The following is a 57,671-nucleotide window of genomic DNA, read 5'->3' as shown; positions in this document are numbered from 1 at the left end:
TCATATGATGGGCGCGAAAATTGAGGTGACAGACAAATGAATAAAAGAGACGCAAAATTAGCTATTGCACATATTCATGTTGCATATATCGCTTTATTACTAGGGGGATTATGCGGATTGTTACAGGTTTTAGTTCGTTCCGGAAAATTCACACTTCCAGCCGGAATTGGTTATTATCAAGTCTTAACAACTCATGGTATCCTTCTAGGCCTTGTGCTCACAACCTTTTTCATCATCGGCTTTTTATTTTCATCTCTGAGTAAAACTGCAGGTCCATTAAATAACCGTGTTAGAACCACTGGCTGGATTGGATTTTGGGTGATGACAACAGGAACTGTTATCACAGCTGTATTCATTTTGTTAAACAAAGCAACTGTTCTTTATACATTTTACGCACCCCTGATGGCACATCCTGGATTTTATATAGGTTTGGCACTTGTAGTAGTTGGTAGCTGGACTAGTGGGTTTGCAATGTTTGCACATTACGGCTCTTGGAAGAAGAAGCATCCAAAACAAGCAGGTCCGCTTCTTAGCTTTATGTCTGTGATTACGATGATGCTATGGCTTGTAGCAACACTTGGCGTTGCAGCCACTGTACTTATTCAATATATTCCGTGGAGCCTAGGTCTCGTAGATAAAATTGACGTCTTAATCAGCAGAACTTTATTTTGGTATTTCGGTCATCCCCTTGTGTACTTTTGGCTGTTACCTGCTTACATGGCATGGTATGTTATTATCCCAAAAGTCATTGGCGGCAAAATTTTCAGTGATTCATTAGCGCGTCTATCTTTCATTCTCTTTCTACTATTCTCCATGCCAGTTGGTTTTCATCATCAGTTAACCGAGCCTGGTATTGACCCAGCATGGAAATACTTGCAAGTCATATTAACTTTTATGGTTGTAATTCCCTCTTTAATGACAGCTTTCTCTCTGTTCGCTTCCTTCGAACAATACGGACGATCTAAAGGTGCAACGGGGACATTTGGTTGGATCAAAAAACTTCCTTGGCATGATGCAAGATTTTTTGCACCATTTGTCGGTATGGTGATGTTTATCCCTGCCGGTGCTGGTGGAATTGTAAACGCTAGTCATCAGTTAAACCAGGTCGTTCATAATACAGTCTGGGTAACAGGACATTTTCACCTTACGCTCGCCACATCCGTCATTTTAACATTCTTCGGTATTTCCTATTGGCTTATTCCCCATTTAACTGGGCGAATTATGACCAAAGAGACAAATAAACTTGCCCTTATTCAAACTTGGGTATGGGCCATTGGTATGTTCTTTATGTCAACTAGCATGCATTTTGCAGGATTACTAGGAGCCCCTCGTCGCTCTTCTTTCTCCACATACGGCAACGCACCACAAGCATTAGAGTGGATTCCCTATCAAATTGCCCAAGCTGTTGGCGGCGCTATCTTGTTTGTAGGAATTGTTATTGCAATGATAATCTATATTGATCTTGTGTTCCTTGCACCAAAAGGAGAAACAGAATTCCCTGTCGGAGAAACAGCTAAGTGCGAGCATACACCACTTATTTTTGATAATTGGAAGCTTTGGCTTGGCATTACAGCAATGCTTATTTTATTCGCTTATACCATTCCATTTATGGATATGATTGAAAACGCACCGCCAGGATCTAAAGGATTTAAACTGTGGTAAACGCAAAGAAGGCTAACCCAAAAGGATGGTAATGCTCCTATCTGAGGTAACATGAAAAAATAGACCACCAGTGAAAACCCAGTAAAATCTAAGGTTTCAGAGGTGGTCTATTTCACATACTTCGGTTAAATTTCGTCAAAAAGGGGCTTTTGGGTCAGCCCCTTTGTTTTTTAGACAAGCTGATAGATCGCTGTATATTTTTCTTCTAAATAATCCGCTAAATACGTAGCATTTAAGCCTTCTCCTGTTACATCATGCAAAATATCAAGCGGCTTCTTTAATTTCCCATATTGATGAATGTGGTTTGTTAACCACTCACGAATTGGTTTAATATCACCGTTAGCAAGCAATTCGTCAAAATGCGGTAAATCCTGTATCATCTTATGTCTAAACTGCGCAGCATACATATAGCCTAGAGCATAGGATGGGAAATAACCAAAATCACCGCCGGCCCAATGCACGTCTTGTAACACACCTTGCGCATCGTTTTCCGGGCGAATACCCAAATATTCTTCCATTTTCTCATTCCAAACACGCGGTAAATCTTTAACTTCTAAATCTCCGTCAAATAGACCCTTTTCAATTTCATAACGCACCATAATATGTAGCGCATATGTCAATTCATCTGCTTCAATTCGGATTAAAGATGGCTTTGATTCATTAATTGCATCGTAAAACTCATCTATTGACATATCATCAAACTGACCTGAACTATACGATTTTAACAGGCTGTAATTCTTATACCAAAACTGTTTATTACGACCAATAAAATTTTCAAAAAATAAAGATTGCGACTCGTGAATCCCCATCGAGGTACCGTCGCAAAGCGGTGTTCCGACAAGTTCAGATGAGATATTTTGTTCATACACCGCATGTCCACATTCATGAATGGTTCCAAATACAGCGGTACGAAAATCGGACTCGTCGTATTTCGTTGTAATGCGCACATCTCCTGGGTTTAATGTAATAGCAAACGGGTGTACCGTTTCATCCAATCTACCGGCATCAAAATTATAATTTAATTGTTGAAGTAAAGCTAAACTGAGGTCACGTTGTTTTTCTTTCGGAAAGTGTGCTTGTAGTGGCTCTGTTTTTAATACTTTGTCAGACGCTGCGATTTTTTTAACGAGCGGTACAATTCGGTCACGCAATTGGCCAAACACGGAGTCTAGTATCTCCGTTGTCATCCCAGGTTCATACATATCAAGAAGCGTATCATATTTATAGGTGTTATGACCCCAATAAGAAATAAATTTTTTCTTATATGCAACTAGTTCTTCTAAATAAGGCTGAAACATGGCAAAATCTGATTGTTCTTTTGCTGTTTCCCATACACTCTCTGCCTTTGCTTGTAGCTTCACATAAGCACTATATTCAGCCTCAGGAATCTTTTTGTTCCGATCATATTCCTTCCGGCACTCTTCTATAATTTTCCTTGTTTTTGTAGACAGCTCTTTTCCTTCTAGAGCATCTATATAACCTTTCATTTCTGCAGAAGTAGACATAGTGAATAGTTCTGTCGAAAGCATACTAATCACTTCAGAGCGCTGTTCTACTCCATTTTTGGGGGCGCCGGTACGCAAATCCCAAAACATTAAGTTTAAAGCTTCTTCATAATTCATCATCTTTTTTACATAATCTAAAAATCGTCTCTCTGTTTCACATGTATTCATATCAAATTTCTCCTTCCATTCATTCTCAGCGTGACAACAGCTATGAAAAAAGCTTGGCAATACTGCCAAGCTTATTGTAACACTTCTCCAACAACAGGCAATGCTTTCTTTACTGCCTCAATTACCTGAGGCTGTTCGTCTGTGTGTAAGAAGATAGAAATTACACCCTCATCTTCACTCGTTCTGATAAGACGACCGATACCTTGACGTAGACGTAAAATCATATAAGGTAAATCCACTTCTAAGAATGCGTTGGCGACACTGCTTCGTTTCGCCTCAAATACAGGATCATTCGGTGGATATGGCAATGACCAAATGATAACATGTGATAATGAAGAACCCGGTATATCAAGACCTTCCCATAAATGGACCGCGCACAGCACAGTTTCTTCTTCTTTTTGGAAGCGAGAAACAAGCTGACTGATCTCTTGATCACCTTCATACAAAAATGGTACGGCAACGTTATGTTGATCCACTTCCTGCTTAAAACGCTGCAATTCCTCTTTTGTGCGGAATAAAATTAGCGTTCGCCCCTTTATTTTTTCAATCTCTCTTACTGCATAAGATACTTTTTCCGCAACGGTTTCGTCATTCCGTAAATATACCTTCATTTGTTGCTCATAATCAAACGGTGAGGCAACCGAGAAAGATAAATAATCTGTCACACCCATTGTTTTCGCCATGAAATCAAACGATGCATTTTCAGAAAGAGTGGCAGATGAGAAGATGTATGGAATATGTTTAGCAAATACTTTTTCACGGAGTACTTCCTCCACAGCACGCGGCATAACAATCAAAGTGAGTGCACCTTCACTTTCTTCTGCCCATGAAATGACTTTATCTTCATGTATAAAAAGCTTTAGGGAATGCTCCAACATATCTAAATGCTCATCCACAATATTTAAATCATATTGATCAACTGTATACAACTCACTTTCAAATACAAGCGCGTCGCCAATCTCTTCTACCTTTTTATAAAGACGTTTTGCTTCTCGAATTAAATTATCTGTTCTAGCAATCTCTAAACGGTGAGAATCAGTAACATTTGTATGTTGTTTTAGTGTATAAAAGAAATCACTTGCTTGTGCAATTGCGTCTTCAATAAGCTCCGCAAACTCTTGGCGAACATCATTTTGCAGCAAGCGTGTCAATAAATCCTCCATCATCGTTTCTTTTAAACGATATGTTAATGCTTTTTGCGCTGCATATTCGACTAGATGACCTTCGTCAAAGATTACACAACTTCCTTCCGGCAGCAACGGAATTTGTCCTTCTCGCTTTCGTGCTTCAAACGTCCACACATGTTCCATGAAAAAGTCTTGTGAACATATGACAAGATCTGTCGCCTTACGGTAGTAATCACGGGATAATGTTTGACCACAGCGATGTCTTTTATCACAAGTGGAGCAATCCTGGAAATAGTCAAAAGAAACCTGTGACCACTCTTCATCGTTTAAAAGTGGATACTCTTTACGATCGCCATATGGTTCAAATGTTTGTAATGTACCATGATCAAATACAAACTCCGGTAGCGTATCGTATGCATCCTCAATAGCCTCAGAAGGTAGACCTTCCATCACACCTTCAATTTTCTTTAAGCAAAGATAATTTTCCATTGATTTTGCTAAACGAACATCTATATTTAAGCTAAGAGCACGCGATAATTTTGCAATATCTCCCTCTTCTTTTACAAGTTGCTCTATAAGCGTTTCATCTGCACAAGCAATAATAGCAGGCTTTCCTGTATAACGCGCATAACAAATAGCATATAGCAAGTAAACAATCGTTTTTCCAGTACCCACACCCGCTTCCGCGAACATGACTTTTTTCTCTCGAAATGCGCGATCTAATTGAAACGCCATGAAAATTTGTTCATCACGAAGTTCAAATCCCGCTTCAGGCAAAATATCATAAAATACATCACCAATCCACTCATTTAGTTTTTCATAAAAGTTGTCTTGCTTTCCGACTTCAAATGGAAGCTTTTCTCGTATCACCATAGTCTCCTCCAGCTACATAAAACGTAAAAAGTTTTCCGCGATAGGAAAACTTTTTACTCTATGATATATTTTAAATATTGCGCCTCCACAAGTGTTTCATGTGATAGCGCCATTAAGTATTGCTCCTTAGCAATTTCTATCTCATGACAAGCATTTTCTGTAATGACACGCTGTGTATGATGAATGGCCCTCTGAATCATATCAAATTCAATAAAACGATCTCGCATAAAACAATCCTCCCTTACAAGTAAGCATACTAAACAGTATACGTACTTTTCGAGAGTCTTATGCTATTGCTTTGGTGGTCGTTTTCCAAAGTATTGATAGTAATCGGTACGTATAAACCCATTAAATAATTTGCGTTTCTTAGAAGCGGTTTTTCCATAAAACGTTTCAAACTGTTCATGACTGGTCAATACATATACAGACCATGTATCAAGTGCTGTAAAGACACGACCAAAATCGGTATATAATTTTTCCACAAGAGGCTTTTCACTTAAACGTTCTCCATACGGAGGATTCGTCACGACATATCCATATTCCTCTTTTGTTGTAAAATCTTTAACCTGCATTTGCTTAAAACTGATAGAATCACCGAGCCCAATTTCATCTGCATTATCTTGCGACACGCGGACCATGCGATGATCAATATCCGAACCGATAATTTCAAGAGGCTGATCATATTTCGCCAAATCTTCTGCCTCTTGGCGAGCGAGATTCCATTGCTTCTTACCAATCCAATCCCAATTTTCAGATGCAAATGTTCTGTTAGAACCTGGCGCAATATTTTGTCCAATCATGGCTGCCTCAATAGGAATTGTACCAGACCCACAAAACGGATCGACAAACGGCCGATCTGCTCGCCAGTTGGTGAGCATAATTAAAGCCGATGCAAGCGTTTCTTTCAGCGGCGCTTCGCCTTGTCCGACCCGATAGCCACGCTTATGTAGACCAACGCCACTCGCATCAATTGTCAGTGTAGCAACATCTTTTAAAAGAGCTACCTCAATGCGATACAAAGGTCCTGTCTCTTCAAACCACGTAGAGCGCTTATACGTATGGCGCAACTTTTCTACTACTGCCTTTTTCACAATACCTTGACAATCTGGAACACTAAATAATTTTGATTTCACCGACTTTCCAACAACAGGAAACTCAGCGTTTTCCGGAATATAATCGCCCCAATTTAAAGCCTTTGTTTTTTCAAACAACTCATCAAAGGTAGTAGCTTTAAACTCTCCTACTTTAATTTTAATACGATCTGCCGTACGCAACCACAAATTAGCGCGACAAATAGCATCTATAGTAGCTTCAAACGTAACTTTACCATTATCTACTTGACATTCATAACCAAGATCACGAACTTCACGAGCAACAAGTGCTTCTAAGCCCATAGCAGCTGTTGCAATTAATGTAATTTTATTCATGTGCAGTCTCCTAACAACCAAAACTTCTTTACCATTGTAACTCAATATATGTGCATTCATACAGCGCACAAAAAGCTCTCCTAAAGGAGAGCTATATTTCGTGATGTTGGTTTCATAACGTTTTGTAAGCCATGTTCTGTACCTTAGTACTGCAAGCGGCTCCCGCCTCGTACGCCGGTGGTGATCATCTATCTACAGATGAAGTATCTGTTCTTCTCCCTCGTTCATTTCCTTGGAGAAGATGCCCCTACCATAATTTGGGTTTCTCGCTCGTGGGGTTTACCTCGTTCCACTCCCGTCATTTCTTCTGGGACTACGTCACTGTGGCACTTTCAGAGTAATTTAACCATATCCAAAGACTTAGGTTATTTCCCCGCCGTTAGCCTTATAGGCTACCCTAGCTTATGAATTCGCTAGGCACGAACACTACGGTCATCTCAGACCGTGCGAGCATGGACTTTCCTCTACAGCTTGCGCTGCAGCGATCACCCAAACGTTATGACAAAGTTTATTATAGCGCAAAAACGAATAGGTTGCAACCTCATTTTTAATGCCTATCAATCGTATAGTTTACTACCAAATACAGCCTTTTCTAGATTCGATAATCTACGCAGAATATCAGTGTTAGTATTGTTGTATACAGGAGGCGTAGAAGTCACTGGCGATGGCTTTAACTTCTGTTCCTCAAGCAATCGCTTCAATCTGGCATTTTCCTGTTGCAAACTCTCCAATTCCTGATGAAATGTTTCATAATCTTTAATAACCATATCTAGGAATTTATCTACTTCTTCTTGTTGATAGCCGCGAATTCCTGTTTTAAATTCTTTTTCTAAAATTTCTTTTGCTGTTAATTTTAATTTATCTGAAAGCATTTCTCTCACCTCAAATCATTAAAACTTAAATATGTAACGTATCCATGCATATTTTACCATTCCGGCAGTTATTTGTACAATCTCTTCTTAATTTATATTACTCCAATGCTTGCTGTTTCCATTGTTCTTCTTCTATAATACTTTGCAGTGCTGCGAAGTCAATTAAATAGCAAGGATAATTCTGTTGTTTACGGGCTTGTTGTATCATAAATTTAGGACTACCTTCCTTTTCTTCATCATACACTGCTAAAAGCGCTTCACTCTTTTCAATAAAAAAGCGGGTTTTCATTTGAAACTGTTGGGGGTGCTCATATTTCTTCTTCGTAATACTATCTATATGGTCTACTTGTGACATTACGAATTCGTAATATTCTTTATTTGCTTCATTCCATTTTTCTTCTTGCTCTAAAAAAGGAGTAAATACACCAATCTTCAAGTTGGGAAAATCCATTTGCAATTCAAATACCACTTCTGCAGCCCAAAGCTCTACACCCAATTGCCCACTAATTATCACCCATTCTAAGCCCTCTTCAAGAAAAGAAAGCAAAGCCTGACGAATTGCTGTTTTTATGTATTCTATCGCAGGATGTTTTTGAGAAAAAATACCGAGCTCAAATGGTTTATACCCTGTTACTGCAAGTATTCTCATACATACTCCCCTTCTTTAATTTAGTAAGGGCTCTGTTAAAGTTCTCTGCTAATTTCTACTATAAGGGTTCGCCTATTCACTTCAAACAACAAGTTCCTATTATTAACACCAAACTTTAACATAACCGTTTTAAAAAGGAAAAGAACCAGCGATGCTGGCTCTTTCTGTTTTACTTTTTAAACATACCGCCAACCATGTTCGCATTTGGACCCATATTTCCTGTTGCGGCACCTGCTACCATACCACCAGGACCTGTCATTGCACCTGCTACTTGACCACCAGGGCCGAAACCAGGACCAAAACCAGGGCCGAAACCAGGCGCCATGGCACCTGCTACTTGACCTGGTACAAACGGTGCTGGACCAAAGCCAGGAACGTTTGTCTGTTGCACTTGCGTCACAGCTGATTGTGTTTGTGGGAAGTAATGTTGATTTTGGATAGTTTGATTATTAACAATTGTCGTGTGTGTTGGATGAATGTGTGGTACAACTGTTGTAGAAAATGTGTTTGTGACACAATGCTTTGTCGGATGGACGACAGGTGGCAATGTGTTTACCGGCCCTGTTACAGCCGGAGAAACGAAGGAAGGCCCTCCAAAACAAGGATTACAATACATATTTTTTTCTCCTCTCCATCAAATGTACTTACACTTTACAATATGACGGAACACCAATGCTTGCCTAATGCAAACACCTATTTCTTAAGAGAAAATAGTGTACAAAACATGTTTAAAATTCGTAAATACTAAAAACGTTAGCATTATCATCGCAAAGAACATGTATAAGATTGCTTTCTTCACGTTTTCCCTCTCCATTTATAAGTAGTCTACACAAAATATAATTTTAAAACGTAATAAGATGACAGACAACCTTTTTATAGAACGAAAAATAAGTTTATTTATTTAGAATTTTTAAAAAATATAAAAAGAGCCCTATCATTTCAATATTTGTTAATTTTAATTAAGTGATGAAAAATTCTTCTTTAAGAACAAAAAATAATATAGCTGTATTTTATGTCAATTTCATATATTACATAGTTACTTTATAAAAATAAAGGGCAGGTATTGCCCTTTTACTTAATAAAAAATCCTCCTACTTGCTTGACAAGCCCAGTAACTTGATTCATGGCATTCATCATTTGGCCTGCTGTATTCATCATTTTATTAATGTCATAATTGCCATCAGCTGTTTTAAATTGAGATACTACACTGGAAAATTGCCCTTGTTGTTGTTTTTTATAATTTTGTTTGTTCATGGTTGGATACGGTGTATAGGGATTCCAAGCGGCTTGGGGCTGCGGCGGATAAAACATAGGTGAATTCATCTGCGATATTTGAAAGGGCTGATAATAATTAACTTGTGGGGCTTGATACGGTTCAAACGGATACATATTGTACATATAGGGACCTTGTTGATGCGGCAACATACTCTTCCCTCCCATTGTCATATTTATAATTAGAATATGAAAAAAGGGCGGATAGGTAACTATATGCAAGTAATTTTAAAAAAAGTAACAAAAAAGCTATCTAAGGCCACTTATTATGTTCACCTATATAAGTTTACATAGTTTTTTTCGACAGATAAACAGCAAGAAAATCACAGCGCCATAATACCTCGCTACGTGTGTATGTTCTTACTTAATACGCGTATCTCTTAAGTCCTGACCGCAACCATACATTGCCCATTCTTCTTTCCCACCCAAAAAAGAATGTCAGTTTTTCTAGTTGTACTTAGTTATAAATACAGCACCCCTTCGCTTTACTATAGATCTTGTTGGCACAAAACAGCTATTTATTCCCTATAATCTAAAGTTCGCATTGACGCAATATATTACATATAACTCACTATAAATGTCTATCTTTGTCGGAATTCTAAATTTTTAAAATTCATTAAATAATAGCGTTTTCATGTTACGATACATATGAAAGTCAATTCTTTAAGGGGGTTCAAAGAATGACACTGGGAGAGCTTCGTACATTATTTATTGGATTAAAGCAATATGAGCCTGTAGATTCAAACGAATTGCTTGATTTTGCACGACAAAGCTATTTAAAGGGAGAGTTAGCTTTAGTTCAATATCGTGACATGATTCGTGAATTGGAAGCATTAGGTGCAAAAAAGCCAGATTATGAATTAGAAGGTATCATTCACTCACACATATAAAAAACTTTGCGCATACGCGCAAAGTTTTTTACATTGAATTCACTTCATCAATTATGTTATTTAGAACATAAGCAATGGCTTTATGTGTTTCTAAAAATCGCCTTACCTTCGCATGTGACATAAAGCATTCTAATGCGTTGCGTTGTAGATTTTCGTAAGTCTGCTCAATCTGTATAACATGAATAAAACGAGGTCTTTCTGCATGCACCCATTCAACAGCTTCTTTTTTCCAATTCACTGCCAATTCGTCAATTCGCTCTACGAAAGGCTTAATATCTGTATAAAAATCTGCTTTTTGTTCCATTCTTTTATGAAACATCTTTAACATTTCATCATTCTTTTGAAGAACTTCATTCGTATAAAATAATAGTTGATTCACACTCTCACCTTTTCTACACAACTGGCAGAGCATGCATATATGTTCTGAGCCACCATCCTTCTTCGGAATGACGCGTTAGCTTCTCTTCCATATGAGTGACCCGTACCGCAATAATTTCAGCATACTCCAAAACCTGATTTTCTTTATATTGTAACGCATGATTAACACGCAATGCTATGTTTGTCTCTAATAAATCAAAGCTACTTATTAGCTCCTCCATTTGCTGCAATGCATTTTCTTTAGGAACTACCTTCATATTCGATACCTCCTTTAACTTGTTAATACCCATATTCTCTCTATGCAAATCCACTCCCTTCATGTATGACAAAACTAGTTTCTATTCGGCAAAGAAAGTGTTTTTTCTCCGCATGTTTTACAACCAATCGGCAAAAATACGTACAGGAGGTGTTTAATATGGCAAAAAATAAATCTGAAAACAAGAAAAAGCAAGATAAAAGCAAACAACAAGCACCACACACAGGCGATAAAAAACTAGACGGACCTAACTTCCCTGCAACCTAGAAAAGCGAAGGTGACAACTTAGACACATATCCGAGGTTCTCAAACCGATGAAGCTAGTCACTTCGAACAAACCTTGCAAAAAAGCAAGAGCACTGCTCTTGCTTTTTACATATTACGAAAGAAGTCTCCCTTCAAGAGCTGGCTAATCGGTGGGGAGTTCACTCATCCCGATAGAGAAATTGTTCAAAAGCAGAAAATACATGCAGTTGCTTTTGTTTAATTAAAAACCAGTCTGTTAAATCAAATTGTTTTTGTTCTTCTACAGGATCAAATAATGCAAGTACTTCATTGGTACTAAACCAATCCTCCATTTTATGGCGTTGATGAGGAATAATGGGATACACATCTCGCAGAATCGGGGTATCTGGCTCTTTCACAAATAGAAAATATTGTTCATAATCCATTCTGGAACCTGTATGAACCGTTTCCTTGGCAAACGCCTCAAATTGCTTGTTATATTCCGGGTGAAACAGTAGCCATGCTAAACGTTTACCAAGCTCTATCCTTTTGTGCACATCAACAAAGTCATGAACTGAAAATCCATACAGCTTTCCGCTTACAGTCGGAAATAACACTGCACTAAAGTGTAATAATTCTTGAAATTTAAACAGGACCGAATCAAACACATGCTTTTTAAAATAAGGATGTTCGATGACAGGCTTTTGAATCATGTGCTGCTCGTTTATAATAAGTGCTGTCATCATTCGATTTTCATTTCCTTCATTCCAAAATAACTCCCACTCTCGTTCCATAAAAACAGAAACGGAAAATGCTTGAAGGAGATGAAATAAGGCTTTATTGGCACGTATTGAATACGCATATACTAACAGTTGCGGATAAGCATCTGAAAAAATAAACCAATTGGCGCGTTCATATGTTAAAAACAAACGCTTTCTTACGTCTTTTGAAAGCATTTTGGGATAGTACTTTCCTTCTAAATCGGTCATATTCCATCCTGCATTGCGAGACACCATACTGGCCAAAAGTGCCCACTGTACATGCGGATATTGTAAGTAATACTCTTGATAAGCATGTGTACGTGCAATATTATCTACATTCCCTTTCCAAGTTAAAGCTTCTATTTCAGTAATTATTGCTTTATCTTGATCAGTCCACACTGTTTTTTTTCTACGCTTTTGAATTGCTTCGTACTCACCTCCACTCACATACTTCCCTCCCTGCTCATTATTTAAGTTCAATCATTGCTGTGCTAGTAAAATTTTATAAACTACTGATGCTATTTTTTGATATAATCACCTGTAGTACCTTATTTTAGTTTGGAGTGAAAGTGTAATGACCATTCGCTATCCTAACGGCAAAATATACAACAATGTAACTCATAATACACCAGTAAAAAACCATACTTATAGTAACAGGGGAATGTCGCTAGAAGAAGAATTAAACGAAACCAATGCGTATTACACAGAGCATAGTATTGCCTGTATACATAAAAAGCCGGTTCCTATTCAAATCGTAAAAGTAGACTATCCGCAAAGAAGTGCAGCCGTTATTAAGGAGGCATATTTCAAACAACCCTCTACAACCGATTATAATGGGGTATATAAAGGCCGCTATATCGACTTTGAAGCAAAAGAAACACAGAATAAGACTAGCTTTCCTTTACAAAATATTCATCCCCACCAAATTCAACATATAAAGCAAGTGCTTGCTCATGATGGCATTGCATTTTTTATCATTAAGTTTGCACACCATGATGAAACCTATTTTTTAAAGGGACAAGACATCGTTCAATTTTGGACAAGACATGAAGAAGGTGGACGCAAATCCATCACTAAACAGGAAATTGAACTGTGCGGACATAGAATTCAATCCGGGCTCCATCCCCGCATTGATTATATTCGTATACTAGACATGCTGTATTTTTCGTGATACATTCATCAATAAAGTTCATGTCTTGACTTTTTTGAGATAGTGAAAGGTAGGAGAAAGGATAATGTCGGATAATTATCGTTCTCGCGAAGAACGTAAGCAAGCTGAAAAAGCGAAGCAAGAACAGAAAAAACAAAAAAAGCGAAAAACCTCGTAAAAAAGGCTCGTTTTTCAAGAAGTTTCTTATTACTTGCCTACTCCTTGGAATTATTGTATTAGGAGCAGGTGTTTCGACTTTTTATGCAATGATTAAGGATGCACCAAAAATTGATGAGGCTAAGTTAGCAGATCCTGTTTCAACCAAATTTTATGATAAAGATGGCGGTTTTATACATGAGTATGGTGTAGAGCGACGTACTCCAATTACGTATGATCAAATTCCAAAAGTGCTTGAAGACGCATTTCTCTCTACAGAGGATGCTAGGTTTTATGAGCATCATGGCATTGATATTAAACGTACAGCGAAAGCGATTTTCGAAAATTTGACAAACGGATTTGGATCACAAGGTGGTAGTACAATTACACAACAGGTAATTAAAAATTCATTTTTATCACGTGACAAAAATTTAAAACGAAAAGTGCAAGAATGGTATCTAGCCTATAAGTTGGAGCAAAAATACTCTAAGCATGAAATTTTGGAAATGTACCTTAACAAAATTAACTTAGGAAACTATTCTTGGGGGATCGCTGCGGCAGCTAAGAACTATTACGGTATTGAAGTAAAAGACTTGAAAAATCTAACATTGCCACAAGCTGCTATGCTAGCGGGTTTACCGCAGTTACCAAATGCTTATAATCCTTCTAAACCGGAGAATGAGAAAGAAGCGACAAAACGTAGAAATCTTGTTTTAACATTAATGCATCGACAAGGTGCTATCACAGAAAAAGAAATGAAAGAAGCAATGCAGGTACCTGTTCGTGAAGGAGTTCGTGAACCAGCTCAAAATCCAATGCCTTATCAAGCATTCCTTGATGCAGTGGCTAAAGAGGTGGAAGGACAGCTCAAAGATGTAAACATCGGAACAGATGGATTGAAAATTTATACTACACTTGATCCAAAGGCACAAGCGTATGCGGAGCAATTGGCGGAGTCTGGGGACGGATTTAGATATCCAAATGATCAGTTCCAAACTGCATTTGTGTTTCAAGACACAAAAACAGGAGAAGTACGCGCCATTGCAAGCGGTCGTAAAGAAAACAAAGGTTCCTTTAGAGGAAATAACTATGCTATCGATTTAGATAGACAGCCGGGATCTACGTTTAAACCAATTCTCGCTTACGGTCCTGCTATAGAGCATTTAAAGTGGGCAACTTCGCACACAGTTGAAGACAAAGAAACAAAGTATGATACAGGAGCTGAAATATCCAACTGGGATAATAAATATCATGGCATAATTACTATTCGTAAGGCGTTGGAACAATCATATAACATTCCAGCTTTATTAACGATGCGAGAAGTAGGTAAACCAAAAGCAAAAGTATTTGCTGAAAATTTAGGTATCACTTTTGCTAACAATACAGTATTTGAATCATATGTAATTGGGGCCAATCAAGTCAGTCCGATTGAAATGTCCGGTGCTTACAGTGCGTTCGGTAATAACGGGGTATATATCAAACCGCATTTTGTTACAAAAGTTGTATTTCCAGACGGAAAAGAAGTGAACTTTAAGCCAAAAGAAAAACGAGCAATGGCGGACTATACAGCATATATCATTACAGATATGTTACGCTCAGTTGTAAAAACGGGGACAGGAACAAATGCAAATGTATCAAGACTTGATGTAGCCGGTAAGACAGGTACCACAAACTTTGATAAAGATACGATACGCAAATATGGCTATCCAGCTGATGCAACGAACGATAGTTGGTTTGTAGGATATACACCACAATATACAATGTCCGTTTGGACTGGATATGCAAAGAACGGGCAAGGTATGTATTTGAATAAAGAAACGTCCCGCATCGCGCAGTATATTTTTAAAAATATGATGAGCAAGTTTGGAACGGATACTTCACCATTTGAGCAACCGTCCACTGTCTATCGCTTTGGCAATGAGCTAGGAGTGACAGGTGGTGAAAAAGTAGTACTACCAAAAGAAAAGCCTGATACTCCAACTGGAGTTAATGCTCAATATGATACTGCTTCCAACACCATCTCTTTAAAATGGTCATATAGAGCCTCAGAAGAGATGAAAGATGTCTCATTTGATGTAGCATACTCACTAGATGGTGGCTCTAAAACAACATTAACAAATACGAAAAGTACAAGTATTACTCTTGGTAATGTAAAAGCAGGCGGTCGTTATACTTTCTTTATTACCGCAACAGCAAATGGTAAAGTAAGTGATGAAGCAAAAATTACGGTCACTGTTACAACTGGATCAAAACCGGAAGAAAAACCATCCCCACCAGATAACGGGGATGGTACAAATCAAAGTACACCACCTAATACAGGAACTCCGCCAAGTACAGGTACTGAAACTGGTACACCACCAGGATCCAGTAACCCAGGTGAAGCAAAGCCACCAGCACAATCGCCACTTGGTATTCCATAAAGAAAAGACCATCAAAGTGATGGTCTTTTCTTTTTTATCTTTATTGTAGCAAATAATTTTTCCAATTCTTCGTATAACTGAATAAGCTGTATAAATGAATGATAATGGCCGGGGCGATTAATGATAAAGGCGAAGCGTTCTTCTATATTAATCGGCTTGTTCAATAGGGTATTTATGTTTAATATTGCCAACTGTGGGGTACGTACGTATAGTCCGTTTAACCAATATAAACTTGATAAATAATGGGCTGTGTAATGAACCATTAGGGGTTGCGCTGCATCTCTTTTTCGCTCCTTAAACAAGTGAGAAATAGAAGGCTTATTAGCTTTCCAGCTTTCTAATATAAGAGGTATAGCATGCTCTATGTCAAGCCAAGGTTCATAAGCAGCTATGTTTTGCCCCTTTAATATATCATAGGTAAAGTAACCGTTTTGAATAGTATATTCAATAGATGTTTCATCATAAACAAGCTCTTCTTTAACAAATGGCGAAACTTGAAACGCTGTAGGTACCTTTATTTTCATTGCGTCTTATCCTTCATTCGCTTCTTTCCTTCTCTACACAAATCGAGCAGCGGACACACTTCACATTGCGGACGTTGTGCTTTACAATGATAGCGGCCAAAAAAAATCATGCGATGGTGGGTAACACTCCATTCTTCCATAGGTACTTTCTTCATCAAAGTTTTTTCCACTTCTAAGACAGAATCTTTCCACCTACAAAAAGCCAAGCGTTTACTAACACGTTCAACATGTGTATCTACAGCAATTGCTGGAATACCAAAGGCTACTGAGACTACTACATTTGCTGTTTTACGCCCCACTCCTGGTAAATTTATTAATTCATCACGATCTTTCGGTACCTTTCCATCATAGCGTTCTAACAGCATTCGGCATAGACTTTGAATGTTTTTAGCTTTATTTCGATACAAACCAATGGAACGAATGTCCTGCTGTAACTCATCCAAAGGTACAGCTAAATAATCTTCAGGTGTTTTATATTTTTGAAACAGTTCTCTTGTTACTTTGTTTACTAATGCATCCGTACACTGAGCAGATAAGGCCACAGCAATAACTAACTCAAATGGATTAGAATGGTTTAATTCACAGTGTGCATCTGGATACATCTCTGCCATTGTATCTAAACAATGGCGAATTTGTTTAATAGTGAGCACATTCTCCCCCCTTTACTGCTCCAGCCAATTGTAAAACGGCACTTTTCCTGTATAAGTAGTATCTGGGCGTGGCTGTTTTTGATGTTGTCTAAATTTCTTTCCATAATTATGTGCTTGTTCGACTGTCTTGACACCATTTTTCTTCCATTCAAATAAAATACGGTCAATATAGCGGAAATTCAACTTCCCGCTAATTACAGCCTCCCTAAGAGCGGCCTGAATTACAGTGCCATCATGACCATCTTGGTCCTGCCACATCGCAAGAGTCTCACATTCAAATGGAGACAACGGACGACCAAACTCCTGCTCAAAAATACTATATAAACTAGACTGCCGTGCTTTCTCTTCTTCCACTTCTTCTCCCATTATGTCATTCATTAAAAGTTGCAACATTTTTTCCCATAGCGGCTGAAGTGAATACGTTTCACAAATTAAATCGCCGTCCCGACGGCCTTCAATAGTTAAGAGACCTCTTTGTAGCAGCAGGCGTAAAATGTCTGCGCATTGCATAGGATTAATTGTCATACGTGCAGAAATTTCATTAGGCGTGGGAAATAAATTTCCACACTCCAAAAATGTGTGTACGTGTAACACAACCATAAACTCTGTTTCATTTAAACCAAGCTTTTGATAATTCGTCATCAATAGCTTTGGAATTGCTATACTTCCCTGCTCAAGCCACTGCAACATTACTCTCTTTTTCATGCCAACACCTCGTTTCTAGTATACACAAGTTGTCTGTTCCAAAGCCACGGAAAAGCACAAACAAACATAGCCTTTCGTTAAAAAGACCCCCCTGTAAGCGGGGGGTCGAGCTTGTTATGGATACAGACGGTTTAATAAACGAGGAAATGGAATTGTTTCACGAACGTGTTCTACGCCTGATAACCATGCTACCGTTCTTTCTAAGCCGAGTCCAAAGCCAGAGTGAGGCACAGAACCGTATTGACGCAGTTCCAAGTACCATTTATACGCATCTTCACTTAACTGATGTTCGTCTAAACGTTTCTTTAACAGCTCATAGTCATCAATACGCTGTGATCCACCAATAATTTCACCATAACCTTCCGGTGCAATTAAATCTGCGCACAATACGACTTCTGGACGGTTTGGATCTGGCTTCATGTAAAATGACTTAATAGAAGCTGGATAATGTGTGATAAATACAGGTTTATCGTAATGCTCGGCAATCGCCGTTTCATGTGGTGCTCCAAAATCATCTCCCCACTGAATATCATCAAAACCTTTTTCATGGAGGAATGCAATCGCATCATCGTATGTGATACGAGGAAACGGTGCTTGAATGCACTCAAGCTTAGATGTATCACGGCCTAATGTTTTTAGTTCAAGCGCACAGTTTTGCAGTACGGATTGTACCAAATAAGAGACATATTGCTCTTGTACACGCAGGTTCTCTTCATGGTCTGTGAAGGACATTTCTGGTTCAATCATCCAGAATTCGATTAAATGACGTCGCGTTTTAGATTTTTCAGCACGAAACGTTGGTCCAAACGAAAACACTTTTCCAAGCGCCATCGCAGCAGCTTCCATATAAAGTTGTCCGCTTTGAGACAAGTATGCATCCTCGTCAAAATATTTCGTATGGAATAATTCTGTCGTTCCTTCCGGTGCACTTCCCGTCAAGATTGGTGGATCTACTTTCACAAATCCGTTTTCGTGAAAGAATTGGTATGTAGCACGGATAATCTCATGACGAATGCGCAATACAGCATGTTGACGTTTAGAGCGAATCCACAAATGGCGGTTGTCCATTAAAAACTCTGTACCATGCTCTTTTGGTGTAATTGGATAATCTGTTGCCGCATGAATAACTTCTACATTCGTTACCGTTAATTCGTAGCCGAATGGAGAACGTGCATCCTCGCGCACGATACCTGTTACATACAAAGAGGTTTCTTGTGTAAGGCCTTTCGCCTTTTGAAAAACTTCTTCTCCCACTTCTTCTTTTACAACGACACCTTGAATAAAACCTGATCCATCGCGCAATTGCAAAAATGCAATTTTACCGCTGGATCGTTTATTTGCAAGCCATGCGCCAATTGTTACTTCTTGATCTACATAATGTTTTACTTGTCCAATAGTTGTTTTCACTTACCTGGTCCCTCCAAAAAGCTTCAATTCGATTGCGGAGCAAGCTCCTTCAAACAGAGCGAATTATATTGTTCATTATACATAGGAAAGCTTACATATGTAAAGGAGGCTGATTGATGTCAGCCTCTAGTTTGCCATTTTCTTTTGCATAAAGTTCTGCATACGCCCAATTGCCTTCTCTAGCAATGTAAGCGAAGTTGCATAAGACAATCTGATGCAATCCGGCGCACCGAATCCAGAGCCCGGAACAACCGCTACTTTTTCTTCTTCTAAAAGCGCTTTTGCCCAATCATCTACCGAAGAAAAACCCGTCAATTTTGCGGCTTCCTTTACATTTGGGAATAAATAAAACGCTCCTTGTGGCTTAATACAAGAAAACCCTGGAATGTTGATTAGCTTATCATAAACAATATGCAAACGTTTCTCAAATTCCACTCGCATCTGCTCCACTGCATCTTGTGAATGCTCATAAGCAGCAATTGTAGCGTATTGTGCGACCGACGTTGGATTAGATGTACTATGGCTCGCTAAATTCGTCATCGCTCCAATTAATTGTTTGTTTCCCGCTGCATACCCAATGCGCCAACCTGTCATAGCATGAGATTTAGAAACTCCATTAATGATAATTGTTTGTTCTTTCAGCTCAGGAGAGAGCTGTGCAATTGAAACGTGTGTTGCATCATATACCAGATGCTCATAAATTTCATCAGACACAATGAGAACGTTGTGTTGTAAGCACACTTCACCGATAGCACGTAATTCATCTTCTGTATACACCATTCCGGTTGGATTGCTAGGAGAGTTGATAATGACTGCTTTTGTTTTTGCTGTGATTGCATTTTGCAATTGCTTTGGTGTAATTTTAAAATTATTTTCTTCAAAACCGCACACATACACAGGCTCGCCGCCAGCAAGTTTTACTTGTTCAGGATAACTCACCCAATAAGGTGTAGGAATAATAACCTCATCGCCTTCATCTAAAAGCGCTTGAAATAATGTATATAGTGCATGTTTGGCTCCGTTGCAAACAATAATTTCCGATGGTGCATACGTAATTTGCTGGTCTGTTTTAAATTTAGCAATAATGGCGTTCTTAAGAGTCGCAAGTCCGCCTGTTGGTGTATATTTTGTATGACCTTCTAGCATGGATTTATACGCTGCTTCAATGATGTAATCCGGTGTATTGAAATCTGGTTCACCGGCTCCTAAACCGATAACATCAAACCCTTGTGCTTTTAGCTCTTGTGCTTTGGCTGTGATCTCTAATGTTGAAGAAGGTGTTAATGCTGATACGCGCTTTGCTAACTTCATCCTGTGTTCCCCCTGCATATATTTTAAATGCTGTAATACCCCTCATATTTGCCATCAATAAAGTTTAGATAATAGTAGGAGTAGCGACTCTCTTCGTCAATATATGTAATTTCCCAAAGCGGTACACCCTTTTCGGCACCTAATTTTACTTTTTCGATACGCTTTACATTTCGTTTTCTATCGTTTAGTAAAATTTGAATCGCTTCTTGCTCTGTAATACCTTCACTTTTTCGTTTTACTAATACTTTTTGCTTTTTATTATTGGGCACCCATACAAACCAACTCGTCCCATTCTCATCTTTTCCCTCAATTACGTGATAAGCAGTCATGCCATGGTAATAATCAGTACTCGCAATGTTGATTAAATTTGCTTTTTTACGTGCTAGTTCTTCTGCTTGTATGATTCCCTTGTCCTTTGAACGTACAGCCGTATTGTATACATTTACAACTGTCACCATTACACCCAAAAATATACAAAAAATTATAAAAATCCACTTTTTCATTGTATCACTACGTTCTATATATCGTAAATATGGCTTTGTCTTTTTCTTTTTCGTCCAATGCAAGCCCAAACATTAAATCCTGTTTCTTTAAGGTTCTGTTTAAGCTATCAACGACTTTATACAAGTCATTTGTATATTGAACACGTGTTGTTGCCAACACTTCAATTTTCTTTTCCATGCAAACCCCTCCATTACACAATATTGCTATTCATGAGAATAGCAAATCCAGTCTATAATATAGTTACATTCAGCACACGTCTCGCATTTTATTATAACAGGTCATACTGTCCTGTAAAAGTATGCGGACTAACTCAATGCAGTTATTTCCATTGCGTTATTAAAAAATTTTTCTTCTACCCACATTCTGAGCCTGTAGCAACTACAGGCTTTTTATCGTACATCCTCATTTCTTGATAGAACACAATAATTCTTGCAACGATTTTTCATAAACCGCCAACTCCGGCAAAGAGGCAAGAAAATCTTTTCCATATGATTTTGTTGCTATACGACGATCTAGTACAAAAAACAACCCTCGATCACTTTCCTTACGTATAAGTCGACCAAATCCTTGCTTAAAACGAATGATTGCCTGCGGTAAAGATAAAGCAGAAAATGGATTTTCTCCTGCCTCTCGCAGAGCTTGACCCTTACGGCGCATTACAGGATCATTTGGCGGCGCAAATGGCAGGCGCACCATTATAAGACAATCAAGAGGTATATCCACACCTTCCCATAAGCTACTAGTTCCAAATAAGATGGCCTTTTCAAACTGCTGAAAGTTTTTCACAACGCGACTACGACTACCGGCGTTTGCATTTAACACTGCAAACTGCGGCAACGTTTCACTATCTTTTACTTCTGTATACAGACGTTTTTGCATGTCGTATGATGTACAAAGCACGAGTATGCGCCCTTGTACCGTTGCCGCAATCTCTATGATATGTGTAACCATTGCAGCTGTATACGCTTCAAATGACACCTCGTTAACATGTGGCAAATCGGTCGGAATCATGAGACTGACTTGATTTTGATAAGAAAATGGCGAAGGTACACACAGTGTCATTGGAAGAAATGACGACAACCCCAGCGCATGCATCATATAATCAAAATTTCCCTTTACAGTCATTGTAGCAGAAGTAAGAATAACGCTTTTGCGGTTGGTAAAGAAACGTTGTGCTAATACATCCCTCACATCAGCAGGTTGATGATATAATATTGTGGAATGCAATGTTCCTTTTACATCAGCTTCCATCCACGTTACACCATCTAATTTTTGAGTCAGCAGTCGCTTCAGTATCTCACATTGCTTTTCTAGAGCCATTAAAGCGCTTTGTAAATCCTCGTATACAACAGACAGCGGCTCCTCTACTGTGTAAATTTTCATTATCTTATCTATTGAATGTGATAACCTATTTACCGCTTCTCTAATGGCGCGCCAAAGCTTTCCTTTTTCAATTTGTGCATCGTAGGCTTGTATGAGACGAACCGTATCTATGTTTCCCTGCTTTTCAAATAGGAAAGCGCGGAGCATACGAAATAGCTCATCGGACTCAAATTTTATTTCTTTCAGCCAGTCATTGATTTCTTTAAATAAAGGAGAAATCGTTTCTAAACGTTTACTCACTCTTGTTAAGGCGCCCTCTGTTTCTAAGGTTCCAATACGAGACAGTGTCGCCTGAAATTGTAAGCAAGAAAATTTCTCACCAAGTGCCTGACTTGCTGCTTCTTCAATATGATGTGCCTCATCCAAAATGACACGAGGGTAACTTTTAAGTAGTGCATCTTCTTTGTACGTGTCGTGAAATAAAAAAGCGTGATTGGTGATGACAAGATCAGCAAAGTATACTTGATGCTGAGCTCGTTTATAAAAGCAGCGATTCTCCCATCTCATAGAAGAGGGGCCCGTATTACAAATTCTCTCCCATAAAAAACGCCCTCCTGAAGGCAAATTAAGCTCATCCACATCTCCCGTTTCGGTTTGAAGTAACCACACAAGGATTTTCGCTTTTGTGAGCAGGCTATCATAGTTTTTATCCTCTTCCAGTAAAGCGTGCTCAAATTTATGTAAGCATAAGTAATGTTTACGCCCCTTCATTACAGCTACTTTAAAAGAAAAAGGTAGGATCTTTTCCAGCAATGGGATTTCTTTATCTAGTATTTGTTGTTGGAGCTGTACAGTTTGTGTGCTAACAAGGACAGGCTCTTCTTCTTGCACAGCATGAAACAAAGCAGGTATTAAATACGCCAGCGTCTTACCCGTTCCCGTTCCTGCTTCTATGAGACAAACACGCTCTTCTATAAAAGCTTCATGCACTTTTTGCATCATCAGCATTTGACCGGTACGTCGCTCAAATCCTTGCATTTCTACCTGTAAATTTGCGTTTACTTGCGCTAAATACGCTGAAAATGAAATGGACTCTTTATAGAAGCTTTTTGGGGAAACATACTTTTTGAGTGCTATCCCATGCTGAATATCATAGTGCTGTTCATATGGTGTTTGTTCTTTATGTAAAATATAAAACGAAATGAGCTGTTCTAAGTCGGTCTGGAACCCCCTGCTTAATTCATGCAAGGAACATAGAGTAACAAACGGAAGCGACTGTAATTTCTCACAAAGAAGCAGAAATAATTCTCCTGTTACCATTGCATCGCTGTCGGCACGATGAGGATTATCATGTTGTAATTGAAATTGCTTAGCTAAATCGCTCAGTTTGTAGCTTTCCGCTGTTGGCAACAGAATGCGTGCTAATTCAACTGTGTCAATAACCGGACAATGCGGCACCGGCTGTCCTGCTTGCATAAATTCTTCGCGCAAAAATCCCCAGTCAAAATGTACATTATGCGCAACAAAATAAGCATTTTCTAATAAATCGGCTATCATAGGTGCAATATCCGCAAAGGATGGGGCACGACTCACCATTTCGTCGTAAATACCAGTCAATTCGGAAATAAAAGGAGGAATTGACTTACCTGGGTTTACAAATGTTGATAAAACTTCCTGTATCTCACCGTTTTCAATTACAACAGCTGCAAACTCGATAATTTTATCAATGCCACCTTTGGCTGCGTTCCCAGTCGTCTCTAAATCCACGACCACATACTTCATACTAATCACCTCACTAGCCTGCCAAAGCAATACTTCTTGCTTATACTATACCACGAAAGTAATAAACTTAGATATGAAAAGGTAAAAACCGATTTCTTCTACAATAAGAATGCTGCTGTTTGGATATGTCGATGATTGTCTGCCACTATAAAAGGTGTCCTTTAAAGAGGACACCTTTTATAGACAATTCTTTATAGAATTGTAGATGCAGGCTCATAGCCAAGCATTTGTTCAATATTGTTTTGTTCGTCAAGTACAGCAATTTTAGGCCGATGTTCATGAATACGCTCTTCCGGAACAAGGCCGTAAGCAATAATGATAACTTTGTCTCCTGGTTGTACAAGACGTGCAGCTGCGCCGTTTAAGCATACAACCTTGCTTCCACGTTTTCCTTTAATAATATACGTTTCAAAACGTGCACCATTGTTGTTGTTTACAATCTGTACTTTTTCGTTCTCAACAACACCTACTGCATCCATTAAATCTTCATCAATCGTAATGCTGCCTACATAATTTAAGTTAGCTTCCGTTACTGTAGCGCGATGCAGTTTCGCTCTCATCATCGTACGAAACATAGTGCTTCTCCCCTTATCGTGATGTTATCTATTAGTCTTGCTTTGGAAAATTTAACTGCGATTGCAATGATAATTTCGTTCGTTACATCATTTGGAATGTGAAGTTCCGGATAAGACAGAATCTCTACATAATCCACTTCACCGCTTGTATGTGCATGAATATGTTGCACCATGGCATTTCGAATGTTACTAAGGCTTCTCTCTCCCCTTGCGATCATCCGTTTTGCCAGTTCCAGACTTTCATATAAACGCGGTGCTTCCTGACGCTCTTGCTCCGATAAATAAACATTTCGTGAGCTTTTCGCCAAACCGTCCTCTTCACGAACCGTAGGCACTGGAACAAGTGTAACCGGAATATTATAATCGTTAATTAGCCCTTGCACCACTGCCACTTGTTGGGCATCCTTCATACCAAAATAAGCTCGGTGCGGCATGGTAATGTTAAATAGCTTTAATAAAACTGTTGCTACGCCATCAAAGTGACCTGGTCTTTTTTCACCACATAGCACATCAACACGGGATGTGACTGTAATATGTGTTGTACGTTTGCCTGGATACATCTCTTGCACATCTGGATAAAAGAGATAATCTGCAAATGAAGCCGCAAATTGTTCATCTCTTTCAATATCTCTTGGGTATTTGTCAAAATCTTCATTTGGACCAAATTGAAGCGGATTAACAAATACACTGATTATCACAATATCATTTTCGCGTCTTGCTTCTTGTAGCAAAGTCAGGTGCCCTTCATGTAAATAACCCATAGTCGGCACAAAGCCGATTGTTTTTCCTGCCGCACGCGCTGCCTGCACAGTATTTTGCATACTTCTGATACTTCGAATTATTTCCATGTTTGCTTGCCTCCGTATAAAGCGGCCAATTCTTCTTCCTTCATGGTAAAGGAATGCTCTGTGGCAGGAAATTGCCTTGCTTTTACTTCTTGTGTATACTGACGAATTCCGTTCACAATAGCATCTTGTACAGAAGCGTATGCTTTAACAAATTTCGGAACGCGCTCTACACCGTATGTGATAAGGTCATGATACACAAGTACCTGACCGTCGGTTTGATTACCAGCTCCAATTCCAATTGTAGGGATCGATAACATCGTGGATATTTCAGCCGCCAATTGCATCGGAACACATTCAAGGACAAGCGCCATTGCACCTGCTTCTTCACACTTCTTTGCATCTTCTATTAATTTACGTGCACTTTCTGCATCTTTTCCTTGCACTTTATAGCCACCCAAAACGCCAACAGATTGAGGTGTTAATCCCAAATGTGCAACAACAGGTACACCGGCTTTCGTTAGGGAGTAGATAGTGTCTAACACTTCGTCTGCTCCCTCCACCTTTACTGCATCTGCATAACTTTCCTGAATAATCCGGCACGCATTTTTCATCGTGTCTTCTTTTGAAACGTGATAAGACATAAATGGCATATCTGTGACAATAAACGTGTTTTTCGCTCCGCGTCTTACTGCTTTCGTATGATGAATCATATCATCTACCGTAACAGGTACTGTTGATTCATAGCCTAGCACCACCATGCCAAGCGAATCTCCAACTAGAATCAAATCTACATCAGCCTGCTCAGCAAGACGAGCGGACGGATAATCATATGCGGTTACCATCACAATCGCTTCACCGCGCTCCTTCATTTGCAAAAAGTCTTTTGTCGTCTTCATAATTCTCCTCCTTAAATTCGGATAAGGAGAGGGATGGAAAAAAAAACTGTTTCTTACAAAAAAACTTCTTTCCATGCGGAAAGAAGGATTCTACACAACATTCATCCCTCTGTCCCAGTCCATTTGGATCCAGGCAGAAACCTGTTTACGTGAATGACACAAATACACCTTGATTAAAAATAATATTGCTTGTATCTGTTTACGTAAGGTGCAGTTCTTTGAAGATACTGCCCATGTTCGCATTCATTATAACAAGCGATGCAACATTTTTCCACTAAATTTCAATATCGGCAGAATGGATATAATGAATGCTTCCGTTCTTTTCCTCCAATATTAGCACACCATCGTCTGTAATACCTATTGCTGTCCCAATCAAGGTTTCGTGCATGGTACGAGCTTTGATTTCTTTGCCGATACTAATTGCATAGCTCTCCCACAAAACTTTTATCACCGTAAATCCATTTTGTAAATACTCCTTATACAGCTTTTCCATGTTAGCAAAAATTCGTTGCATAAGAGTGGCCCGGTTGACATGCGTTCCTGTTTCAATACAAAGAGATGTTGCAATGTTCTCAATCTCACTCGCAAAATGATACGACTGTTGATTCACATTAATACCAATACCAACAATCACTGCATGAATACGATCGGGATCAGCTTGTAGCTCTGTTAAAATTCCTACTGCTTTTTTACCGCCAATCAAGATATCATTCGGCCATTTAATCCCTACGGTAATACCGATCTCTTCAATTGCTTGTGCCACACTAACAGCAGCAAGCAAGGTAAGTTGCGGTGCTTGATGAACCGGGATATTGGGTCTTAATAGTATGCTCATCCAAATCCCTGTTCCAGACGGTGAGTACCATTGCCGATTCAATCGACCTCTTCCCGCAGTCTGTTCCTCAGCCACGACCACCGTCCCCTCCGGAGCACCTTCATATCCGAGGCGTGCGGCAATCTTTTGCGTAGAATCTACTGTTTCTTGAAAATGAATATGACGACCAATATACTCCGTCTCAAGTCCGAGATGAATTTCATTCGCAGTCACTTTATCAGGTTTTTGCGCAATGCGATAACCGAGACGTCTTACTGCCTCGAGCTCGTATCCTTCTTTTCGCAAATCCTCAATATGTTTCCACACAGCCGTACGCGAACATCCTAGCTTTTCACTGATCATTTGCCCTGATAGAAAGCCCCCATCAGCTTTTGAAAACAATTCTAAAAGCTGCTTTCTTATTGAAGTTTGCACTTCACCCACTCCTTTATATGTTCCCGGACATTACTAACGTCCCCTTGTAATACAGCATGCTCAATTTCATTCAGTAGCTGCGCTGTCCATGGTCCACCTGGTTGGTCTGTCCATTCTAATAGGTCTCTTCCCGACACTTGCAATTGCTGACGGTTATGTATAGGTAAGCCGTTGTATGTTGCTATCACGCCTTTAATTACAGGCTCATGTCTATGTAACACAGCATATATTGTCTCCACTAGAGCAACGGTCTCTTTACCTGCTTCATAGAGCATCTCAGCACTCCAGTTTTTAATGAAACGCTGTTGTAAAAACGCAAGAGCTTTAGTCACCGCTTTTAATTTTTTATTAGATAGCTTCCAGTTCTTTAATATACCCGCATCCAAACCTGCTAGATGTAACAATAAAGTCCATGCAGCAATATCATTTTGTATATACTTCCATGCATAAGACGTCGCTTGCAATAGTTCTGCTTCTTTTTTCTCAAATCCCGGCAAGTAAAGATGCAAATGTGTTTCCACAAGAATAGATAAGGCTCGTTCTGGATATGCACCGAGCAGTAGTTTCTCAAACTCTACCGCAATACGCTCTATAGAAATGTGCAACAAAAGAGGCGCATGTTGTAAAATGGCTTGCTTTGTTTCTTGCTCTAGTGTAAAGCCAAGAGCACTAACAAATCGAACGCCGCGCATCATACGCAGAGCATCCTCTTGAAACCTCTCACTAGGCTCTCCGACTGTTTTGATGATTTTGTTATCAAGCGCCTGCTTGCCATGAAACGGATCTACAATTGTCCCGTCCTCCGTCATAGCAATTGCGTTCATCGTAAAGTCACGACGCTGCAAATCTTCTTGTAACGATCGAACAAATGTCACTTCATTCGGTCTTCTGAAATCTTCATACCCTGACTCTGTCCGGTACGTCGTAACTTCATAAGGCATATCGTTATACAGTACAATTACGGTGCCGTGTTGAAGACCAACAGGAATATGTTTTGGAAATAACTGCATTACTTCTTCGGGAAGTGCGGACGTTGCAATATCAATATCTCCAATTGGGCGACCAAGCATATAATCCCGTACACTTCCTCCTACAAAATAAGCTTCGTACCCTGCTTCCTTTAGTTTGCGAATAATTGTACCCGCTTCCTCAAACTGCTTCATAGCCATCACCTAGCAGCTCACGATACAAAGATTCATACTGTGCTAAAATACTTGCGGAACTAAATTTTTCTAGTACGGCTTGTTGCGCCTTTTCCTTCATTTGTGTATGCAATGGTTCATTTTGTAAAAGTGCAACAGCTTTAGCAGCAACTTCCGCCACGTTTCCCACCGAACAAATATATCCTGTTTCACCATCTTCAATTACTTCTGGTATCCCTCCGATATTAGTTCCGATACAAGGCACACCGCAAGCCATTGCTTCCAACAACACAAGCCCAAAACTTTCCTTTTCAGATAAAAGCAGCATCAAATCACTAATAGAAAGTAGATCTTCTACATTTTCCTGTTTTCCTAGAAACAGTACTTTTTCGTCCAAATCAAGCTTATTAACCAGCTTTGTCATTGCGCAAAGTTCAGGCCCATCACCAACTAACAAAAGTTTAGCTGCCGTTTCTTGCTCCATTTTAGCAAACGTTTGAATAACATCACCTACCCTTTTTACTTTTCGGAAGTTCGAGATATGAATAACTACTTTCTCTTCTGGTTTAATCCCGTACTCTCGCTTTAAATGATCTCTATCACGCCGCTTGTATACACGTTCATCAATAAAATTGTGTACGGTGCGAATTTCTTTCTTTGGCGAAATTTGATTTATTGTTTCTTGCGCTAAAGAATGTGATACGGCCGTTACAATATCGGACTGTTCAATCCCAAAACGGATTAAGTTTTTCAAAGAGTCATCGTAACCAAGTATAGTAATATCTGTTCCATGAAGAGTTGTCACAATTTTTACATCCCGCTGCGCCATCTGCTTTGCTAAAATGGCGCAAATGGCATGAGGAATAGCATAGTGTACATGCAAAACATCTAGTTTTTCACGATCTACGATCTCAGCCATTTTGCTTGCAAGTGCCAAATCGTAGGGAGGATATTGAAATACCGAATATTGGTTCACCTCTACTTGATGAAAATAGATGTTCGGATAGAATTTATTCAAACGAAATGGCATGCTAGACGTGATAAAATGAATCTCATGACCTTGCTCTGCCAACAGTTTTCCAAGTTCTGTACCCACAACACCTGAACCGCCTACAGACGGATAGCATGTAATTCCAATTTTCAGCTTCATTGTACCCCTCCCAACACATCATGTAACAATACACTGCTGGTCATAAAGCCTTCCGCATAGGCAACTCCTACCTCTTTGCCGAACAACTTATCCCTTGCAATAACAGATTCAATGTAACCATCTGTCAGTGGCGTCGACACTTCTCCATCTAAAAACTGACTCTTATACGCCTGTAATGTGCGAATCTTATCTTCCATATGCGCGCTTACATCAATACAAAAAGAAGGCTTATGAAAGCCATTGATCATATAAAAATATAAAGCGGTCGCTTTATGTGCAGGAAGGTGAGGCATATACTTGCGAATACCTGCAGAAAACATAGCTTCCTGCACAAGGCGCGCGCATGAAGCGTGATCAGGATGACGATCCTCCCGATACGGTGCAAACACAAATTTAGGTTTGTATGTACGAATAACTTCTGTTATTTGTTCCAAATACTCTTCTCTCCAATGCAAGCCGCGATCAGGCATTGCTAAATTGATTCGCTTTGTCAGTCCCATCACCTTAGCAGCAACTTGTGCCTCTTGTTTTCGTAACTCCACGTTACCGTTAGAAGAAAGTTCTGCTTGTGTAAGATCGCAAATACCAACTTTATATCCCAGTGCTGTATATTTACGAATCGTAGCAGCCATACCAATTTCTACATCATCGGCATGTGCTCCAAATGCTAATATATCTAACATAATGTTCTCCTTACAAATTTCTGTAATTTAAGTCTCCTCGCTTTAATCCATGCATTAGAAGCTCTGCGCTCGCCATATTGGTAGCAAGCGGTATAGCGTACACATCGCACAAGCGAAGCAGTGCATTTACATCAGGCTCGTGTGGCTGCGCTGTCAAAGGATCTCTAAAGAAAATAACCATGTCCATATCATTTTTAGCAATCATTGCACCAATTTCTTGGTCTCCCCCAAGCGGTCCTGATTGAAAACGTGTTACATGTAACCCTGTGGCTTCCATAATTCGCAAACCAGTTGTGCCCGTAGCAAATAATTCATGCTGTTCAAACACAGGCTTATATGCATATGCGAAGGTAACCATATCTTGTTTTTTTTGATCGTGCGCAATCAAGGCAATTTTCATCACCATCTCCCCTTTACTCTTAGTCTATAATATTTTCTAAGCCGTATATCAAAGTCTCGATACCCATCACTGTTTCAATGGCAACTTTCACGCCTGACATAAAGGAAGCGCGATTAAATGAGTCATGTCTAATGGTCAGCATCTGACCATCTCCCCCAAATAACACTTCTTGATGCGCAATTAAACCAGGTAATCTTACACTATGTACATGAATTCCATCCACTTCCGCCCCACGTGCACCGGGTAACTGCTCTACCTCATTCGGATGACCTTGTCGTTTCGGTTCACGTACAGAGCGAATGAGATCTACTGTTTTTAGGGCTGTTCCAGAAGGTGCATCAAGCTTTTGGTCATGATGAAGCTCGATAATTTCTACATCACCAAAGTACTTAGCAGCTACTTGTGCAAACTTCATCATTAAAACGGCGCCCACCGCAAAGTTTGGCGCAATAATGGTACCTACTTTTTTCTCTTCGGCGGTTGCAGTTAAATGCGTAATTTCTTCCTCTGTAAATCCCGTTGTACCAATCACAGAGCGCAGGTTATACTTAAGTGCAGTATGTATGTGCAGCTTTCCCGTTTCAGGATTTGTTAAGTCCAACAAAACATCGGCGTTTATTTCTTGTAAACAAGCTTCTAATGTACCGTATACTGGTACAGCAAGCGCTGGCATACCTTCTATATCACACAGTTTTGTGCCGTGATGCTTATAGTCTACTGCACCGACCAATTCAAAATGCGGTGTTCTCTCCATTAATAATACAGCTTCTCTTCCCATTCTCCCTCTCGGGCCAGCAAGAATAACGCGAATAGTTTGCACCTTTACTCCCCCTCTTTTCTTGTCCAACGATCTTTATCTCTTGTATTAAATTTATTCATTACCCTATTATGCGCTTCTTCTAGGTCAATGTTCAAGCTATTGGCCATACAAATTGTCACGAATAACACGTCTCCAAGTTCTTCTTCAATTGTACGTGCTTCCTCACTCTTTTTTTTCGGTTTTTCACCGTAATAATGATTCACTTCGCGCGCAAGTTCTCCTAATTCTTCTGTTAACCTTGCCATCATGGCAAGTGGACTGAAGTATCCTTCTTTAAATTGGCCAATATAAGCATCAACTTCTTGTTGCATCTCTTGCATTGTTTTTCTTTGCATTTTAATCACCTCGAACATATTGAACTCCCCCTCCTTATCAACCTTGCGGTCTGATTGAAGAAGGGGATTCCTACGAACACCGAAGTATCCTCCAGTTATCTTAGTAGGCGATCCCCGTCGCACCGACGGTTAGAAGTCATAAAAAGTGAAAGATACGTTCTTTCAAGCCCTATCACTGCACTTTTATTCGTTTAAAACTCACCTTCCTTTTACAGCACCACTACCTCTCATGTTAGCCAATTCCACGATGTTTGACAAATTTTTTAGCCGCTTGTACATAATTTGCCACGTTTAATTGGATACATTATAATATGTTGTTGTAATACATAACAGGGGGCATATATATGATTAATATCCATATCCGCAATATTGTTTTCATCCTCATCGGTTCCGCTATTTTTTCATTTGGGATTGTGAATATCAACATTGAGAATCACTTGGCGGAAGGCGGTTTTACCGGGATTACACTATTATTGTATTTTTTATTTGAACTCGATCCGTCATATACAAACTTACTTTTAAACATTCCGTTATTTTTCGTAGGGTGGAAATTGCTTGGTCGTACTACTTTTATCTACACTTTGATTGGTACAATAAGCGTTTCTGTGTTTTTATGGATTTTTCAGCGCTATGAAGCATTTAATTTACATCTTAACCTACAAAAAGATATGACATTAGCAGCTTTATTTGCCGGTATCTTTATCGGCGTAGGGCTCGGCATCATTTTCCGTTTCGGAGGTACAACGGGCGGTGTAGATATTATTGCAAGGTTGGCACACAAGTATGCCGGTTGGAGCATGGGAAAAACAATGTTTTTATTTGATGCGGTGGTCATTGCATTATCCATTTTAACTTATCTTTCTTATACACAAGGGATGTATACACTCGTAGCCGTGTTTGTTGGTGCACGTGTCATTGATTTTATGCAAGAAGGAGCATATGCCGCTAAGGGCGCTACAATTATTTCAGACAAAAATGAAGAAATTGCACAGAAAATCTTATCAGAGATGGACAGGGGCGCTACTTTTTTAAAAGGAGTTGGTACTTACACAAAGATTGAGCGCAATGTACTATATTGTGTTGTTGCGAAAAATGAGATTGTGAAGCTTAAGAATATTATCATCTCAGTAGATCCTCATGCTTTCGTTGCTGTCAGTGATGTACATGATGTTGTTGGAGAAGGATTTACCTTAGATGAAAATAAAAATCCTTTACATAATTAAAAGCAGGGTGGAATTCCACTCTGCTTTTATTCGTCACTTCGCTGCATACCTGTGTAAATTAAAACCAAACGAAGTAGCTCAAATACTGCAACTGCTGCGGCAGCTACGTATGTAAGTGCAGCAGCGTTCAACACCTTTTTCGCACTTCTTGATTCGCCTGGATCAATGATACCAAGCGCATCTATTTGCTTCATTGCACGGCTCGATGCATCAAACTCAACGGGAAGCGTTATTAATTGAAACAGTACTCCGGCTGCCATTAATACAATTCCCAACAACAACATGTTCGATAATTGAGCAAAGATACCGATCATAATAAATACCCATGACATATTAGAACCGATGTTTGCAATAGGCACAAGCGCGTGACGGAAACGCATAAATCCATAATCCTTAGCATCTTGAATTGCGTGGCCCACTTCATGTGCAGCTACTGCTGTTCCTGCTACAGAATGACCGTAGTAGTTGTTCGTTGATAAGCGAACCGTTTTAGAACGAGGGTCATAATGATCTGATAAGTAACCCGGTGTTTCTTCTACTGCAACGTCATACAAGCCGTTTGCATCCAAAATTTTACGTGCAACCTGCGCACCTGTCATACCAGATGTAGAGTATACTTGTGAATACTTACTGTATGCGCTCCTTACTTTCGCCTGCGCTATAAGCGGCACAATCAAAATAATGGCAAAATAAATTAAATACAGCATTGATATCCTCCCATGATGTAGTTGTATATTAATTGTATTTTTTAAGCCATTTCGTTGTCAAATGAAACGCCTTACGTATATCTTAACCGTTTTTTGATTTTCTGCGCTTTTTTTCTTGCTCGCCTTTGTATTTTCGAAAACCCACGTAAGTAAGTGTTGCAATAATAATAAGTCCGGTCGCAACCATTACCCATATCGTTGACCCTGCTAACACATCCGTTTTCGGATATTGAAAAACTTGTTGTACATCATGCTTAATTGTACTCAATTGTTGTTTGCCGCTTGCATTAGCCATTACTGTTTTCACATCTTCTAAATAAGCAAAATGTTTCTCTAAGCGCTTTACTTCACCTTTAGGTAAGTCAACAAGCAAACTTGGATAGATAATGTTCATTTCATATAAAAACTCATTGATGGCCGCACGAAATAGTTCATTATTTTCAGCATAATTTGCTTTTTCAATCCGATCAAATGCGCTCATAACCACTGTTTCTCTACTTAGCCACAACGGTTGAAAATGAGAACTCTCCGCGTCAATAACAAGGCGTAGCGCCAGCATATCACTTTCAACTTCCTGTTGGCTTACAACATCTCCCATTGTTTCAATAGCCTTATTATATGCAGTGGAGATAACTTGCACATGCTGCGGAAGTTTAGCGTGAATTTGCTGCTGTGATGCATACAACAATATTTGCCTTGCCTTATCATACTCCTGCTGTTTCACCAATTGCCAAGACTCGTCCAATAGATGATTTATTTCATCCTCCGCCGCCGCATGCAGCGGCGCAATTAAGATTATCAGCCACACCATGCAGATTATGATTTTCTTCATTCTTGTCCCCCCTAAAACATCTACTAGAATGTATGAGAAATAGGACAAGAATAGAACAAAATACGAAAGGCTTTTTACAACTTACATGGCTAGCTTTACTTATGTAACTTACATACTCATTCGCTTATTTTTCATCCCATATATATAAGCAATAAAAATGGATACGATACTTAGCCAAAATGTAAAATAACCGATCGGTTGATAATATATATCCAACACACCATACCTTGGCATTTGTCTAAATACATAATCAATCACATCATTATGTAGCGTCCAAATCGCTGCAGCTGTCAGGTGCCACCCTTTTATACGATAAAACGGCGCATACAGTAAACCTTGTACTGCCATTGCCCCGTGCGAGATTATGAGCATGTATCCAGTCCAGTGTAGATTTCCTTCTATAAGTAGCAATAAGACATTCATAACAACAGCCCAAATTCCATATTTAAATAGGGTCACTATAGCAAAAGCTTCTACCAGCCCCCAATTTTTACGAAGTAAAAAAGCCAATAAAACAAACACAAAAAATAAGCTTGCAGTTGGACTATCTGGTACAAATAGTAAAAACTGTGGCTCTGTTTCAACCAATTGATATTGATACCAAATGTATCCATAAATAGTGCCTAATATATTTACAATAAAAAGTAGTTTCAATATAGTTCGATCACGTAAGAAATAATATAAAAATGTCATGCATTTTCCTCCCTTTTGTACACTTCTCATTATAGCAAAATTTCGTATATACAATATAAAAAATCCCGGCACATTCCGGGATTTTTTATGATTCCTGTGTGGTACTCCCTATCTTTTTACGCAAAAGCCATTTAGCAATCAATCCATGCTTTGGAGAAAAAAAGAATGCTAAACAAAATAAGAAACCTGACGTAGTTGCCATTGCACCAGCAATGGAAGCATTGATTTGATAAGCTACAAAATAACCAATAACCGCTGACAATATACCTACACCAGCACTGATAATTAGCATTGACAATAAACGATCTGTGAGTAAATATGCAGTTGCAGCTGGTACAATTAGCATAGCTACTACAAGGATAGCACCTACACTATCAAATGCAGCTACCGTTGTCAGCGATAACATCCCCATTAATAGATAATGAATAACTACGACCGGAATTCCTATCGCTACAGCCATTTCCGGATCAAACGATGATATTTTAATTTCTTTATAAAACAACGTAATTAACACAATGTTAACCAAAAGAACAAATCCCAGAATCCATACCGCCTTCGGTCCTAACTCCATACCGTTAATGACAAGAACATCCCAAGGAATAAACGTAATTTCTCCCATTAAGGCATGATCGGCATCTAAGTGGATGCGACCCGCAAATACAGAAAGTAGAATTACTCCAACCGCAAACAAGGATGTGAACACCACCCCAATTGCTGCATCCGATTGCACACCATTTTCGCTTAAGATTTGCACAAAAAAAGCCGTAAGCATGCCTACAAGTACAGATCCAATAAGCATATAGATACCCTCCATACTTTGACTAACTAGATACGCTCCTACAATCCCAAGCAAAACAGTGTGACTAATGGCATCCGCCAGCATAGCCATTTTACGCAAAATAAGAAAGCAACCCACCATGCCGCAACAAATACCGACAAGTGCACCTGTCAATAAAATCCATGCTTCATAGCTCATTTGTTCCCCTCCCATCCAGCTCGATATCCAGCTTTGTGCCTTTTGCTACTTCGAGGAATAATGAGTGGTTCCTTACCATGTAATTTTAACAACTTTATCAGTTCTGCCAGCACACCCTCTGATACATGCAGTATATCTTCTTCTCTAATATTGATATGAGCATACACAGACTCGTTAGCCAAGTAGATTTCTATTAAGCGATTGCGCAGCGTGACATTATAAGCTTCCTCTAGTCCAGCTGTCGTCAGCCTCAGCGCACTATGATGAATGTGCACATGTTTTTCTTTTCTCAGCTGAGATAACGCGCGATGAACCGCATTGGTATCCATAGACTTATATGCGATAATCTCATCTAACTTGATGCTTTTCACATATTGTCCACTTGAAACACGACGCTCCAATATATCATACATCGCTTCTAGCACATGTTCTCGTTCTACACGCTGTCTTGTTTTTCGTTCACGTATATACTTGCTGAGTAAGCCTCTTCTCGGTGCACATATGAGCGAAAATAGAAACAGCAATGTAGCGGCTACAATAATCAGTGGTCCTGTAGGCATGCCATTTGCTACCGTACTTAACATCGTTCCGCATACACCGGAAACAGCCCCGATTGCCCCAGAAATAAGGACCATATATTCAAGACGTTCCGTCCAATATCGTGCTGCAATAGCCGGTGTAATCAGCATAGCTGACATTAAAATAACTCCCACTGCCTGCAAACCTATCACAACTGCTGCGACAATACCGCTCATTAAAATTCCATTTAACACACCAACTGGTAGCCCAATTCCTTTTGCAAACTGCGGATCAAAGGTCAATATCTTCATTTCTTTAAACAGAAGTACACTTCCTATTAAAAGCAACAATGCAATTCCACTGATAATCCTTACGTCGCTTCCTACTAAGGAAGCTGCCTTTCCGAAAATAAAGTCCGTTAATCCACTCTGATTTCCCCCTTTTCCTTGATTGATATAAGTCAGCAATACAATGCCAAATCCAAAAAATACAGAAAGAACTAAGCCGATAGCCGTATCTTCTTTAATTCGCGAATAGCGAATAATGCTTTGAATGCAATAAGTTGCTACTAGCCCTGCTAGCGCAGCACCGACTAAGAACCAGCCGATTGACTTGGAGCCATGTAACAAAAATGCGATACAAATGCCGGGTAGAGCGGCATGAGCCATAGCATCCCCTATTAAACTTTGTTTTTTCAAAAGCGCAAAACTTCCAAGAACACCACTTGCCAGCCCTAATAGTAAGGTACCCATTAGCACCCATTGTGTATTGGCATCCAGTAAAATTCCAAATCCCATCTTACTGCCCTCCCGGAGGAGCAGTGTGTAAAAACGCCAATCGACCACCATAAGTTTTTTGAAGGTTTTCTGTTGTAAACACCTCTTCTGTTGGCCCAATAGCGATTGTTTTCATATTTAACAACATCACCCAATCAAAGTATTCTTCAACGGTTTGCAAATCATGATGCACAACAAGAACAGTCTTACCCTGAGTTTTTAACTCATTGAGTAGCGCAATAATGGCCTTTTCTGTGGCAGCATCAACTCCTACAAATGGCTCATCCATAAAATACACACTTGCATCTTGCGCAAGAGCTCTTGCTAAAAACACCCGTTGTTGCTGTCCACCTGAAAGCTGACTAATTTGTCTAGTTGCATATTGCTCCATTCCCACCTTTTTCAAGCAAGCCAAAGCAAGTTCTTTATCCGCTTTGCTAGGGCGCCTCAACCACCCAATATGACCGTATCGTCCCATCAATACAACATCAAGTGCATTTGTCGGAAAATCCCAGTCTACAGAGCCCCTTTGCGGTACATAACCAATTAGTTTTCTTTGCTCTTTATATGGCTTTCCATAAACTGCAACTTCGCCCGAAGCGCGCGGTATTAGGCCTAAAATTGCTTTAATCAATGTCGATTTGCCTGCACCGTTTGGACCGATGATTCCAATTAGCTTTCCAGCCGGTACTGAGAAGTTGATATCCTGAAGAACCGGCTTAGTATGATACGCGACTGTAACATTCTCTACCTTAATGGGTTCCACTTCTTAATCCTCCCATTCCATTAAAATCCGAATTATATTTATTTTTCACATTTATAAATCTTATTTCAACGCTTCTACAATAGTGTCAACATTGTGTTTATACATACCAATGTACGTACCTGTATCGGTTCCTTTTTTGCCCATCGCATCTGAGAATAATTCTCCACCGACAATAACCGTATGACCTTTCTTTTTAGCTCCTTCTACCACAGCTTTAATAGATTTGTCAGATATACTTGTCTCAATAAATACGGCTTTAATATTACGTTCTACAATGGTGTCTATCAAAGTTTGCACATCTTTAAGACCATACTCCGAATCTGTACTGAGACCCTGCAAACCTTTTACCTCTATGTTGTAAGCTACTCCAAAATAATGAAACGCATCGTGAGCAGTAATAAGCACACGACTTTTTTCAGGGATTTCACCAATTCTTTGCTGTGCATATACTTGTAGTTCATCTAATTGTTTTAAATACACTGTAGCGTTTTTTTCATAAAATGCTTTGTTGTCTGGATCTTGTTTTATCAACGTATCGCGAACCACCACAACTGCATGCTGCCAAAGAGAAATGTCAAACCAAACATGCGGGTCGTATGAATTGGTGTCCCCAGAGCTAGAAATAAGTTCATTTTTAGGGATTGATGATGTAACAGCTACAGTTGGTTTATCTTTTTCCATCTTTTCTAAAACATCACCCATTTTACCTTCAAGATGCAAACCGTTATACAAGATAATATCCGCTTTCCTCAGCTTTTGAATATCCCCTTGTGAAGCTTGATATAGATGGGGATCTACTCCGGCTCCCATAAGAGGTGTTACTACAACTTTTTCTTGACCAATTTGCTCAGCAATGTCAGCAATTTGGCCCGTTGTCGTCGTAATTTGTAACTTTCCATTTGATTGATTTGCAGTTTCTTTAGTGCAAGCAACTCCAAAACAAACCAACATCATAGTAGTTACTAGTATACATACCTTCTTTAACATGACATCCTCCTGTTTTAGCACAAGCTATAAATTTTTCCCTAAGGCAAAAATAAACGTAAAAAAAAACTAGTATCATAAAACAAATTTCTTTACCTAAGGCAAAATATTAACGATAACTCTAGATTACTAGAAAAGTAGCGTGTAGGCAATTTTTTTCGTTAAGGTTATATATTTTTCCTTGAGTAAATTTCTTTCAATGTACTTCTACAGTACGTAAGTCTTTATCACTGTATGCCTAAAACTTGGTTTCTGACACACAAAAAAAGTCGGCCATATCAGCCGACTTCAATTATTTCTTATTATATTGTGCAATGTACTCAGATAATTTTTTAAGCTCTTCATCAGTACCTTTAAACACGCCCTTTGGCATTGCCCCTTTACCTTCTCTCGCAATCTTAGCAATTTCCTCAGGCGTATAACTCATATTTTGTAGCGTTGGTGCTGCTGGTCCCCCTTGCAAGTTTTCACCATGACATGTCAAGCATGTATTTGTTTGGGCAATCTTATAACCATCTGCCTCTTTGTCCACTTGTACAGTCTTTACGATAGCACCTTGCTTCTTAGCTGCATCCCAGTCATGATGCGCAACAGACTCCCATGTCAAAAACGTAATGGACGCAATTGCTAGAAGCATAAATCCAGTCGCAACTGGTCTCTTAAGCGGACGGCGCTCTGGTCCCTTATCAATGAACGGTGCAAGAAGCAATGCTCCCCCTGCAATACCTGGCATAATAAAGGCCCCAATTACTGTATACGGGCCTGCCGCATATGTGTACTTTAACAACTGATACAAAAATAAAAAATACCAGTCAGGTAATGGTATGTATCCCGTATCTGTCGGATCTGCCATACGTTCTAACGGTGAAGGATGCGCAACCGTTAAACATAGATATCCAATTAAAAATACTGAACCAACCATCCATTCCTTTAAAAGGAAGTTTGGCCAAAACGCTTCTGTTTTGCCCGGATATTCCGAGTAGTCCTTCGGAATATTCGGTTTTCGGACTGCCGGTACGCGTGAATCACCAACAAACTTCATCCCTTTGCCACGATGCATAGTCCCCCTCCTTCATAATAAACATATAAATCTCTTACAACGGTCCTGAAATACCTTGCTTACGAATAATAACAAAGTGAGCTCCCATCAAACCAAGCAATGCGCCCGGTAAAAAGAATACATGAATCGCGAAAAAGCGTGTCAATGTTTGCGCACCAACAATTTCAGAGTGACCTGCTAAAAGCGTTTTCACATACGGACCAATTAAAGGTGTTTGTTCTGCAATTTGCAAACCGACCTTTGTCGCAAACAAAGCCTTCATATCCCATGGAAGCAAATAGCCAGTAAAGCCTAACCCCATCATAACTCCAAAGATTAAAACCCCAACAATCCAGTTCAACTCACGAGGTTTTTTATATGCACCTTGGAAGAATACACGCAATGTATGTAAAAACATCATAACAATTACAAGACTTGCTCCCCAGTGATGCATACCACGAACGATTTGACCGTAAGCAACTTCGTTTTGAAGATAATAAACAGATTCCCAAGCATTTTTAATATCAGGTACATAATACATTGTCAAAAACATACCTGAAAGAATTTGAATAACCGTAACGAAGAATGTAAGTCCGCCAAAGCAGTAAACGAATGCAGAAAAGTGATGTGCAGGATTTACGTGCTCTGGTACCTCATGATCCGCAATGTCACGCCAAAGCGGCGTAATATCAAGGCGCTCATCGACCCAGTCATAGATTTTGTTCAACATCTACTTTGCACCTCCTGCTGGCTTCGCTTTTCCTAAGTACAATTTACCGTCTACCACTTTAGATTCATACACATCAAGCGGTGCTAAAGGTGGTGTACCTGCAATGTTTTTACCATTCTTTTCATATCGTCCACCATGACACGGACAATAGAATTGATTTGGATGCGACTTATCGCTGTTCCAGTTGACAACGCAACCTAAATGCTTACATACTGGTGATAATGCTACGATGTCGCCGCTTTCATTTTTGTACACCCAAGCAGACTTAGGTTCATCAGATTTGTACCAACCATCAACCTGCTTGACTTTAAAGTCAACACGCTTTGGTTCAGCTGTAATATCCTTTACTAATCCAACTGCTACCATATCTGAACTTTCTTCCTTTTGCAGCACCGGATCAAGCGCAAAGCGTGTCATTGGCATCAGCATGCCCGCTGCCATAAATCCCCCTACACCGGTAAGCGTATAGTTCAGAAACTGACGGCGTGATACCCTATGTTCTTTCTCGCTCATGAAAATTTCCCCCCTCTATCAACCCTTTAGGATAACCAATCAAAAATTTGAAAAACTAGGACACTATCATGATATAATAACAAATCTTCCAGGTCAATAACATACTACTCATAATCATAGAAACAATTATTTTATTCTGTCTTTTCCCACTTTTCTGTCAAAATTTTGTGGATATCGCGCACATTGGCTTGCAATATATCACGACGCGTATGTTCTTCCAATTGATGCAGAGGAATTGCTGGTAGCCAAATCACAGTTTCTTGTACAGGACAAGCTTTCCATTCATAATCGCTCGTAACATAAACAATATGTTTAATACCGCTTTCCTTGATGCTGCTCTCCCATCGTTTTAAACGCTCTTGCTCATCTTCTTTTGCACTCGTTAAATACGTGAACGGGGGAAGTAGTACAATGCGCCCTTTATATTCTCTTTCCATTTCGGCGCTTAAATGATCTACATATTCACCTTGCCTAACAACCTCTTGCAAGTCCCCCTCAAGAGCAAAGGGTATAAGCGGTACCAGCGCCGTATCAATATATTCTTTCGCTGTTTCATATACTTCAATGTCTTTTGTACGCCACTTCATGTTATGCCTCCTTCAAATTCTTCCATAATCTATTAAAACATATAGCTATTACAAACAAAAAGAAAAAACCTCCGTGATAGGGGGTTTTTCTTTTTATCCGTCACATTTTCGGCATCTTTTTCTTAAAATTACAATTTCTTCAACTGTGCAGTAAGCTCTGCAAAAGCTGTGGCGTCCTGTGTATCCAACGCATTGTCAATCAGTTTAAGCAAACGACTACGTCTAAATGTTTGTATACTTTCTTCAAGAAAGCGCTCTGCCAGCAATCGATCTCTCTCATTCGTTTCCATGTTTTTAGGAAGATATGGATTTTCTTCAAGAACCGCTACGTAGTTAGCATTTTGAAAAGATGACGTAAAATTGAGCTGGATATAAATATCTTCATCTCGATTCAAACGAATATCATGAAATGATTTTTCTGCATCTGTTGTCATAACGTTCTGCTTATAGAAATGAAACGGCGCTTCTTTTACACAACTGGTTGACATCACAAGACCGCGCGGACAATACTTAGCGTGCTCTACGAAATGTACCTTTCTCATCAATTGATCATGACTCATTAAATAGTTCAAGATCCATACACATTCCCTTTGCTTAAGTTGGTAATTACTTAAAAACCACTTAACAAAATCTTTTTTTTCATTCACAGAAACAGGGGTATTCATTCGCACAGTCCCTCCTCTGCCCACTTTTTTTATCAATACATTCAAGAAAAGATGTCCCGTTTCCTTCTTTGTTCTTTAAATGTTACAAATTATATAGCAGTTCTTCAATATGCGTTTGAGTTGAATCCAACTGTAGGATCTTCTCAAAAACCTCTCTCGCTTCTGCTCTCTCGCCTTCTTCTAATAAAAACAATCCATATTCCTCCAAGAAGGAAAGATTATCCTTAAAAGAAGTATATGCATCACGATAATGTTTTAATGCATCTGAATACAGCTCCAGCTCTTTTTCTGCACGTGCACGATCCCACATAAGTTGAGGATCGTCTTCCCCATTTTCAGCTGCAATTTTAACTGCTTCAACGATTTCCTCATGCTTATCTTGCTCTTGCAAAAGATAAATGTACTTAGACACTGCTTCCATATGTCCAGGATCCAGCGCCAATGCGTCAAGCAGTGCACTTTCTGCTTCTTGTATGTTTCCAAGTCTTGCTGCGGCATCTGCCAAGCGCACATGAAAATCAACAGAAAACTCATCTGTTTTTACACCTTCACGAAGTAAATCATAGCTTTCTTGCAGCATCCCCTGCTCTTCATAGCAACGTGCTGCGTATACATATAATGCCGTGTATTGCGGATCGAGCTCTTTTAATTCCAAAAACACAGGCAATGCTCGTTCGTAATACATCGCTTGGTATAAGGTAAATGCATATCCAAACAATGTATGAATGTCCTTCTGGTCTTTTAAGCCCTCTTCATAATGTAAAATGGCTTCTTCCCAATTTCCCAAAGAACTGAGTGCCTCGGCCAAACGCAGAGAAATATTCACGTCTCCAATTTTTCTTTCCGATAGAATATGCATGTAATAAGGTACAGCTTTTACAAAATCACCGCGACTACTATAAAATTCACCTAACCCAAAATCAACAATCGGTTCATCTGGCAAGTGATGCTTAGCTGCGAGCAGTTTTGTTTCCGCCACTTCATCCAAACCTTGCGTTTGATACAGGTCTGCTAAAAGAAGCAAGGCTTGTACGTATAATTCGTCTTCTTCTCCAATTTCATTTAATACTTCAATTGCTTCATCTTCTCGATCAAAATCAATGTACACATCCGCTAAAAAAAGCGCTATCTCACTTTCCCCGGGATATAATATATGCAATTCTTCAGCAATCACTAATGCTTGTTCTAAAAACCCCATTGTATGATAATAGCGAGCTGCTTCATATTTTTCTTCATCCGTTCCTTTTTTTGCTATATTTTCTAAAAGGCGAAACGCCTCCTCTGTGTTTCCACTTTCCATCTGTTTCATTGCATCTTGTATCATTTCATACTCTCCTTCTCTATTATGCTTTTATTGTACTAAAAATACGCCATAAACAAAAGAATCCCCTCTTATCGAGGAGATTCTTCGCTTAGTTCGTTCAATTGTTCAAAAAAGTTTGGATAGGACACCGCAACGGCTTCTGCCTGCTCAAGAATCGTTTCTCCACTTGCAATACAGGAAGCAACTGCAAGCATCATTCCGATACGATGGTCACCGTGACTATCTACAGACGCACCGCACAGTGATGATTTTCCATAAATAATCATACCATCATCCGTAGCTTCAATTCGTGCCCCCATTTTGGTTAGTTCCTTTACAACTGTATCAATACGATTTGTTTCTTTCACCTTAAGTTCAGCAGCATCTTTAATAACCGTAATACCTTCTGCTTGCGTTGCCGCGAGCGCCAGAACAGGTATTTCATCAATTAGACGCGGAATGAGTTCTCCACCAATTTCTACACCATGAAGCGCCGACGTTTCAATTGTGATGTCTCCATATGGTTCAAAGGCTTCTTCATTTATATTGGAAATGATAATATTCGCTCCCATTTGTTTCAGAACCTCAAGTATACCTGTTCTTGTTGGATTTAAACCAACTTGTTTCAATGTGAGCTTACTATTTGGCACAATAGCTCCTGCTACTAGAAAGAACGCAGCGGACGAAATATCGCCTGGGACCTGTACATGTGTAGCCTGTAACGTACCACCGTTTATTGTTACTGTTAGCCCTTCGTTTTTCACTTCACATCCAAATGCCGCAAGCATTCGCTCTGTATGGTCTCGTGATTTTTCAGGCTCTGTAACTGAAGTAATCCCATTAGCCCGCAAACCCGCAAGTAGTACAGCTGATTTCACTTGTGCACTTGCTACAGGAGAACGATAAGAAATACCATGTGTGCTACCTCCCCGTATACTAAGCGGTGTATATTGACCGTCTGCTCTACCATCAATTTTTACACCCATAGAGCGTAAAGGATCAGTAACCCGCTTCATCGGTCGTTTTCCTATAGAAGAATCTCCAATCAACGTACAATAAAAAGGTACGTTAGCCAAAATCCCCATCATGAGCCGAATTGTTGTTCCAGAATTCCCCACATCAAGTACTTCCGCGGGCTCCTGAAGCCCCTCCAATCCTTTCCCGTAAATGGTTACTTCTTCTCCTTGTTGTTCAATTCTTACACCAAGCTTTTGAAAGCAAGATATAGTACTTAAACAATCTTCACCAGGCAAAAACCCTGACACAGTTGTTTTACCTTCCGCAATAGAACCGAACATCACGGCACGATGAGAAATGGATTTATCTCCAGGTATACGGAGTTCCCCTACTAAACTTCTTTGTTGCAATCTCATACTACTCACTCCCGTTACTTACAAGCAGTTTTCTTTTTTTGCTACAACTTTTTCAAGCAATGCGATAATTTCTTCATTTTCTTCTTGGCTACCTATTGTTACACGGATACCGTTTGGTAATCCCAACCCTGCACCTGAGCGTACGATATAGCCCGCCTGCAGCAGTTCTTGAAACACTGCGTTTCCATCTCCTACTTCCATAAAGATAAAATTTGCTTGCGAAGGATAATAGTTGATGTCATGTTTCTTACAAAATTCATAATAACGCTTTAATCCCTGCTTGTTCGCTGTTACACATTGCTCAATAAACGCTTGATCTTTAAGAGCAGCGATAGCTGCAGCTTGTGCGAAAGAAGATGTATTAAATGGCAATCTGCCAGCTTGCAAACGGCTGATGAAGGACGCATGTCCAACTGCATATCCCATTCGAAACGATGCCAACCCGTACGCTTTGGAAAACGTGCGTAATACAACCATATTCTCGTAATTTGGTAATAAGGACAGCGTATCAGGGTAATCCTCTGCTGTTGCATACTCATAGTACGCTTCATCCATTACAACAAGAGTCGTTTTTGGAACTCCGGCCATAAAACCTTCTAATTCTTTAGTATTTACATATGTACCTGTTGGGTTATTCGGATTACATATCCAAACAATCTTTGTATGCTTATCTATCTGTGACAGCATAGCTTCCAGATCATGCGTCCCATCTTTGAGTGGTACCTCTCTTACTTCGGCATTTTCAATCACTGCGTGATGACGATATTGAGAAAAAGTCGGTTTGGCCATAACCGTGTTTGTACCGGCGGATAAAATACTACGACTCAACATTTGAATGACCTCATCTAGTCCACTACCAAACAACAGCTGCTCCGGCTCTACATTCAGGTGCGCTGCTACTTGCTTGCGCAATTCATATGCTCCTCCATCCGGATATAAGGCAAACTGTCCCGAAAGCGATGTCAACGCCTCGGGAACTTTTGGCGAGCAGCCAAACGGATTCTCATTAGAAGCGAGTTTTACAATTTTTTTCAAACCATATTCTCGCTTTACTTCATCAATTGATTTCCCAGGCGAATAAGCATGTAATTCTAGTAACTGCTTTTTTAACATTATATTGCCCCCTTATCTCTATTTTTTGAACTTTTACAAATGTTCTGTTTGAGCAAATTGTGCCAATGTATCTAACACAACTACATCTGGTACTTCTTCCACACAAACATCCGCAATTCCTTTTAACAGCACCATGCGAATTACACCTAATTCCGCTTTCTTATCCTGCTTCATTCTCAGCAATAAACGTTCTATATTAAGCTCTGGTGGCAATTTCGGATACCGATATCCAAGCAGCCACTTTTCAAATTCTTTGCGTGCTAATTCTATTCCATATATACGTTCACTCAACAGATGTGCAAAGCGCATTCCCACTGCCACCGCATCACCATGTGTCATACGGCCATACCCTAGCTCTGCTTCAATAGCATGGCCAAGGGTATGACCAAAGTTTAAGTAGGCACGTACACCAGACTCCGTCTCATCAGCAGCTACAATCTTTGCTTTTACAGCGATTGCTCGTTGCAATGCATATTGTAATTTTTCTCCGCGTAAATCTTCTAAGCTTAAAATTTCCTTTTGTAACCAATCATACAAATGCGCATCACCAATAACACCATGTTTAATTACTTCTGCATAGCCAGATCGCCATTCCTCTTCAGGTAGCGTGTATAAAAAAGGAATATGATAAATAACAGCTTCTGGCTGATAAAACGCACCAATCATATTTTTTCCAATTGGATGGTTAATGGCCACTTTTCCACCTACTGCACTATCATGTGCCAACAAAGTTGTTGGCATTTGTATAAAACGAATACCGCGCATAAAAGTTGCAGCTACAAACCCGGCTAAATCACCAATCACCCCGCCACCAAGCGCAATAATGACCGACCTTCTGTCCATCCCCTTCTCAAGTGCATATGTTTGAACAGCATAATAGTTTTCAAAGGATTTCTCTTTTTCACCACTTGGTATCACATACGTATGTATATCAACATCTGCTAGCGCTTCTGTTACCTGCTTCATATACAATGGTGCTATGACAGAATCTGAAATAACAAGAACGGAGGAGGGCTTAGGCTGTAACTGTTGATATATACTGCGCAGCGCTGTCAGTCCCTCTTCACCTAAATATAATGGATAACGCTTTGATTTTGTTTCAATATAGAGCATTAAAATTCCCTCGCATATTCTCTATGCTTATCTAAATTCTCTTTTATTAAATCCATTCTGTCCCTTCCAAATTGCTCAACAATGGCTGTTGCAAGTTCCCATGCAACAACAGCTTCCGCTACAACACTAGCAGCCGGTACCGCACAGCTATCGGAACGTTCAATACTTGCCTGAAACGCTTCTTTCGTTTCAATATCCACACTGCGAAGCGGCTTGTACAGCGTTGGAATCGGCTTCATCACACCGCGCACTACAATCGGCATACCAGTTGTCATACCACCTTCAAATCCACCGGCATTGTTTGTGCTACGACCGTATCCGTTTTCATTCCAAATAATTTCGTCATGTACCTGACTTCCAGGTCTTCTTGCTGCTTCAAAACCGATACCAATCTCTACACCCTTAAAAGCATTAATACTCATCATAGCTGCTGCAAGCTTTGCATCCAGTTTATGGTCGTAATGTGTGTAGCTTCCTACCCCTACAGGTACTCCCTCCACAATCACCTCCACAATGCCTCCGATTGAATCTCCGTTCGCTTTCGCATCATCTATCGCTTGCATCATACGAGTTCCTGCTTCAGCATCTAAACAGCGTACAGGTGATTCCTCTGTGATACGTTGTACTTCTTCTATTGACGTATATGTACGACTGGATTTTACACCACCAATTTCAATAACATGACTAGCAACCTGGATACCTAGTTCCTTTAAAATACGCTTTGCTACTGCACCTGCAGCTACTCGCACCGTTGTTTCTCTAGCCGAAGACCGTTCCAGCACGTTACGCATGTCACGATGTCCGTATTTAATTGCACCATTCAAATCAGCATGACCAGGACGCGGGCGTGTAATTTGCCTCTTTACCTCTTTTGCTTCTTCCTCTGTAATAGGTGCGGCACCCATAATTTTTGTCCAATGTTTAAAATCATTATTTTCAACAACTAAAGCAATAGGTCCCCCCAATGTATATCCATGACGAACTCCGCTCAAAATTTCTGCTTGATCTTTTTCGATTTGCATTCTGCGGCCACGACCGTAACCTTTTTGTCGCCTTGCCAACTCTTCATTAATATCGGATGCCAATAAAGGCAATCCCGCCGGAACGCCTTCAATAATTGTTGTCAATTGTGGTCCGTGTGATTCTCCCGCTGTCAAGTATCTCACTAAAATCCCCTCCTGTCAGATTATTTATGTACCAATATAACATACCGTTTTCTATTTGATAAGTTTTTAATTTTGAATCTTACAAGAAAAAAACGCAGTGCGATATCACACTGCGTCTTAAAGCGTTTACAAATCTTCCTTTAAAAAATTAATAAACCCACTCGTCCATTAATTTTGTGTATGAAACTAGTTCTTCTTCTTTAAAAAAGATAGCAATCTCACGCTCGGCACTTTCAGCAGAATCGGAACCGTGAATAATATTTTTACCTACTGTTACACCAAAATCACCACGAACCGTTCCTGGAGCAGCTTCTTTAGGATTTGTTTTCCCCATCATTTGGCGAGCTGTTGCAATTACACCTTCACCTTGCCACACCATAGCAAATACAGGACCAGAAGTAATAAAATCAACTAATTCCCCGAAGAATGGTCTTTCTTTATGCTCGGCATAATGTAGTTCTGCCGTTTCTTTTGTTACCTGCATTAATTTCGCGCCTACCAATTGAAACCCCTTTTTTTCAAAACGCGACACGATTTCCCCAATTACATTTCGTTGTACGCCGTCAGGTTTAATCATTAGATATGTTTTTTCCATGAAAATCTCTCCACTTCCTTGAATATGTATAGGGTTCTCCCATAGAGAATACTATCATTACTTTTTAAATTTAGCAACTGTTCAGAAATGGAGAAATGATCAATCGTTTTAAAAAAATCAAAACTTTCTCTTTCCTATATATTTGGCAATACTTTGCATAGCTGATTTTGCTTGACTTTTAGGTAGTGACTGTATGATTTTCAACGCTTTTTGTAAATACCTTTCACTTAGTTCAAATGAACGTTCGATTGCGTCGCCGTCTTTAATTAGGTGAATCATATACTGCATATCGGCTCTATCCATTCCTGCATGAACCGTTTCAAGTTTTCTTTTAATAGCCGGGGTCTCCATTGCATATAGAACAGGCAATGTAATATTTCCTTGACGTAAATCTTCTCCTGCTGGCTTACCTAATTCTTCTTCGTTAGACATAAAATCTAAAATGTCATCAATAATTTGATAGGACATTCCAACAAAATAACCAAACCAAAATAAACGCTTGGATGTTTGCTCATCTGCGCCGGCAGCTACTGCACCAAGCTGACAACTTGAGGCAATAAGTAAAGCTGTTTTACGTTTAATTCGTCTTAAGTATGTGCGCAAATTTTGGTTAAAGTTATATTTATCACGAATTTGTTCAATTTCTCCCTTACATAACTCTACCATTGTGTATGAAAGAACTTTATGTATTTCTGGCATCTCCAAATTTGTAATGCATTCCAATGATTTGGCAAATAGGTAATCCCCGGTATACATAGCTACCTTATCGCCCCATCTTGCATTCACCGTTGCACATCCTCTTCTAACATAAGCATTATCTATTACATCATCATGTACGAGAGATGCCATGTGTATTAGCTCTAACGCTACAGCTACATGTTTAATTGTCTCAAATTGATATGCACCAAACTTTCCACCAAGCAACACAAATACCGGTCTAATACGTTTTCCTCCCGCTTCAATAAGTGCTAAAGCCGCTTCAGCAAGCAAAGGGTCATTAGAAACGGCTATTTGTTTAAGCTCTTGCTCAACCTTATCAAGATCTGATTTTAAAAATGAATACATTACTTGTAGCTTCATATTGTCACCTTAACCTAAATAATGTTCTCCCTTATAGCCAATGTGCATCGCGGCTACACCGAACGTAAACGCTTTTGTTCGAACTTTTACAAACCCTGCCTCTTCAAACATACACGCTAATTCTTTTATACCCGGAAACGTACGGGCAGATTCCTGTAACCAAGAATACTCGTTATAACTTTTAGCAAATATTTTACCAAAAGCAGGCATAATATAGCGAAAATACATGAGATACAAATGTCTGATGCCAAATATGGTTGGTTGTGATGTTTCTAGGCAAACCACTTGTCCCCCGGGTTTTACCACACGATACATTTCTTTTAATACATGCATATAATCTGGTACATTACGTAAACCAAATCCAATGGTTACGTAGTCAAACGTATTATCTTCAAAAGGGAGAGACATTGCGTTGCCATGTAGTAACGTAACCTGCTTCATATGTTTTGCTTTTATTTTCTCTTCCCCTACAGACAACATGTTCTTACTAAAGTCTAACCCATACACTTTACCGCTTGGACCAACAGCCTCTGCAAGTGATATTGTCCAATCAGCTGTACCGCAGCACACATCTAATGCCGTTTGACCAGGCTTTACATTCATGACTTTCATTGTATATTTACGCCATGCCTTATGCCGTTGAAAGCTAATGACAGAATTCATTACATCGTACTTTTTGTAAATTTTTTCAAACACATCGTGTACACGTTCTTCTTTTGATTGTTGCATAGATGCTTTACCTCCTATTAAAGTTGATGCCCAGTCATAGCTGTCCATTGCGCGTATATGGGAGAGTCAATCAGCTCCATCGCAGCGTTTTGTTTATACACATGATACTCTTGTTCCCATTTCTCACCAGATAAGCTTTTCCACGCTGCAAAAATAACTGAACTTTCACCATTGCAAGCCTGTTTATATTCTCTGGCAATACGTGCATATCCTAAAAATGAAGCCGCGTATTCTTCCCAATCAGTAACTTGAAAATGCTGACACGTTTTCATAATGAGAGACGCTTCAATCATTTGCACACTATAAATCATTTCATTCACAGTAGATGCCTTATGTTGATGAAGATAAATTTTATGTTCATTCACTTCTTCGATCGCTTTAGCCAATGTTCTAATAAAAGAAATATCATGATTATCAGCTAATAAATGATAATACAGTCCGCTATAGTAATCTCCTGCTAGTACTGTAAGCTGGCGTTTCTTCACATTCATTTCGGAAACTTTTTCATGTGTATCAAGAGCGATTTGAACAAGCATCACTGCCACAGCATAATGCTCTATATGCTTTGTATGTAATTTGGCACTTTTTAATATTGAATACAATAAGAGCAACTTCTCCTCATCTATATCAGGCATATCAATATGCTGCATAAGGACGGGATGCTGCAACTTTACTTGAAGCCTTTCCTTCAATATCTTGAAGTCATTATTATACACTTACATCACCCTTGTTTCTAAAAAATCCTACGTGCAATAAAACCTATTATATCACATGGATGTGTTTTACTATAAGGTGAAACTTCCTTTAGCGAACGATTTTCACACTAAAGGTTAGTTGAACCAATTAGTTTTTACGGACAGTTGTTGTCTTACTGCCTGTTAATGATAGGCTCTTTTCTAAAAGATTGTTGTTTTAAATAGGTTTCTTTGTTTCAGGTTGGTTGGAGCGGAAGGTACGAGACTCCTGCGGGAGCAGCGGGTCAGGTGAGACCCCACAGGCTGTAAGCCGAGGAGGCTCACCGCACGCCCCGCGGAAAGCGAGCAACCCCGAGCGGAAATCAACCACTCCCCACTATTTACAAAGTTTGCGAAAACAGCCTAATGATAAAAAAAGAAAAGCAGTGTCCTGCTTTTCTTTAGTTAGATTTAATGAAAGATAATACCTCTGCTCTGGCTGCTGCATCAGTTTCCAATACGCCACGTACAGCAGATGTCACTGTCTTCGCTCCCGGTTTTTTCACACCGCGCATTGTCATGCACATATGCTCAGCTTCCACAACTACCATTGCACCATGAGGCTCAAGAACTTCCATAATAGCATCGACAACACTAGAAGTGATACGTTCTTGCAACTGCGGTCTACGCGCTATTGTATCCACTGTACGTGCCAGCTTGCTTAGTCCTGTTACACGACCACCTTTTGGAATATATGCAACATGTGCTACTCCATAAAATGGAACAAGATGATGTTCACACATAGAATAGAACGGGATATCTTTCACAAGAACTAGTTCCTCATGTTCTTCTCCAAACACTTTATGTAAATGCTCTTTTGGATCTTCGTGCATGCCTGAAAATACTTCAGCATACATTTTGGCCACACGCTTAGGTGTTTCTAACACACCTTCTCGATTTGGATCATCTCCGATTGCTTCCAAAATTAATCTGACTGCTTCTTCAATTTGTGTTAAGTTTACTTTTGACATCCGTTTAAATCCTCCCAAACTCATAGCTAGTGTTCATATGAACACATTCTAGCATAAACATGTTTTTAAAAGCAAAAATCAGCACTATACAACGTATAGAATTATATATCATTAAAATTTAAATCGCCCCACGGTTTGTTGCATATCTTCAGCCAGATTAGCAAGACTCTTAGCTGCTTGCGAAATATCTTCCATAGATGCCTCTTGAGATTGAGATACAATAGAAACAGTTTGAATAGAATGCGTTGCTTCACGAGATACATCCGCAATTTGCACTGCTGATGCAGCTACTTGCTCACTTCCAACAGCGAGTTGCTGGGATATAGAGGCGACCGCTTGCACCTCTGCAAACATCCTCGCAACCGCTTGCATAATACCTTCAAAGGCATTATCAATTTTACTCATACCACCAACACCAGATTCCACTTCTTCCGTAACAAGGCTCATTGACTCTACACAATGCGAAGACTGACTTTGAATTTGTTGAATAAGTTGTTTAATTTGCTGTGCAGAAACGGCTGTTTGTTCTGCCAGCTTACGAACCTCGTCAGCTACTACAGCAAAGCCTCTACCATTTTCACCAGCACGGGCAGCTTCAATACTGGCATTTAAAGCCAATAAATTTGTTTGTCCCGAAATATCAGTAATAGCAGTTACAATTTTTTCAATATCTTGAGAGCTTTTGTGCATATATTGTATAAACTCCGCTGATACTTTTACCGCTTCTGAGATTTGCTTCATTTGCTGAACCGAAGTAAAGACAAATGCCCGCCCCTCTTCCGTCTGGGATTTCGTATGACGGGAAGCTTGCTCTACATTTTGTGTATTTACTGCAATGTTCTGGATACCAGATACCATTTCTTCTGTTGCAATCGTCACCTGTTGCAGTTGCTCCAACTGTTGCGCTGCTCCGATGGATACAGCATGCATATGATTTGTAATTTGATTACTTGCTGTTCGTGCTTGTTCTTCCGAGGCAACAAGCTCCTCTGAATTTGCAGCTAAAACATGTGCGGTTTCATGAATTTGAACAATGACTGAACGAAACCCTCGCAACATTTGGTTATACGATTTAATTAACATACCAATTTCATCTTTGGAGTAATAACTACCTACCGCTGTTAAATCCCCTGTTTCAGCAATTCCCATTAAACGTTGCACCTCTTTTAATGGCTGGGTAATTAATCTCGAAATAAACACCCCAACTCCAATGCTACTCACCATAGCTCCTATAATAATACACAAAATAGTACGATCTGCATTATGAGCACTGTTGGTATTTTCAAGGTCTAATTTTTCTGCGGTCTCTGCATTATACTGCGCCAATTCTTTAATAATTTTCTCGGCTTCTAGCAGGGCAGGATTAGCTTTTTGTTGGAACTGCAAATAAGCGGCTTCTTTATTTCCAGTTAACAAGGTTTCTAAAACCCTCTCTCTTTCTACTTTGTATATGGATATAAGTGTGTTGTATTTTTTGAGTCTCTCTTGCTCAAATCCACTCAGTTCTCTTTCACTATAACGCTTTATTAAATCATTATTCTCTTTCATTGCCTCATCAATTTCTTTCATCAACTCTTCCTGCCTGGATGGATCACTCGTTAACATTGTTTCAAGCACATTCCCTTTTACAATATGTAAATTTGCTCTGGCAATATTAACCCATCTAATAGGAAGTAACCGGTCATTATACATTTCTGTCGTATTTTCTTTCATGGTATGCATATGATAGAAGCCTGTTGCCCCTACAGCGAATAATGCAAAAGTACTAATGAAAATTATGAAGAAAATCTTCGTTCTTACCTTCAAATTCTTTAGTCCGTTCATCAAAGACGTCCCCTTTACAACTGTCAGTATTTTAAATTCCTAAAAACATAATATATTTAGATAAGATTATTATAATATAAAAACGGGGTTTTTTATAAAAATATTTATAATATATAAAAATATATAAAAATAAGAAACCACTCGAAGGACTAGATAAATCTGTTACCAACATCTCTCCAAGCCCCGCTTTACTCCGCAACAGTAAAAAAGACTCCATTTCATATGAAATGGAGTCTTTTAAAACGCAGCATTTATGTAGCGCTGTATAATTTATTGTTGAACCGCGTCTTTTAACGCTTTTCCTGGTTTGAACGCAGGTACCTTGCTTGCAGCGATTTCGATTTCTTCGCCAGTTTGAGGATTGCGTCCCTTGCGAGCAGCACGTTCACGAACTTCGAAATTTCCGAATCCGATCAACTGTACCTTATCACCATTCTTTAGCGCTTCTAAGATTGCATCAAAAACAGCATCAACAGCTTTTGTCGCATCTTTTTTTGCAATATCACTTGCCTCCGCAACCGCATTTACTAAATCAGTCTTATTCATGCCATTCACCTCCTCCCAAAAGGACCACTCTATGAATGATAAGTGTGTCTTATCTTCATTTGTAGGCAATTTAAAGAAATTCTATACCACCATGGTGCAGATAATTTATTATCTTGCCCTATCTTATACGATAATTACGTATAATTCAATCTTTTTAAAGAAAATGTTACCAATATTTCTACATGGTAATGACTCAGTTTTTAGATACCGTATAATAGGACTTGTTTATTAAAGTGAAGAGGAATAAGGCTCCTGAAACAAAAGCAATTCAAAAGGAGACTAAACAAAAGTAAAAATAAAAGAAACCCTCCGCAAAGGAGGATTTCTTACAAGATGATGGCAATTAAACCGCCTGAACCTTCATTGATGATGCGTTCAAGTGTTTCCTTTAACTTATACCTTGCATTCTCAGGCATAAGTGAAAGCTTTGCTTGAATTCCCTCTCTCACAATAGAGCTAAGCGAACGGCCGAAGATATCAGATTTCCAAATAGATAACGGATTATCCTCAAAATCCTGCATTAAGTATCGAACTAGCTCTTCACTTTGCTTTTCGGTACCGATGATAGGTTCAAAAGTAGATTCTACATCAACCTTAATCATATGAATTGAAGGAGCTACAGCCTTTAACTTTACACCAAAACGTGATCCATGGCGAATAATTTCTGGCTCATCTAGACTCATATCAGCTAGTGCAGGAGCAGCAACGCCATATCCCGTTTGCTTCACCATGCGCAGTGCATCTGCTACTTGATCATATTCCATTTTTGCATGAGCAAAGTCTAGCATAAGCTTCAGTAAATGATCTTTACCGCGAATTTCTACGCCGACAACCTCTTTTAGAATTTGATCATACAGCTCATCTGGTGCGTATAGATCAATTTCAGCAACACCTTGCCCCATATCAATACCAGCAAGGCTTGCTCGATCAATAAATTCATACTGACTGAATTGCCAAACGACACGATCTACATCACGAAGACGTTTAATGTCTTTGACTGTTTCTTGTACAGCTTCTTGATAGCTTTGTCGCAACCAATGACTTTCATTTAGCACCATCACCCAGCTCGGTAGATTTACATTAACCTCTAAAACAGGGAATTCATATAGCGCTTCACGAAGTACATTTAACACATCCCCTTCTCGCATACCTTCTACACTCATCGCAAGAACAGGAATGTCATATTGCTCAATTAAATGCTGACGCAATTGCTCTGTATCAGGATGATACGGCTGTACAGTGTTGATGACCATAATAAATGGCTTTCCTACTTCTTTTAATTCATTTACAACACGCTCTTCGGCTTCTAGGTAATCGCGGCGCGGAATTTCACCGATAGTACCGTCTGTAGTAACAACAACACCGATTGTAGAATGTTCTTGTATTACTTTACGTGTTCCAATTTCAGCTGCTTCATGAAACGGAATTGGTTCTTCATACCAAGGTGTGTTTATCATACGAGGTCCATTCTCGTCCTCATATCCCTTTGCTCCTGGTACCGTATAGCCTACACAATCAACCAACCTAATATTAACAGCTAACCCATCTTCTACTTGAATCGACACTGCCTGATTCGGTACAAACTTTGGCTCTGTTGTCATAATTGTTCTACCAGCGGCACTTTGTGGTAATTCATCTTGTGCACGTTGGCGATCTGCTTCGTTACCGATGTTAGGAATTACAACAAGTTCCATAAACTTTTTAATGAACGTCGACTTACCGGTGCGAACAGCACCTACCACTCCAAAGTAGATATCACCACCGGTCCGTTCAGCGATATCTTTGAAAATATCAATCTTTTCCAAACGAAATCCCCTCCTTGAGAGTTATTGGGAATGTATTTTTCATTCTAGTAGTCAGGACACTATATAAGTATGAATTTGTCCTAATTTATTATGACTGTTTGTTGAAAAATTTTTTCCTCCATGGACGAAGTAAAAAACCCTTCTTTTAGAAAGTTATTCCTAAACAGAAGGGTTCATGACTTATTGAACGAAAAAAATTGGCTCGTTATCTTTTATTGTATAAGGAAGAGAATATGCTGGTACGAATGGCGATTTTTCAGTTAATAGAAACCGA

60 protein-coding genes, 1 other RNA gene and 1 pseudogene (2 of these 62 cut by a window edge) are annotated in these 57,671 nt (G+C 39.4%); 6 read left to right on the top strand and 56 right to left on the bottom strand.

The features are described 5' to 3' along the window. On the top strand, window positions 1-40 hold the final stretch of the coding sequence (locus EEJ45_RS06205) for a cytochrome c oxidase subunit II (RefSeq protein ID WP_124563927.1). The gene continues 434 nt to the left of window position 1, outside the view; 40 of the gene's 474 nt are visible here — the last part of the coding sequence; its start codon lies off the left edge, out of view; its stop codon occupies window positions 38-40. Further along, window positions 37-1,662 (top strand): b(o/a)3-type cytochrome-c oxidase subunit 1, encoded by a 1,626-nt coding sequence (locus EEJ45_RS06200; RefSeq protein ID WP_124563926.1) that lies wholly within the window; start codon window positions 37-39, stop codon window positions 1,660-1,662. Before EEJ45_RS06205 ends, EEJ45_RS06200 begins: the two co-directional genes overlap by 4 nt. A gap of 170 nt (window positions 1,663-1,832) precedes the next feature. Here EEJ45_RS06200 and EEJ45_RS06195 read toward each other — a convergent pair whose 3' ends face one another. The 9 genes from EEJ45_RS06195 to EEJ45_RS06155 form a co-directional block, all read right to left on the bottom strand. Then, on the bottom strand, window positions 1,833-3,335 hold the full coding sequence (locus tag EEJ45_RS06195) for a carboxypeptidase M32 (protein WP_124563925.1): 1,503 nt from the start codon (window positions 3,333-3,335) through the stop codon (window positions 1,833-1,835). A 71-nt stretch (window positions 3,336-3,406) separates the two neighbouring features. Further along, the gene (locus tag EEJ45_RS06190; RefSeq protein WP_124563924.1) at window positions 3,407-5,335 is read right to left on the bottom strand and encodes an ATP-dependent DNA helicase; all 1,929 of its coding nucleotides are present in this window, start codon (window positions 5,333-5,335) and stop codon (window positions 3,407-3,409) included. Window positions 5,336-5,388: 53 nt separating this feature from the next. Continuing rightward, window positions 5,389-5,562 (bottom strand): DUF3921 family protein, encoded by a 174-nt coding sequence (locus tag EEJ45_RS06185; protein ID WP_124563923.1) that lies wholly within the window; start codon window positions 5,560-5,562, stop codon window positions 5,389-5,391. A gap of 63 nt (window positions 5,563-5,625) precedes the next feature. Then, window positions 5,626-6,762, bottom strand: coding sequence for a THUMP domain-containing class I SAM-dependent RNA methyltransferase (locus tag EEJ45_RS06180; protein ID WP_124563922.1), 1,137 nt, complete (start codon window positions 6,760-6,762; stop codon window positions 5,626-5,628). Window positions 6,763-6,882: 120 nt separating this feature from the next. After that, window positions 6,883-7,259, bottom strand: an RNA gene (gene rnpB / locus EEJ45_RS06175) — RNase P RNA component class B. A gap of 60 nt (window positions 7,260-7,319) precedes the next feature. After that, entirely contained in the window at window positions 7,320-7,634 is a 315-nt protein-coding gene (gpsB, locus tag EEJ45_RS06170; RefSeq protein ID WP_124563921.1) for a cell division regulator GpsB, read from the bottom strand. 97 nt (window positions 7,635-7,731) lie between these two features. After that, entirely contained in the window at window positions 7,732-8,283 is a 552-nt protein-coding gene (locus EEJ45_RS06165) for an SLOG family protein (protein WP_124563920.1), read from the bottom strand. Between the two features lie 169 nt (window positions 8,284-8,452). Further along, entirely contained in the window at window positions 8,453-8,899 is a 447-nt protein-coding gene (locus tag EEJ45_RS06160; RefSeq protein WP_124563919.1) for a spore coat protein, read from the bottom strand. A 455-nt stretch (window positions 8,900-9,354) separates the two neighbouring features. Continuing rightward, complete coding sequence (locus EEJ45_RS06155; RefSeq protein WP_124563918.1) at window positions 9,355-9,729, bottom strand: YppG family protein; 375 nt, start codon at window positions 9,727-9,729, stop codon at window positions 9,355-9,357. Between the two features lie 506 nt (window positions 9,730-10,235). Between EEJ45_RS06155 and EEJ45_RS06150 the strand changes: the two genes are divergently transcribed. Beyond that, entirely contained in the window at window positions 10,236-10,445 is a 210-nt protein-coding gene (locus EEJ45_RS06150) for a YppF family protein (protein ID WP_124563917.1), read from the top strand. A 28-nt stretch (window positions 10,446-10,473) separates the two neighbouring features. Here EEJ45_RS06150 and EEJ45_RS06145 read toward each other — a convergent pair whose 3' ends face one another. The 3 genes from EEJ45_RS06145 to EEJ45_RS06135 all read right to left on the bottom strand — a co-directional run bounded on the left by EEJ45_RS06145 (window position 10,474) and on the right by EEJ45_RS06135 (window position 12,512). Then, on the bottom strand, window positions 10,474-10,824 hold the full coding sequence (locus EEJ45_RS06145) for a YppE family protein (protein WP_164464208.1): 351 nt from the start codon (window positions 10,822-10,824) through the stop codon (window positions 10,474-10,476). A gap of 13 nt (window positions 10,825-10,837) precedes the next feature. Next, entirely contained in the window at window positions 10,838-11,080 is a 243-nt protein-coding gene (locus EEJ45_RS06140) for a hypothetical protein (protein ID WP_124563915.1), read from the bottom strand. A gap of 424 nt (window positions 11,081-11,504) precedes the next feature. Further along, window positions 11,505-12,512 carry a DUF2515 domain-containing protein gene (locus EEJ45_RS06135; protein WP_245999834.1) on the bottom strand — a complete coding sequence of 336 codons (1,008 nt, stop codon included), beginning with the start codon at window positions 12,510-12,512 and terminating at the stop codon, window positions 11,505-11,507. 127 nt (window positions 12,513-12,639) lie between these two features. Between EEJ45_RS06135 and recU the strand changes: the two genes are divergently transcribed. Next, the gene (gene recU, locus EEJ45_RS06130; protein WP_124563914.1) at window positions 12,640-13,236 is read left to right on the top strand and encodes a Holliday junction resolvase RecU; all 597 of its coding nucleotides are present in this window, start codon (window positions 12,640-12,642) and stop codon (window positions 13,234-13,236) included. Window positions 13,237-13,300: 64 nt separating this feature from the next. Further along, window positions 13,301-15,791: pseudogene (locus EEJ45_RS06125) on the top strand (PBP1A family penicillin-binding protein). An 11-nt stretch (window positions 15,792-15,802) separates the two neighbouring features. Here the strand turns inward: EEJ45_RS06125 and EEJ45_RS06120 are convergent. The 18 genes from EEJ45_RS06120 to EEJ45_RS06035 form a co-directional block, all read right to left on the bottom strand. After that, window positions 15,803-16,315 (bottom strand): YpoC family protein, encoded by a 513-nt coding sequence (locus EEJ45_RS06120; RefSeq protein ID WP_124563913.1) that lies wholly within the window; start codon window positions 16,313-16,315, stop codon window positions 15,803-15,805. Continuing rightward, complete coding sequence (nth, locus tag EEJ45_RS06115; protein ID WP_124563912.1) at window positions 16,312-16,965, bottom strand: endonuclease III; 654 nt, start codon at window positions 16,963-16,965, stop codon at window positions 16,312-16,314. Before nth ends, EEJ45_RS06120 begins: the two co-directional genes overlap by 4 nt. A 12-nt stretch (window positions 16,966-16,977) precedes the next feature. Continuing rightward, entirely contained in the window at window positions 16,978-17,670 is a 693-nt protein-coding gene (locus EEJ45_RS06110) for a DnaD domain-containing protein (protein ID WP_124563911.1), read from the bottom strand. 114 nt (window positions 17,671-17,784) lie between these two features. Continuing rightward, complete coding sequence (gene asnS, locus EEJ45_RS06105) at window positions 17,785-19,077, bottom strand: asparagine--tRNA ligase (RefSeq protein ID WP_124563910.1); 1,293 nt, start codon at window positions 19,075-19,077, stop codon at window positions 17,785-17,787. 126 nt (window positions 19,078-19,203) lie between these two features. After that, window positions 19,204-20,388, bottom strand: a complete 1,185-nt coding sequence (locus EEJ45_RS06100) for a pyridoxal phosphate-dependent aminotransferase (RefSeq protein WP_124563909.1) — start codon at window positions 20,386-20,388, stop codon at window positions 19,204-19,206. Window positions 20,389-20,411: 23 nt separating this feature from the next. Beyond that, the gene (locus EEJ45_RS06095) at window positions 20,412-20,891 is read right to left on the bottom strand and encodes a cell wall elongation regulator TseB-like domain-containing protein (RefSeq protein WP_124563908.1); all 480 of its coding nucleotides are present in this window, start codon (window positions 20,889-20,891) and stop codon (window positions 20,412-20,414) included. Between the two features lie 7 nt (window positions 20,892-20,898). Continuing rightward, complete coding sequence (locus tag EEJ45_RS06090) at window positions 20,899-21,069, bottom strand: YpmA family protein (protein WP_124563907.1); 171 nt, start codon at window positions 21,067-21,069, stop codon at window positions 20,899-20,901. Between the two features lie 225 nt (window positions 21,070-21,294). Further along, a complete protein-coding gene (gene dinG / locus EEJ45_RS06085) occupies window positions 21,295-24,003 on the bottom strand; it encodes an ATP-dependent DNA helicase DinG (RefSeq protein WP_124564038.1) in 2,709 nt (902 codons plus the stop codon). 185 nt (window positions 24,004-24,188) lie between these two features. Beyond that, window positions 24,189-24,572: an aspartate 1-decarboxylase gene (gene panD / locus EEJ45_RS06080; RefSeq protein WP_124563906.1), complete on the bottom strand. Its 384-nt coding sequence runs from the start codon at window positions 24,570-24,572 to the stop codon at window positions 24,189-24,191. Further along, window positions 24,557-25,420, bottom strand: coding sequence for a pantoate--beta-alanine ligase (gene panC / locus EEJ45_RS06075; RefSeq protein WP_124563905.1), 864 nt, complete (start codon window positions 25,418-25,420; stop codon window positions 24,557-24,559). The genes panD and panC overlap by 16 nt, the downstream gene beginning before the upstream one ends. Next, complete coding sequence (gene panB / locus EEJ45_RS06070) at window positions 25,411-26,256, bottom strand: 3-methyl-2-oxobutanoate hydroxymethyltransferase (RefSeq protein WP_124563904.1); 846 nt, start codon at window positions 26,254-26,256, stop codon at window positions 25,411-25,413. Before panB ends, panC begins: the two co-directional genes overlap by 10 nt. A 274-nt stretch (window positions 26,257-26,530) precedes the next feature. Continuing rightward, window positions 26,531-27,505 carry a biotin--[acetyl-CoA-carboxylase] ligase gene (locus EEJ45_RS06065; protein ID WP_124563903.1) on the bottom strand — a complete coding sequence of 325 codons (975 nt, stop codon included), beginning with the start codon at window positions 27,503-27,505 and terminating at the stop codon, window positions 26,531-26,533. Then, a complete protein-coding gene (locus EEJ45_RS06060) occupies window positions 27,490-28,668 on the bottom strand; it encodes a CCA tRNA nucleotidyltransferase (protein WP_124563902.1) in 1,179 nt (392 codons plus the stop codon). Before EEJ45_RS06060 ends, EEJ45_RS06065 begins: the two co-directional genes overlap by 16 nt. After that, window positions 28,655-29,797, bottom strand: coding sequence for an N-acetyl-alpha-D-glucosaminyl L-malate synthase BshA (gene bshA, locus EEJ45_RS06055; protein WP_124563901.1), 1,143 nt, complete (start codon window positions 29,795-29,797; stop codon window positions 28,655-28,657). Before bshA ends, EEJ45_RS06060 begins: the two co-directional genes overlap by 14 nt. Then, on the bottom strand, window positions 29,794-30,480 hold the full coding sequence (bshB1, locus tag EEJ45_RS06050; RefSeq protein WP_124563900.1) for a bacillithiol biosynthesis deacetylase BshB1: 687 nt from the start codon (window positions 30,478-30,480) through the stop codon (window positions 29,794-29,796). Before bshB1 ends, bshA begins: the two co-directional genes overlap by 4 nt. A 10-nt stretch (window positions 30,481-30,490) precedes the next feature. Then, window positions 30,491-30,880: a methylglyoxal synthase gene (locus EEJ45_RS06045; protein ID WP_124563899.1), complete on the bottom strand. Its 390-nt coding sequence runs from the start codon at window positions 30,878-30,880 to the stop codon at window positions 30,491-30,493. A 19-nt stretch (window positions 30,881-30,899) separates the two neighbouring features. Then, window positions 30,900-31,700 carry a 4-hydroxy-tetrahydrodipicolinate reductase gene (gene dapB, locus EEJ45_RS06040; RefSeq protein ID WP_124563898.1) on the bottom strand — a complete coding sequence of 267 codons (801 nt, stop codon included), beginning with the start codon at window positions 31,698-31,700 and terminating at the stop codon, window positions 30,900-30,902. 2 nt (window positions 31,701-31,702) lie between these two features. Continuing rightward, window positions 31,703-32,035 carry a nucleotide pyrophosphohydrolase gene (locus EEJ45_RS06035; protein ID WP_124564037.1) on the bottom strand — a complete coding sequence of 111 codons (333 nt, stop codon included), beginning with the start codon at window positions 32,033-32,035 and terminating at the stop codon, window positions 31,703-31,705. A 344-nt stretch (window positions 32,036-32,379) separates the two neighbouring features. Between EEJ45_RS06035 and EEJ45_RS06030 the strand changes: the two genes are divergently transcribed. Beyond that, a complete protein-coding gene (locus tag EEJ45_RS06030) occupies window positions 32,380-33,258 on the top strand; it encodes a YitT family protein (protein ID WP_124563897.1) in 879 nt (292 codons plus the stop codon). Between the two features lie 26 nt (window positions 33,259-33,284). On the opposite strand, the gene EEJ45_RS06025 is transcribed toward EEJ45_RS06030, so the two are convergent. From EEJ45_RS06025 to EEJ45_RS05895, 26 genes are all read right to left on the bottom strand, one after another. Then, window positions 33,285-33,965, bottom strand: coding sequence for a zinc metallopeptidase (locus EEJ45_RS06025; protein WP_124563896.1), 681 nt, complete (start codon window positions 33,963-33,965; stop codon window positions 33,285-33,287). Window positions 33,966-34,047: 82 nt separating this feature from the next. Beyond that, a complete protein-coding gene (locus tag EEJ45_RS06020) occupies window positions 34,048-34,797 on the bottom strand; it encodes a sporulation protein YpjB (protein WP_124563895.1) in 750 nt (249 codons plus the stop codon). Window positions 34,798-34,905: 108 nt separating this feature from the next. Next, a complete protein-coding gene (lhaT, locus tag EEJ45_RS06015) occupies window positions 34,906-35,490 on the bottom strand; it encodes a lipoprotein heptaprenylglyceryl N-acetyltransferase LhaT (RefSeq protein WP_124563894.1) in 585 nt (194 codons plus the stop codon). A gap of 85 nt (window positions 35,491-35,575) precedes the next feature. Next, window positions 35,576-36,466 (bottom strand): metal ABC transporter permease, encoded by an 891-nt coding sequence (locus EEJ45_RS06010; protein ID WP_124563893.1) that lies wholly within the window; start codon window positions 36,464-36,466, stop codon window positions 35,576-35,578. Further along, window positions 36,463-37,782, bottom strand: a complete 1,320-nt coding sequence (locus EEJ45_RS06005) for a metal ABC transporter permease (RefSeq protein ID WP_124563892.1) — start codon at window positions 37,780-37,782, stop codon at window positions 36,463-36,465. Before EEJ45_RS06005 ends, EEJ45_RS06010 begins: the two co-directional genes overlap by 4 nt. Before the next feature lies 1 nt (window position 37,783). Next, complete coding sequence (locus tag EEJ45_RS06000) at window positions 37,784-38,527, bottom strand: metal ABC transporter ATP-binding protein (RefSeq protein ID WP_124563891.1); 744 nt, start codon at window positions 38,525-38,527, stop codon at window positions 37,784-37,786. Between the two features lie 60 nt (window positions 38,528-38,587). Beyond that, on the bottom strand, window positions 38,588-39,514 hold the full coding sequence (locus tag EEJ45_RS05995; RefSeq protein WP_245999833.1) for a metal ABC transporter solute-binding protein, Zn/Mn family: 927 nt from the start codon (window positions 39,512-39,514) through the stop codon (window positions 38,588-38,590). Window positions 39,515-39,803: 289 nt separating this feature from the next. Then, entirely contained in the window at window positions 39,804-40,571 is a 768-nt protein-coding gene (locus tag EEJ45_RS05990; RefSeq protein WP_124563890.1) for a menaquinol-cytochrome c reductase cytochrome b/c subunit, read from the bottom strand. Between the two features lie 34 nt (window positions 40,572-40,605). Beyond that, complete coding sequence (qcrB, locus tag EEJ45_RS05985; RefSeq protein WP_124563889.1) at window positions 40,606-41,280, bottom strand: menaquinol-cytochrome c reductase cytochrome b subunit; 675 nt, start codon at window positions 41,278-41,280, stop codon at window positions 40,606-40,608. Next, window positions 41,281-41,793: a QcrA and Rieske domain-containing protein gene (locus tag EEJ45_RS05980; RefSeq protein WP_124563888.1), complete on the bottom strand. Its 513-nt coding sequence runs from the start codon at window positions 41,791-41,793 to the stop codon at window positions 41,281-41,283. It abuts the gene before it with no gap. A 131-nt stretch (window positions 41,794-41,924) separates the two neighbouring features. Next, window positions 41,925-42,380 (bottom strand): DUF2487 family protein, encoded by a 456-nt coding sequence (locus EEJ45_RS05975; RefSeq protein ID WP_124563887.1) that lies wholly within the window; start codon window positions 42,378-42,380, stop codon window positions 41,925-41,927. 128 nt (window positions 42,381-42,508) lie between these two features. Then, on the bottom strand, window positions 42,509-43,045 hold the full coding sequence (locus EEJ45_RS05970; protein WP_124564035.1) for a ReoY family proteolytic degradation factor: 537 nt from the start codon (window positions 43,043-43,045) through the stop codon (window positions 42,509-42,511). A gap of 82 nt (window positions 43,046-43,127) precedes the next feature. Beyond that, the gene (locus EEJ45_RS05965; protein ID WP_124563886.1) at window positions 43,128-44,369 is read right to left on the bottom strand and encodes a tetratricopeptide repeat protein; all 1,242 of its coding nucleotides are present in this window, start codon (window positions 44,367-44,369) and stop codon (window positions 43,128-43,130) included. A 68-nt stretch (window positions 44,370-44,437) separates the two neighbouring features. Next, window positions 44,438-45,721 carry a 3-phosphoshikimate 1-carboxyvinyltransferase gene (aroA, locus tag EEJ45_RS05960; protein WP_124563885.1) on the bottom strand — a complete coding sequence of 428 codons (1,284 nt, stop codon included), beginning with the start codon at window positions 45,719-45,721 and terminating at the stop codon, window positions 44,438-44,440. An 18-nt stretch (window positions 45,722-45,739) separates the two neighbouring features. After that, window positions 45,740-46,837 (bottom strand): histidinol-phosphate transaminase, encoded by a 1,098-nt coding sequence (hisC, locus tag EEJ45_RS05955; protein ID WP_124563884.1) that lies wholly within the window; start codon window positions 46,835-46,837, stop codon window positions 45,740-45,742. 30 nt (window positions 46,838-46,867) lie between these two features. Further along, on the bottom strand, window positions 46,868-47,947 hold the full coding sequence (aroB, locus tag EEJ45_RS05950) for a 3-dehydroquinate synthase (RefSeq protein ID WP_281274443.1): 1,080 nt from the start codon (window positions 47,945-47,947) through the stop codon (window positions 46,868-46,870). Then, a complete protein-coding gene (gene aroC / locus EEJ45_RS05945) occupies window positions 47,947-49,113 on the bottom strand; it encodes a chorismate synthase (RefSeq protein ID WP_124563882.1) in 1,167 nt (388 codons plus the stop codon). Before aroC ends, aroB begins: the two co-directional genes overlap by 1 nt. Window positions 49,114-49,261: 148 nt before the next feature. After that, entirely contained in the window at window positions 49,262-49,708 is a 447-nt protein-coding gene (gene ndk / locus EEJ45_RS05940; protein ID WP_124563881.1) for a nucleoside-diphosphate kinase, read from the bottom strand. A gap of 117 nt (window positions 49,709-49,825) precedes the next feature. Beyond that, on the bottom strand, window positions 49,826-50,788 hold the full coding sequence (gene hepT / locus EEJ45_RS05935; protein ID WP_124563880.1) for a heptaprenyl diphosphate synthase component II: 963 nt from the start codon (window positions 50,786-50,788) through the stop codon (window positions 49,826-49,828). Between the two features lie 9 nt (window positions 50,789-50,797). After that, window positions 50,798-51,517, bottom strand: coding sequence for a demethylmenaquinone methyltransferase (locus EEJ45_RS05930; protein ID WP_124563879.1), 720 nt, complete (start codon window positions 51,515-51,517; stop codon window positions 50,798-50,800). Between the two features lie 17 nt (window positions 51,518-51,534). Continuing rightward, window positions 51,535-52,233, bottom strand: a complete 699-nt coding sequence (locus EEJ45_RS05925; protein ID WP_245999832.1) for a heptaprenyl diphosphate synthase component 1 — start codon at window positions 52,231-52,233, stop codon at window positions 51,535-51,537. A 419-nt stretch (window positions 52,234-52,652) separates the two neighbouring features. Continuing rightward, entirely contained in the window at window positions 52,653-53,222 is a 570-nt protein-coding gene (gene folE / locus EEJ45_RS05915; RefSeq protein ID WP_124563878.1) for a GTP cyclohydrolase I FolE, read from the bottom strand. A 111-nt stretch (window positions 53,223-53,333) separates the two neighbouring features. Further along, the gene (locus EEJ45_RS05910) at window positions 53,334-55,046 is read right to left on the bottom strand and encodes a methyl-accepting chemotaxis protein (RefSeq protein WP_124563877.1); all 1,713 of its coding nucleotides are present in this window, start codon (window positions 55,044-55,046) and stop codon (window positions 53,334-53,336) included. A 270-nt stretch (window positions 55,047-55,316) separates the two neighbouring features. Continuing rightward, window positions 55,317-55,592 carry an HU family DNA-binding protein gene (locus tag EEJ45_RS05905; protein WP_124563876.1) on the bottom strand — a complete coding sequence of 92 codons (276 nt, stop codon included), beginning with the start codon at window positions 55,590-55,592 and terminating at the stop codon, window positions 55,317-55,319. 326 nt (window positions 55,593-55,918) lie between these two features. Next, entirely contained in the window at window positions 55,919-57,397 is a 1,479-nt protein-coding gene (gene spoIVA, locus EEJ45_RS05900; protein WP_124563875.1) for a stage IV sporulation protein A, read from the bottom strand. A gap of 180 nt (window positions 57,398-57,577) precedes the next feature. Then, on the bottom strand, window positions 57,578-57,671 hold the end of the coding sequence (locus EEJ45_RS05895) for a YajG family lipoprotein (RefSeq protein WP_124563874.1). 620 nt of this gene lie beyond the right edge of the window; only the last 94 of its 714 coding nucleotides appear in the window; the start codon falls outside the window, past its right edge — the gene reads right to left on this strand; its stop codon occupies window positions 57,578-57,580.

The organism is Ectobacillus antri, assembly GCF_003852715.1.
Lineage (GTDB): Bacteria > Bacillota > Bacilli > Bacillales > Bacillaceae_G > Ectobacillus > Ectobacillus antri.
The sequence above is the reverse complement of the archived record's forward strand: the minus strand, read 5'-3'. Positions and strand labels throughout refer to the sequence as shown.

Excerpts from the sequence above, each read along its gene's own strand:
- recU (WP_124563914.1), top strand. The coding sequence starts at position 12,640 with ATGACCATTCGCTATCCTAACGGCAAAATATACAACAATGTAACTCAT.
- panB (WP_124563904.1), bottom strand. The coding sequence starts at position 26,256 with ATGAAGACGACAAAAGACTTTTTGCAAATGAAGGAGCGCGGTGAAGCG.
- panC (WP_124563905.1), bottom strand. The coding sequence starts at position 25,420 with ATGGAAATAATTCGAAGTATCAGAAGTATGCAAAATACTGTGCAGGCA.
- bshA (WP_124563901.1), bottom strand. The coding sequence starts at position 29,797 with ATGAAGCTGAAAATTGGAATTACATGCTATCCGTCTGTAGGCGGTTCA.
- EEJ45_RS06200 (WP_124563926.1), top strand. The coding sequence starts at position 37 with ATGAATAAAAGAGACGCAAAATTAGCTATTGCACATATTCATGTTGCA.
- EEJ45_RS06120 (WP_124563913.1), bottom strand. The coding sequence starts at position 16,315 with ATGAAAATAAAGGTACCTACAGCGTTTCAAGTTTCGCCATTTGTTAAA.
- folE (WP_124563878.1), bottom strand. The coding sequence starts at position 53,222 with ATGTCAAAAGTAAACTTAACACAAATTGAAGAAGCAGTCAGATTAATT.
- EEJ45_RS06165 (WP_124563920.1), bottom strand. The coding sequence starts at position 8,283 with ATGAGAATACTTGCAGTAACAGGGTATAAACCATTTGAGCTCGGTATT.
- panD (WP_124563906.1), bottom strand. The coding sequence starts at position 24,572 with ATGTTTCGTACGATGATGAGAGCGAAACTGCATCGCGCTACAGTAACG.
- EEJ45_RS06195 (WP_124563925.1), bottom strand. The coding sequence starts at position 3,335 with ATGAATACATGTGAAACAGAGAGACGATTTTTAGATTATGTAAAAAAG.
- ndk (WP_124563881.1), bottom strand. The coding sequence starts at position 49,708 with ATGGAAAAAACATATCTAATGATTAAACCTGACGGCGTACAACGAAAT.
- qcrB (WP_124563889.1), bottom strand. The coding sequence starts at position 41,280 with ATGTTGAACAAAATCTATGACTGGGTCGATGAGCGCCTTGATATTACG.
- EEJ45_RS05995 (WP_245999833.1), bottom strand. The coding sequence starts at position 39,514 with ATGTTAAAGAAGGTATGTATACTAGTAACTACTATGATGTTGGTTTGT.
- EEJ45_RS06005 (WP_124563892.1), bottom strand. The coding sequence starts at position 37,782 with ATGGGATTTGGAATTTTACTGGATGCCAATACACAATGGGTGCTAATG.
- EEJ45_RS05975 (WP_124563887.1), bottom strand. The coding sequence starts at position 42,380 with ATGAAGTGGCGTACAAAAGACATTGAAGTATATGAAACAGCGAAAGAA.
- EEJ45_RS06010 (WP_124563893.1), bottom strand. The coding sequence starts at position 36,466 with ATGAGCTATGAAGCATGGATTTTATTGACAGGTGCACTTGTCGGTATT.
- EEJ45_RS05910 (WP_124563877.1), bottom strand. The coding sequence starts at position 55,046 with ATGAACGGACTAAAGAATTTGAAGGTAAGAACGAAGATTTTCTTCATA.
- EEJ45_RS06155 (WP_124563918.1), bottom strand. The coding sequence starts at position 9,729 with ATGACAATGGGAGGGAAGAGTATGTTGCCGCATCAACAAGGTCCCTAT.
- EEJ45_RS05930 (WP_124563879.1), bottom strand. The coding sequence starts at position 51,517 with ATGCAACAATCAAAAGAAGAACGTGTACACGATGTGTTTGAAAAAATT.
- EEJ45_RS05970 (WP_124564035.1), bottom strand. The coding sequence starts at position 43,045 with ATGAATACCCCTGTTTCTGTGAATGAAAAAAAAGATTTTGTTAAGTGG.
- EEJ45_RS06150 (WP_124563917.1), top strand. The coding sequence starts at position 10,236 with ATGACACTGGGAGAGCTTCGTACATTATTTATTGGATTAAAGCAATAT.
- gpsB (WP_124563921.1), bottom strand. The coding sequence starts at position 7,634 with ATGCTTTCAGATAAATTAAAATTAACAGCAAAAGAAATTTTAGAAAAA.
- aroB (WP_281274443.1), bottom strand. The coding sequence starts at position 47,947 with ATGCTCTATATTGAAACAAAATCAAAGCGTTATCCATTATATTTAGGT.
- EEJ45_RS05980 (WP_124563888.1), bottom strand. The coding sequence starts at position 41,793 with ATGAGCGAGAAAGAACATAGGGTATCACGCCGTCAGTTTCTGAACTAT.
- EEJ45_RS05905 (WP_124563876.1), bottom strand. The coding sequence starts at position 55,592 with ATGAATAAGACTGATTTAGTAAATGCGGTTGCGGAGGCAAGTGATATT.
- EEJ45_RS06190 (WP_124563924.1), bottom strand. The coding sequence starts at position 5,335 with ATGGTGATACGAGAAAAGCTTCCATTTGAAGTCGGAAAGCAAGACAAC.
- EEJ45_RS05965 (WP_124563886.1), bottom strand. The coding sequence starts at position 44,369 with ATGATACAAGATGCAATGAAACAGATGGAAAGTGGAAACACAGAGGAG.
- EEJ45_RS06185 (WP_124563923.1), bottom strand. The coding sequence starts at position 5,562 with ATGCGAGATCGTTTTATTGAATTTGATATGATTCAGAGGGCCATTCAT.
- aroA (WP_124563885.1), bottom strand. The coding sequence starts at position 45,721 with ATGAGATTGCAACAAAGAAGTTTAGTAGGGGAACTCCGTATACCTGGA.
- EEJ45_RS06160 (WP_124563919.1), bottom strand. The coding sequence starts at position 8,899 with ATGTATTGTAATCCTTGTTTTGGAGGGCCTTCCTTCGTTTCTCCGGCT.
- EEJ45_RS06090 (WP_124563907.1), bottom strand. The coding sequence starts at position 21,069 with ATGGAAAAGAAAATTGAAGTGTTGGCAACAACACGTGTTCAATATACA.
- EEJ45_RS06095 (WP_124563908.1), bottom strand. The coding sequence starts at position 20,891 with ATGAAAAAGTGGATTTTTATAATTTTTTGTATATTTTTGGGTGTAATG.
- lhaT (WP_124563894.1), bottom strand. The coding sequence starts at position 35,490 with ATGACATTTTTATATTATTTCTTACGTGATCGAACTATATTGAAACTA.
- EEJ45_RS06030 (WP_124563897.1), top strand. The coding sequence starts at position 32,380 with ATGATTAATATCCATATCCGCAATATTGTTTTCATCCTCATCGGTTCC.
- EEJ45_RS06025 (WP_124563896.1), bottom strand. The coding sequence starts at position 33,965 with ATGCTGTATTTAATTTATTTTGCCATTATTTTGATTGTGCCGCTTATA.
- EEJ45_RS06100 (WP_124563909.1), bottom strand. The coding sequence starts at position 20,388 with ATGAAGTTAGCAAAGCGCGTATCAGCATTAACACCTTCTTCAACATTA.
- EEJ45_RS06110 (WP_124563911.1), bottom strand. The coding sequence starts at position 17,670 with ATGAAAAAGAGAGTAATGTTGCAGTGGCTTGAGCAGGGAAGTATAGCA.
- EEJ45_RS05990 (WP_124563890.1), bottom strand. The coding sequence starts at position 40,571 with ATGCATCGTGGCAAAGGGATGAAGTTTGTTGGTGATTCACGCGTACCG.
- EEJ45_RS06060 (WP_124563902.1), bottom strand. The coding sequence starts at position 28,668 with ATGAAGCAGTTTGAGGAAGCGGGTACAATTATTCGCAAACTAAAGGAA.
- EEJ45_RS06140 (WP_124563915.1), bottom strand. The coding sequence starts at position 11,080 with ATGAAGGTAGTTCCTAAAGAAAATGCATTGCAGCAAATGGAGGAGCTA.
- bshB1 (WP_124563900.1), bottom strand. The coding sequence starts at position 30,480 with ATGTTAGATATATTAGCATTTGGAGCACATGCCGATGATGTAGAAATT.
- EEJ45_RS06035 (WP_124564037.1), bottom strand. The coding sequence starts at position 32,035 with ATGCAAAGAAAAACAATGCAAGAGATGCAACAAGAAGTTGATGCTTAT.
- hepT (WP_124563880.1), bottom strand. The coding sequence starts at position 50,788 with ATGAAGCTACAAGTAATGTATTCATTTTTAAAATCAGATCTTGATAAG.
- EEJ45_RS06180 (WP_124563922.1), bottom strand. The coding sequence starts at position 6,762 with ATGAATAAAATTACATTAATTGCAACAGCTGCTATGGGCTTAGAAGCA.
- EEJ45_RS06045 (WP_124563899.1), bottom strand. The coding sequence starts at position 30,880 with ATGAAAATTGCCTTGATTGCGCACGATCAAAAAAAACAAGATATGGTT.
- EEJ45_RS06020 (WP_124563895.1), bottom strand. The coding sequence starts at position 34,797 with ATGAAGAAAATCATAATCTGCATGGTGTGGCTGATAATCTTAATTGCG.